49 protein-coding genes (2 of these 49 cut by a window edge) are annotated in these 56105 nt (G+C 73.2%); 28 read left to right on the top strand and 21 right to left on the bottom strand.

The window, feature by feature from the left end; translation table 11 throughout:
- From ACWGJ2_RS11545 to ACWGJ2_RS11525, 5 genes are all read left to right on the top strand, one after another.
- On the top strand, positions 1-140 hold the 3' end of the coding sequence (locus ACWGJ2_RS11545) for a hypothetical protein (protein ID WP_453345823.1). Its footprint begins 493 nt before the window's first position; the window shows 140 of its 633 coding nt (coding positions 494-633); its start codon lies beyond the left edge, outside the window; its stop codon occupies positions 138-140.
- A gap of 283 nt (positions 141-423) precedes the next feature.
- Entirely contained in the window at positions 424-2139 is a 1716-nt protein-coding gene (gene proP / locus ACWGJ2_RS11540) for a glycine betaine/L-proline transporter ProP (protein WP_453345856.1), read from the top strand.
- A 172-nt stretch (positions 2140-2311) separates the two neighbouring features.
- Positions 2312-2968, top strand: coding sequence for a GAF and ANTAR domain-containing protein (locus ACWGJ2_RS11535; protein ID WP_453345855.1), 657 nt, complete (start codon positions 2312-2314; stop codon positions 2966-2968).
- Positions 2969-3363: 395 nt separating this feature from the next.
- Positions 3364-3939 carry a GNAT family N-acetyltransferase gene (locus ACWGJ2_RS11530; protein WP_453345854.1) on the top strand — a complete coding sequence of 192 codons (576 nt, stop codon included), beginning with the start codon at positions 3364-3366 and terminating at the stop codon, positions 3937-3939.
- Between the two features lie 8 nt (positions 3940-3947).
- The gene (locus tag ACWGJ2_RS11525; protein ID WP_453345822.1) at positions 3948-5180 is read left to right on the top strand and encodes a GTP-binding protein; all 1233 of its coding nucleotides are present in this window, start codon (positions 3948-3950) and stop codon (positions 5178-5180) included.
- A 15-nt stretch (positions 5181-5195) separates the two neighbouring features.
- Here the strand turns inward: ACWGJ2_RS11525 and ACWGJ2_RS11520 are convergent, their stop codons facing one another.
- The gene (locus ACWGJ2_RS11520) at positions 5196-6602 is read right to left on the bottom strand and encodes an FAD-binding oxidoreductase (protein ID WP_453345821.1); all 1407 of its coding nucleotides are present in this window, start codon (positions 6600-6602) and stop codon (positions 5196-5198) included.
- A 532-nt stretch (positions 6603-7134) separates the two neighbouring features.
- Between ACWGJ2_RS11520 and ACWGJ2_RS11515 the strand changes: the two genes are divergently transcribed.
- The 4 genes from ACWGJ2_RS11515 (at position 7135) to ACWGJ2_RS11500 (ending at position 12011) form a co-directional block, all read left to right on the top strand.
- Entirely contained in the window at positions 7135-7725 is a 591-nt protein-coding gene (locus tag ACWGJ2_RS11515) for an EF-hand domain-containing protein (RefSeq protein WP_453345820.1), read from the top strand.
- A 2-nt stretch (positions 7726-7727) separates the two neighbouring features.
- Positions 7728-10367, top strand: coding sequence for a glutaminase A (glsA, locus tag ACWGJ2_RS11510; RefSeq protein ID WP_453345819.1), 2640 nt, complete (start codon positions 7728-7730; stop codon positions 10365-10367).
- A gap of 183 nt (positions 10368-10550) precedes the next feature.
- Positions 10551-11804 (top strand): GDSL-type esterase/lipase family protein, encoded by a 1254-nt coding sequence (locus tag ACWGJ2_RS11505; protein WP_453345818.1) that lies wholly within the window; start codon positions 10551-10553, stop codon positions 11802-11804.
- 3 nt (positions 11805-11807) lie between these two features.
- Positions 11808-12011 (top strand): hypothetical protein, encoded by a 204-nt coding sequence (locus ACWGJ2_RS11500; RefSeq protein ID WP_453345817.1) that lies wholly within the window; start codon positions 11808-11810, stop codon positions 12009-12011.
- A 122-nt stretch (positions 12012-12133) separates the two neighbouring features.
- Here ACWGJ2_RS11500 and ACWGJ2_RS11495 read toward each other — a convergent pair whose 3' ends face one another.
- Positions 12134-12889, bottom strand: coding sequence for an aspartate/glutamate racemase family protein (locus ACWGJ2_RS11495; protein ID WP_453345816.1), 756 nt, complete (start codon positions 12887-12889; stop codon positions 12134-12136).
- A gap of 170 nt (positions 12890-13059) precedes the next feature.
- On the bottom strand, positions 13060-15702 hold the full coding sequence (locus tag ACWGJ2_RS11490) for an ABC transporter permease (protein WP_453345815.1): 2643 nt from the start codon (positions 15700-15702) through the stop codon (positions 13060-13062).
- A 261-nt stretch (positions 15703-15963) separates the two neighbouring features.
- Here ACWGJ2_RS11490 and ACWGJ2_RS11485 point away from each other — a divergent pair, with 261 nt between their 5' ends.
- Positions 15964-17184 carry a sensor histidine kinase gene (locus ACWGJ2_RS11485; RefSeq protein WP_453345814.1) on the top strand — a complete coding sequence of 407 codons (1221 nt, stop codon included), beginning with the start codon at positions 15964-15966 and terminating at the stop codon, positions 17182-17184.
- Positions 17185-17203: 19 nt separating this feature from the next.
- On the opposite strand, the gene ACWGJ2_RS11480 is transcribed toward ACWGJ2_RS11485, so the two are convergent.
- Positions 17204-18013: a class I SAM-dependent methyltransferase gene (locus ACWGJ2_RS11480; RefSeq protein WP_453345813.1), complete on the bottom strand. Its 810-nt coding sequence runs from the start codon at positions 18011-18013 to the stop codon at positions 17204-17206.
- 743 nt (positions 18014-18756) lie between these two features.
- On the opposite strand from ACWGJ2_RS11480, the gene ACWGJ2_RS11475 reads away from it, so the two are divergent.
- From ACWGJ2_RS11475 to ACWGJ2_RS11460, 4 genes are all read left to right on the top strand, one after another.
- The gene (locus tag ACWGJ2_RS11475) at positions 18757-19710 is read left to right on the top strand and encodes a protein-glutamine glutaminase family protein (protein ID WP_453345812.1); all 954 of its coding nucleotides are present in this window, start codon (positions 18757-18759) and stop codon (positions 19708-19710) included.
- A 79-nt stretch (positions 19711-19789) separates the two neighbouring features.
- Entirely contained in the window at positions 19790-20539 is a 750-nt protein-coding gene (locus tag ACWGJ2_RS11470; RefSeq protein ID WP_453345811.1) for a response regulator, read from the top strand.
- 76 nt (positions 20540-20615) lie between these two features.
- Positions 20616-21140: a pyridoxamine 5'-phosphate oxidase family protein gene (locus ACWGJ2_RS11465; RefSeq protein WP_453345810.1), complete on the top strand. Its 525-nt coding sequence runs from the start codon at positions 20616-20618 to the stop codon at positions 21138-21140.
- Entirely contained in the window at positions 21137-24214 is a 3078-nt protein-coding gene (locus ACWGJ2_RS11460; protein WP_453345809.1) for an AAA family ATPase, read from the top strand. Before ACWGJ2_RS11465 ends, ACWGJ2_RS11460 begins: the two co-directional genes overlap by 4 nt.
- Positions 24215-24565: 351 nt before the next feature.
- Here ACWGJ2_RS11460 and ACWGJ2_RS11455 read toward each other — a convergent pair whose 3' ends face one another.
- Both ACWGJ2_RS11455 and ACWGJ2_RS11450 read right to left on the bottom strand, forming a co-directional pair.
- The gene (locus tag ACWGJ2_RS11455) at positions 24566-26104 is read right to left on the bottom strand and encodes a carboxylesterase/lipase family protein (protein ID WP_453345808.1); all 1539 of its coding nucleotides are present in this window, start codon (positions 26102-26104) and stop codon (positions 24566-24568) included.
- A 75-nt stretch (positions 26105-26179) separates the two neighbouring features.
- Positions 26180-27082, bottom strand: a complete 903-nt coding sequence (locus ACWGJ2_RS11450; protein WP_453345807.1) for an MBL fold metallo-hydrolase — start codon at positions 27080-27082, stop codon at positions 26180-26182.
- Between the two features lie 200 nt (positions 27083-27282).
- Here ACWGJ2_RS11450 and ACWGJ2_RS11445 point away from each other — a divergent pair, with 200 nt between their 5' ends.
- Together ACWGJ2_RS11445 and ACWGJ2_RS11440 are read left to right on the top strand one after the other, a co-directional pair.
- Positions 27283-27771, top strand: a complete 489-nt coding sequence (locus ACWGJ2_RS11445; RefSeq protein WP_453345806.1) for a glutathione peroxidase — start codon at positions 27283-27285, stop codon at positions 27769-27771.
- A gap of 211 nt (positions 27772-27982) precedes the next feature.
- On the top strand, positions 27983-28264 hold the full coding sequence (locus tag ACWGJ2_RS11440) for a GlsB/YeaQ/YmgE family stress response membrane protein (protein ID WP_453345805.1): 282 nt from the start codon (positions 27983-27985) through the stop codon (positions 28262-28264).
- Between the two features lie 152 nt (positions 28265-28416).
- On the opposite strand, the gene ACWGJ2_RS11435 is transcribed toward ACWGJ2_RS11440, so the two are convergent.
- Together ACWGJ2_RS11435 and ACWGJ2_RS11430 are read right to left on the bottom strand one after the other, a co-directional pair.
- Positions 28417-29130, bottom strand: a complete 714-nt coding sequence (locus ACWGJ2_RS11435) for a DUF305 domain-containing protein (protein WP_453345804.1) — start codon at positions 29128-29130, stop codon at positions 28417-28419.
- A gap of 81 nt (positions 29131-29211) precedes the next feature.
- Complete coding sequence (locus ACWGJ2_RS11430; protein WP_453345803.1) at positions 29212-29685, bottom strand: DUF6153 family protein; 474 nt, start codon at positions 29683-29685, stop codon at positions 29212-29214.
- Between the two features lie 237 nt (positions 29686-29922).
- Here ACWGJ2_RS11430 and ACWGJ2_RS11425 point away from each other — a divergent pair, with 237 nt between their 5' ends.
- Positions 29923-30705 (top strand): glucosamine-6-phosphate deaminase, encoded by a 783-nt coding sequence (locus ACWGJ2_RS11425; RefSeq protein WP_453345802.1) that lies wholly within the window; start codon positions 29923-29925, stop codon positions 30703-30705.
- A gap of 93 nt (positions 30706-30798) precedes the next feature.
- Here the strand turns inward: ACWGJ2_RS11425 and ACWGJ2_RS11420 are convergent, their stop codons facing one another.
- From ACWGJ2_RS11420 to ACWGJ2_RS11405, 4 genes are all read right to left on the bottom strand, one after another.
- On the bottom strand, positions 30799-31191 hold the full coding sequence (locus ACWGJ2_RS11420) for a RidA family protein (protein WP_453345801.1): 393 nt from the start codon (positions 31189-31191) through the stop codon (positions 30799-30801).
- A gap of 63 nt (positions 31192-31254) precedes the next feature.
- A complete protein-coding gene (locus tag ACWGJ2_RS11415; protein WP_453345853.1) occupies positions 31255-32679 on the bottom strand; it encodes an aldehyde dehydrogenase family protein in 1425 nt (474 codons plus the stop codon).
- An 11-nt stretch (positions 32680-32690) separates the two neighbouring features.
- The gene (locus ACWGJ2_RS11410) at positions 32691-33299 is read right to left on the bottom strand and encodes a TetR/AcrR family transcriptional regulator (RefSeq protein WP_453345800.1); all 609 of its coding nucleotides are present in this window, start codon (positions 33297-33299) and stop codon (positions 32691-32693) included.
- Between the two features lie 4 nt (positions 33300-33303).
- Complete coding sequence (locus ACWGJ2_RS11405; RefSeq protein WP_453345799.1) at positions 33304-33999, bottom strand: type 1 glutamine amidotransferase domain-containing protein; 696 nt, start codon at positions 33997-33999, stop codon at positions 33304-33306.
- Positions 34000-34553: 554 nt separating this feature from the next.
- Between ACWGJ2_RS11405 and ACWGJ2_RS11400 the strand changes: the two genes are divergently transcribed.
- The 5 genes from ACWGJ2_RS11400 to ACWGJ2_RS11380 are packed head-to-tail and all read left to right on the top strand — an operon-like array spanning position 34554 to position 40611.
- Positions 34554-35843: a cytochrome P450 gene (locus tag ACWGJ2_RS11400; RefSeq protein WP_453345798.1), complete on the top strand. Its 1290-nt coding sequence runs from the start codon at positions 34554-34556 to the stop codon at positions 35841-35843.
- 25 nt (positions 35844-35868) lie between these two features.
- The gene (locus ACWGJ2_RS11395; protein ID WP_453345797.1) at positions 35869-37185 is read left to right on the top strand and encodes an aminotransferase class I/II-fold pyridoxal phosphate-dependent enzyme; all 1317 of its coding nucleotides are present in this window, start codon (positions 35869-35871) and stop codon (positions 37183-37185) included.
- Positions 37182-38318: an N-acetyltransferase gene (locus ACWGJ2_RS11390; RefSeq protein ID WP_453345796.1), complete on the top strand. Its 1137-nt coding sequence runs from the start codon at positions 37182-37184 to the stop codon at positions 38316-38318. Before ACWGJ2_RS11395 ends, ACWGJ2_RS11390 begins: the two co-directional genes overlap by 4 nt.
- A complete protein-coding gene (locus ACWGJ2_RS11385; RefSeq protein WP_453345795.1) occupies positions 38315-39283 on the top strand; it encodes an NAD-dependent epimerase/dehydratase family protein in 969 nt (322 codons plus the stop codon). The genes ACWGJ2_RS11390 and ACWGJ2_RS11385 overlap by 4 nt, the downstream gene beginning before the upstream one ends.
- A gap of 8 nt (positions 39284-39291) precedes the next feature.
- On the top strand, positions 39292-40611 hold the full coding sequence (locus ACWGJ2_RS11380; protein WP_453345794.1) for a hypothetical protein: 1320 nt from the start codon (positions 39292-39294) through the stop codon (positions 40609-40611).
- Between the two features lie 49 nt (positions 40612-40660).
- Here ACWGJ2_RS11380 and ACWGJ2_RS11375 read toward each other — a convergent pair whose 3' ends face one another.
- Entirely contained in the window at positions 40661-41197 is a 537-nt protein-coding gene (locus ACWGJ2_RS11375) for an anthrone oxygenase family protein (protein ID WP_453345793.1), read from the bottom strand.
- Between the two features lie 202 nt (positions 41198-41399).
- Between ACWGJ2_RS11375 and ACWGJ2_RS11370 the strand changes: the two genes are divergently transcribed.
- Positions 41400-41987: a DsbA family protein gene (locus ACWGJ2_RS11370; protein ID WP_453345792.1), complete on the top strand. Its 588-nt coding sequence runs from the start codon at positions 41400-41402 to the stop codon at positions 41985-41987.
- A 96-nt stretch (positions 41988-42083) separates the two neighbouring features.
- On the opposite strand, the gene ACWGJ2_RS11365 is transcribed toward ACWGJ2_RS11370, so the two are convergent.
- On the bottom strand, positions 42084-43121 hold the full coding sequence (locus ACWGJ2_RS11365; protein WP_453345791.1) for a baeRF2 domain-containing protein: 1038 nt from the start codon (positions 43119-43121) through the stop codon (positions 42084-42086).
- 235 nt (positions 43122-43356) lie between these two features.
- Positions 43357-43740 carry a PPOX class F420-dependent oxidoreductase gene (locus ACWGJ2_RS11360; RefSeq protein WP_453345790.1) on the bottom strand — a complete coding sequence of 128 codons (384 nt, stop codon included), beginning with the start codon at positions 43738-43740 and terminating at the stop codon, positions 43357-43359.
- A 258-nt stretch (positions 43741-43998) separates the two neighbouring features.
- Here ACWGJ2_RS11360 and ACWGJ2_RS11355 point away from each other — a divergent pair, with 258 nt between their 5' ends.
- Together ACWGJ2_RS11355 and ACWGJ2_RS11350 are read left to right on the top strand one after the other, a co-directional pair.
- Positions 43999-45021: a rod shape-determining protein gene (locus ACWGJ2_RS11355; RefSeq protein WP_453345789.1), complete on the top strand. Its 1023-nt coding sequence runs from the start codon at positions 43999-44001 to the stop codon at positions 45019-45021.
- Positions 45022-45192: 171 nt separating this feature from the next.
- A complete protein-coding gene (locus ACWGJ2_RS11350; RefSeq protein ID WP_453345788.1) occupies positions 45193-46164 on the top strand; it encodes an acyl-ACP desaturase in 972 nt (323 codons plus the stop codon).
- A 15-nt stretch (positions 46165-46179) separates the two neighbouring features.
- Here ACWGJ2_RS11350 and ACWGJ2_RS11345 read toward each other — a convergent pair whose 3' ends face one another.
- The 5 genes from ACWGJ2_RS11345 to ACWGJ2_RS11325 all read right to left on the bottom strand — a co-directional run bounded on the left by ACWGJ2_RS11345 (position 46180) and on the right by ACWGJ2_RS11325 (position 53447).
- A complete protein-coding gene (locus ACWGJ2_RS11345; protein ID WP_453345787.1) occupies positions 46180-47382 on the bottom strand; it encodes an aromatic ring-hydroxylating oxygenase subunit alpha in 1203 nt (400 codons plus the stop codon).
- A 17-nt stretch (positions 47383-47399) separates the two neighbouring features.
- Positions 47400-48560 carry an N-methyl-L-tryptophan oxidase gene (gene solA / locus ACWGJ2_RS11340; protein WP_453345786.1) on the bottom strand — a complete coding sequence of 387 codons (1161 nt, stop codon included), beginning with the start codon at positions 48558-48560 and terminating at the stop codon, positions 47400-47402.
- A gap of 66 nt (positions 48561-48626) precedes the next feature.
- Positions 48627-51125 (bottom strand): GcvT family protein, encoded by a 2499-nt coding sequence (locus tag ACWGJ2_RS11335; RefSeq protein WP_453345785.1) that lies wholly within the window; start codon positions 51123-51125, stop codon positions 48627-48629.
- A 251-nt stretch (positions 51126-51376) separates the two neighbouring features.
- Positions 51377-52462, bottom strand: coding sequence for an S-(hydroxymethyl)mycothiol dehydrogenase (locus tag ACWGJ2_RS11330; protein WP_453345784.1), 1086 nt, complete (start codon positions 52460-52462; stop codon positions 51377-51379).
- A 181-nt stretch (positions 52463-52643) separates the two neighbouring features.
- Positions 52644-53447, bottom strand: coding sequence for an IclR family transcriptional regulator (locus tag ACWGJ2_RS11325; RefSeq protein ID WP_453345783.1), 804 nt, complete (start codon positions 53445-53447; stop codon positions 52644-52646).
- A gap of 152 nt (positions 53448-53599) precedes the next feature.
- Between ACWGJ2_RS11325 and ACWGJ2_RS11320 the strand changes: the two genes are divergently transcribed.
- The 3 genes from ACWGJ2_RS11320 to ACWGJ2_RS11310 all read left to right on the top strand — a co-directional run bounded on the left by ACWGJ2_RS11320 (position 53600) and on the right by ACWGJ2_RS11310 (position 55790).
- On the top strand, positions 53600-53935 hold the full coding sequence (locus ACWGJ2_RS11320) for a bifunctional 3-phenylpropionate/cinnamic acid dioxygenase ferredoxin subunit (protein ID WP_453345782.1): 336 nt from the start codon (positions 53600-53602) through the stop codon (positions 53933-53935).
- A complete protein-coding gene (locus ACWGJ2_RS11315; RefSeq protein ID WP_453345781.1) occupies positions 53932-55098 on the top strand; it encodes an NAD(P)/FAD-dependent oxidoreductase in 1167 nt (388 codons plus the stop codon). Before ACWGJ2_RS11320 ends, ACWGJ2_RS11315 begins: the two co-directional genes overlap by 4 nt.
- A gap of 257 nt (positions 55099-55355) precedes the next feature.
- Positions 55356-55790: an STAS domain-containing protein gene (locus tag ACWGJ2_RS11310; protein WP_453345780.1), complete on the top strand. Its 435-nt coding sequence runs from the start codon at positions 55356-55358 to the stop codon at positions 55788-55790.
- Positions 55791-55829: 39 nt separating this feature from the next.
- Here ACWGJ2_RS11310 and ACWGJ2_RS11305 read toward each other — a convergent pair whose 3' ends face one another.
- Positions 55830-56105 carry the end of a TetR/AcrR family transcriptional regulator gene (locus ACWGJ2_RS11305; protein WP_453345779.1) on the bottom strand. It continues 330 nt past the right edge of the window, so the window shows 276 of its 606 coding nt (coding positions 331-606); its start codon lies off the right edge, out of view; it ends in the stop codon at positions 55830-55832.

The raw sequence follows: 56105 nt of genomic DNA, 5'->3' as shown, positions 1-56105 counted from the left end.
CCACCCTCACAGCCGCACCCGGCGAGGAGACCGCACCCCCGCGCGGGGAACCCGCCCGGCGTACTGCGGTACAAAAACCAGCGCGGGACCCTACAGTGCCCACATCACGGGCCGGCCGTCCCGCGCAACACCCCCGGTGAAGGGGCACCCCCGTTTCCTTCCGCCCCCCGCGAAGGGGACCCGCGCCCCCTGCTGATCGGAGCAGCGGCCGGCACCCCCGGAGGGCGGCCCACCAGGGCGCTGACCTAATATCACCCTTGTGTCACTCTTTGCGGCGTCCGCCCTCCGGGCGGCATGCGCTCTCCACGCAGCCGACGACGAGCAGGGGCAGCCATGAACATCGGGGACAGGCGCGGCCCGCCCAAGAAGCGCGGCGACCGGCAGGCACAGGGGCTCGGCTCCGGCAGCGCGCAGACCGAGCGCATGCTGAGAATCCTGCTGCGCCGCCGCAAGGAGAGCCTGGAGCCCAAGGACGTCACCATCGTCGACAAGCCCCAGGTCAAGCGCGCCGTCTCGGCCGCGGCGCTGGGCAACACGATGGAGTGGTTCGACTTCGGCGTCTACGCCTATGTCGCGGCCACGCTCGGGAAGGTCTTCTTCCCCTCGGACTCGCCCGGCGTCCAGGTCATCTCCACCTTCGCCACCTTCGCCGCCGCGTTCCTGGTGCGTCCTCTCGGCGGCCTGGTCTTCGGGCCGCTGGGCGACCGCATCGGCCGCCAGAAGGTACTGGCCGCGACAATGATCATGATGGCGGCCAGTACCTTCGCCGTCGGCTTCCTGCCCGGCTACGGCACCATCGGCATCGCCGCACCGCTGCTGCTGCTCGTCTGCCGCCTGGTGCAGGGCTTCTCGACGGGCGGTGAGTACGCGGGCGCCACCACGTACATCGCCGAGTACTCGCCCGACCGCAAACGCGGCTTCCTCGGGAGCTGGCTCGACTTCGGCACGTTCGTCGGCTATTCGCTCGGCTCCAGCCTGGTCACCGTGCTCACCGCCGTACTGACCGACGAGCAGATGCTGAGCTGGGGCTGGCGCATCCCGTTCTACGTGGCGGGGCCGCTGGGCCTGATCGGGCTCTACATGCGGCTGCGGCTGGAGGAGACCCCGGCCTTCCAGGAGGTGGAGGCCAAGCACCAGAAGGCGGAGCAGGAGGAGACGGAGCACGAGGAGGCGGGCGGCGCCGAGTCCGAGCTGTCCGAGGAGGACCGCCTCGAACAGGCCCGCATGTCCGGCAAGGGGCGGCTCAAGGAGCTGTTCACGCACCACTGGGAGGCCATGCTCATCTGCGTGGGCCTGGTGCTGCTCTACAACGTGACCAACTACATGGTCACCTCCTACCTCCCCACCTTCATGACCACCACCCTCGGCGAGCCCAACCTCACCGCCCAGTTGCTGGTGCTGGGAACCATGGTGCTGGTGGTGCTCTCGATCACCGTCGTGGGCAGGTCCTCCGACCGCTACGGGCGCCGCCCCATGTTCCTCTGGGCCGCGGTCGCCATGATCATCCTCGCGATCCCGGCGTTCGAGCTGATCCGCGAGGGCGGCATCCTGCTGCCCGCCTTCGGCTGTGTGATCCTCGGCCTGCTGCTGGTGTGCTTCGCGGGGACGAGCGCCTCCACGCTTCCGGCGCTGTTCCCGACGCACCTGCGCTACGGCGGCCTCTCCGTCGCCTTCAATGTCTCGGTCTCCCTCTTCGGCGGCACGACACCGCTGATCAACTCGGCGCTGGTGGAGTCGACGGGCAACGAGCTGATCCCCGCGTACTACCTGATGGGCGCGGGCGCCGTCGGCGTCGTGGCCGCGCTCTTCCTGCACGAGACGGCGGGCAAGCCCCTGCGTGGCTCCTCGCCCATGGTCGAGGACGAGGCACAGGCGCGACGGCTGGTCGCGCGCAGCCGCAGCACGGCGAGCCGCGGGGCGCGCGACGTGTGGCTCACCCTGCGGCACGGCCACCTCCCGCGGCACGGCGGCAAGGCGGCGGAGGAGCACGACCGCGAGCGCGACCGCGCGTGGGAGGCGCGGGAGCGCGACCGCGAGCAGGAGCAGCTCCGGCAGGACCAGCAGGAACAGGAACACGAACAGCGGGAGAAGGGGGAGAAGGGGCCGGGTCAGTCGCGGGGGCGCGGGGAAGGGGAGTGAGGGCGCACCCCTCGGTCACGAGATTCCACCCTGGGGGCCACGAGCCCGTCGGGGCGATTATCGTGAGCGGCATCAAGGCAGGCCGAGTGGCCGAGCGAGCCGGGTGGCCGAGTGAGAGGTGGCGGACGTGGAGGACGGTTCCTGGGAGGAGCTGACCACGGCACTGGCCGACATGGCACGTGATCTCCTGGCCCAGGAGTCCGTCCAGAAGACCCTGGACAGGGTCGTGGCGCACGCCGTGGATCTGGTCGACGGCTGCGAGGCGGCCGGGGTGCTGACACTGAACGGCAAGCGCGTGGAGACGCTCGCCGCGACGAGTGACCTGGTGCGCACGTCGGACCGCATTCAGGGCGAGGTGTTCGAGGGGCCCTGCCTGGACGCCACACGTCGGCTCACGGAGGTCTACAAGGTCGAGGACATGACCACCTCGGTGGACCGGTGGCCGCGATACGCGCCACACGCCCGCGAGCTGGGCATCGGCAGCATGATGGGCTTCCTGCTCTTCACCGAGAACGACAACCTCGGCGCCCTGGACATGTACTCCACCCGCCCGCACGCCTTCACCGGCCGCTCCGAGCACGTCGGCTGGCTGCTGGCCTCCCACGCGGCCGTGGCCTTCTCCAGTGCCCGTACGCACACACAGCTCCACGCGGCCCTGGACACCCGGCACGACATCGGTGAGGCCGTCGGCATCCTGATGGAGCGCTACAAGCTCAGCGAGGACCAGGCGTTCGGGGTGCTGAAGAAGAGTTCGCAGGACCATAACCTGAAGCTGCGCGACGTCGCTCGCACCGTGACAGAGACGGGCGGGGTCCCCGGGGCACGCTGATAAGGCTCCAGGGCCATTCAGCAGACCCCGGGGGGCGGCTCCACGGGCTGCCGTTACCGAACCAGTGAAGCCTGAGCCGCTCCCATGCCCGGGCACAAGACCGGCCTCACCGACGAGTGACCAGCGGAGGGGACCTCACACTTCGCGGGCGGCACGAATACACACCGCGTCCCGCCGGAGACACCGGTGACGGTGCCGACGAGGTGTGACGGCGCCGGAGAGGTGACGGTGCCGGAGAGGCGCGCGTTTTCGACAACGATTTTCATGTAGCCTCGTACGCGGCCACTCCACCCCTGACCACGGAGAGCGAGACGAGCCGCGTGAACACTGCGCCGCGCCCCGCGCACACCCCTGACACCACCCGCCCTGCCCGCACCGCTCACCTCCCGGACCCGCTGGACCCCGTGCACACGGGCCCGTACACGGTGCGCGAGGCGACGCCCGACGACGCGGCGGGAGCGCGGAGCGTCATGCTCGACACCTTCTACCGCGAGTTCGACTACGGCTACGTCCCCGCATGGCACGAGGACGTCATCGACGTGCAGGGCACCTATCTCACCGACCCCCGGCACCTGCTCATCGTGGCCACGCGGGACGACGAGGTCGTGGGCACCACCGCGCTCCACTCGCGCGGCCCGGCCAGCCCGCCGCACCCGGCCTGGATCGCCGAGCGCTACCCGTCGGGACCCACCGCGCAGTTGGTGCGCGTCTACGTGCGCCCCGAGCACCGCCGCCACGGGCTGGCCCGCACGATGGTGGGCATGGCCTGCGACTTCGCGGCGAGGCGCGGCGACTACGACTGCGTGTACCTGCACACCAACGTCGACATCCCGGGTGCCGAACCCTTCTGGCACAGCGTCGCCAAGGAGATCTGCGACGCCCGTGCGACGGGGGAGCACGGGCCGGGCTTCGGCACCGTCCACTTCGAGATCCCCCTCCCCCACGTCCACGTCCCCTCCGCCCCCCGGTGAGCACCGCCATGCCGCACTCCCCCGCCCCTGCCCCTGTCTCCGCGCCCGCCGACGGGCGGCTGCCCGTCACCGTGCTGTCCGGCTTCCTCGGCGCGGGTAAGACGACCCTCCTCCACCACATCCTCACCAACCGCCACGGCCTGCGGGTGGCCGTCATCGTCAACGACATGAGCGAGATCAACATCGACGCCTCGCTCGTACGGGACGGAGCCGCGCTCTCCCGTACGGAGGAGCGGCTGGTGGAGATGACCAACGGCTGCATCTGCTGCACCCTGCGGGACGATCTGCTCGTGGAGGTCGAACGCCTCGCGCGCGCCGGGAGGTTCGACTACCTGCTCATCGAGTCGAGCGGCATCTCCGAGCCGATGCCCGTGGCCGCGACCTTCGCCTTCGCGCGGGACGACGGCGCCTGCCTCACCGACGTCGCGCGGCTGGACACCATGGTCACCGTCGTGGACGCCGTCGGCTTCCGCGCGGAGCTGGCACGCGGCGACGACCTCACCGAGCGCGGTCTCGCCCCGGTCGAGGACGACGAGCGTACGGTGAGTGATCTGCTCGTGGACCAGGTCGAGTTCGCCGACGTGATCCTGCTCAACAAGACGGACCTCGTCGACGAGGACACCGCCCGGCGCCTGGAAGCGGCCCTGCTGCGGCTCAACCCCTCCGCCCATGTCCACCGCACCGTACGCGGTGTGATCACGCCGGAGCCCGCGGGCGGCACCGTGGCGGCGCTGCTCGGGACCGGGCTGTTCGACCTGGCCAAGGCCGAGCAGGCGCCCGGCTGGGTGGCGGAGCTGAACGGCGACCACGTGCCGGAGACCGAGGAGTACGGCATCTCCTCACTGGTCTTCCGCGACGACCGCCCGTTCCACCCCGGCCGCCTCTGGGACCTGGTCACGGGCCCGCTGGACGACGGCACCTTCGGGACGGTGCTGCGCTCGAAGGGGTTCTTCACGCTCGCGAGCAGGCACGCCGTCGCCGGGCTGTGGTCCCAGGCGGGGCCCGTGGCACGCTTCGAGCCCTCGGGACTCCACGAGCGCGTCAGCAGCCAGGAACTGGTCTTCATCGGCACCGGGCTGCGCCGCGCGACGCTGCGTGCGGCGCTGGAGTCCTGCCTGCTGACGGACGCGGAGACGGCGGGCGGCCCGGACCTCTGGGAGTCCCTGGAGGACCCCTTCCCCGTCTGGGACACCCACCTTCACCACACGGTCCACCACGCGTCACCGGCCGGGCAGCGCTGAACCTATAGGTGCCCCCTAGCCGACGGGCACGTCCTCCGCGCCCTCCGGGTCGATGACCTTGCCCGGGTTGAGGATGCCGTGCGGGTCCAGCGCGTTCTTGACGGCGCGCTGCATGGCCAGCACGGCGGGGCCCAGCTCGCTGTTCATGCCGCGCTTCTTCAGCACCCCGACACCGTGCTCGCCGGTGACCGTGCCGCCGAGCGCGATGGCGTCGTCGAGGATGACCTCGAACGCGCGCTGCGCGCGGACGCGGGCCTCATCGTCCCCGTGCGGGGTGATGATGAGCGGGTGCAGGTTGCCGTCGGCCGCGTGGGCGATGTTGGCGATCCGCACATCGTGCGCGACGGCGGTCCGCTCGATGCGGGCCAGCATCTCCGGCACCAGGGCACGCGGCACGCACACGTCCTCCGTGAGCACGGGGCTGAGCCGCTCCAGCGCCGGGTAGGCCAGCCGCCTGGCCTGGAAGAGCGCGTCGGCCTCCTGCTGGTCGGAGGAGCGGGCCGCCCAGGTGGCCCCGGCCGCGGTGAAGCACTCCAGCATCCGCTCCGCCTCGGCCTCGCCCTCGGCCCCTGGTGTGTCGCAGCGGCCGAGGAGCACGACGTCCGCGTCGGCCGAGAGGCCCATGTTCTTCCAGGCGTCGACCGCCGCGAGGCAGTGCCTGTCGACGAGTTCGAGCGCGGAGGGGACGACACCGGCCGCGATGACGGCGCTGACGGCCTCGCCCGCCGCGACCACGGAGTCGAAGTAGCCCGCGACGGTGCGCTCGGGCGGGCGCTGGTTCCGCAGCCGTACAGTGATCTCGGTGATGATCCCGAGCGTGCCCTCGGACCCCGTCAGCAGGCCCCGAAGGTCGTACCCGGCCACGCCCTTGGCGGTGCGCCGCCCCAGCGAGACGATCTCGCCCTCACCGGTGACCACCTCCATGGCCAGCACGTAGTCGCTGGTGACGCCGTACTTGGCGCAGCACATCCCGCCCGCGTCCGTGGCCACGTTGCCGCCGATCGTCGACCAGGGCGAGCTGGCCGGGTCCGGCGGGTACCAGAGGCCGTGCTCGGCGCAGGCGGCGCGCAGGTCGTCGTTGACGACGCCGGGCTGGACGACGGCGAGCCGTTCGGCCGGGTCGATCTCCAGGACGGCGTTCATCGCCTCGAAGGAGACGACGACCGAGCCGTCCAGCGCGTTCGCCCCTCCCGACAGGCCCGTGCCCGCGCCGCGCGGTACCACCGGCACCCCGCGCTCCAGGCAGTACCGCACCAGCTTGCGCACCTCGTCGGCGGACCGTGGACGCACCACCGCCGCCGGTTCTCCGTACGGCGCCCACTCGGCCTCGTCGTGCCGGTACCCGGCCATGCTCTCCGGGTCCGTGACAACCCGTGACCCCGGCAGGATCCGCGTCAGCGCTTCCGCCACCGTCTCCGCCATGCCCTGGCCACCTCCTCGCTCGGCTTCCTCGCGCGGCGCGTGCTTCTCCCGCGCCGCGCGGACCCTCATCATCTGCCTTCGGCCGCGAAGGGCCGCCCTCGGGGTGCCGCTCCGCGTGCGGGGCGGAGACGGGGCGGAGACGGCGCGTTTCTCTCCCGGATTTCCCGAATTCCCCGGAAAGGCGGCTCCGGATCACAAGGGGCGCCAACCGGGACGGTATCCGATCGCCCACCCATTGTTGAACACGGGAAGACGCCGTGGGCTTTTTCAACACATCTCCGGGACCTCTCCGGGACTATTCCATAAGGTCATGAGGCACATTCACGATAAGGCCACGCCGCCGCGCGTGCCCGGGACGTCAATTCCATGACGCCGCCCCGTACGAGCCCGACACCGGCAGCTCGCGAGTGCGTCCCACGCGCCCCGCGCAGGTGGCCGGGCCGGATCGGACCGGGCTCCCCCACAGCGGGGACGGGCGTCCCGCCGCGGCGCGCCGAGACCCAAAAAGCACAGAGAACGGAAAGGTTCTCGTATGCCCCCCGCACCACAACCAGCCACCCGCGAAAGCCGCCATATGCGCCGCTTCGAGCTGATGGACACCGATGGCAACGGAACACTGGAGGAGTCCGACTACACGCGAATCGCCGACCGTCTCGTCGCGGCTTCCGGAGCGCCCGAGGACGCCCCGGAGGCGGAAGAGGTGCGGCGCCACTATCTGACGCTGTGGCGGACACTCCGCGCGAAAGGCGACGTCGATCTCGACGGAAAGGTCACCCCGGAGGAATACCGCGCCTCGGTGGTGCAGTCCTTCGTCGACGGCGACGGTTACGACCAGTTGATGACCCCCCTGGCCCAGGCGGTCGTCGCGCTCTTCGACGACGACGGGGACGACGCGCTCACCCACGACCAGTACCTCGCCATGACGGGAGCGCTCGGGCTGGAGCCGGACAGCGCGGCGGAGGCGCACGGGATCATGGCCGACGAGGACGGCAAGGTCCCGGCCCGTCATTTCCTGGAGGCGCTGCGGGAGTTCTACGTCGCACCGGCACCGGGGCCGGCCGGTTCCGTCCTCTTCGGCAGTCCCGGCAGTCCCGGCAGTCCCGGCAGTCCCGGCAGCCTGTGACCGTGGCCGCGGACCGCCACAGCGGGGAGGTGCCCGCCGTCGTGAGGACGGCGGCCGACACGGCCCGTGGGGTGGTGGGTTCGTGGGCGTTCGGCGCCGCCGTACTGGCCTCGATCACCGGGAACGCGATCGTGCTGGGCCTGGAGACCTACGATTCGGCGATGGCCCGCTGGGGCGAGTCGGCCGCGCTGCTCCAGCACCTCTTCCTGGGGCTGTTCGCGCTCGAACTCGCCGTCCGCGCCCTCTCCTACGCCGACCGGCCGCGCGACTTCTTCCGCGAGGCGTGGAACGTCTTCGACCTGTTCCTGCTCGTCGCCACGCTGATGCCCTTCGCCAGCGCCAACGCGAGCGTGCTGCGGCTGCTGCGCCTCGCACGGATCCTGCGCGCCGCGCGCATGCTGCCCCATGTGCGGCTGATCGCCTCGGCCGTGGGCCGCAGCCTGCCCGGCACCACCGGGTTCCTCGTGGTGGGCGCGCTGGTGCTCTACCTCTACTCGATGATCGGCTGGATGCTCTTCGCCGAGGCCGACCCCGAGCACTACGGCTCCGTCGGCCGGGCCGCGCTCACCCTCTTCCTGCTCATCACCCTCGACGGGCTGAGCGACATGGTCCGCACCGGGCTGAGCGTCTCCGAGTGGACGGTCCCCTACTACGTCTCCTTCGTGCTCTTCGCCTCGTTCGTCCTGGTCAACACGCTCATCGGCGTCGTCCTCACCTCCTTCGAAGAGGCGCGCGAGGCGACCCGCTCGGCGGACACGAAGCGCAGGCGGGAACGGGGCGGCGGGAAGCGGCGGCGCGCGCCCGTCTCCCTGCGCAAGCCAGAACCGGAAGCGGAACCGCGTACGGAACCGGAAGCGGTTCCCGTGCCCCCACCCTCGCACCCGACCACCCCGCCCAACCCCGTGCCCCGAAAGGAAGCTCCCGTGCCCACCCCCTCACGTCCTACTGCCCTCGCACGCCGCGCCGCGGCCAACGGCTCGGCCTCCACGCGGAGTACGGCCTCCCCCGACCCCGACCCCGACCCCGGCCCCGGTCCCGGCGCCCGCCCCGATTCCGGCCAGGACGCCCTCCGTACCCTCTTCGACGCCTTCGACGACGACGGGAACGGCACGCTCTCCCGGTCCGAGCTGGCCTCGCGCTTCACCGCGGCGGGCATCCTCGACGACGACCCCCGCATGGAGCGCACCCTCGCGGCCACCCGGGGTGGCGAACGGGAGCTGGACTTCGACGAGTTCGCCTCCCTCGTCCGTGAGCACAGCGGGCTGCTGCGCCGCGTGCTGCGGGACGATCTGGCCGTGCCCGACTTCCCGCTCCTCGCCCAGGAGATGGACGAGCTGCACGAGGAGCTGCTGGAGGTGCGCGACGGGGCCGTCGCCGACTACATCCCGGGGCTGGCCCGGGTGGACCCCGACTCGTTCGGCACAGCGCTGTGCACCGTGGACGGCCAGCGCCATCTGATCGGCGACACGCGCACCCCGTTCTGTGTGCAGTCGGTCTCCAAGACCGTCAGCTACTGCCTGGCCCTGGAGGAGCACGGCATCGAGCCGACGCACCGGCACGTGGGCCGCGAGCCGAGCGGCCGGGGCTTCAACGAGGTCACGTTCAACCAGCAGGGGCTGCCCCACAACCCCATGATCAACGCGGGCGCGATCATGACCTGCTCCCTCGTGCACACGGGCGCGGACACCTCGGATCGCTTTGAACACGTGGAGAAGACCTGGGAACGGCTCGCCGGAGGCCGCCGTCCCGGCTTCAACAACAGCGTCTACCTCTCCGAACGCGCCACGGCCGACCGCAACTTCGCGCTCGGCTATCTGATGCGCGAACAGGGCGCCTTCCCCGAGGACGTCGATCTGGCGGAGACCCTGGACTTCTACTTCCAGTGCTGCTCCATCGAGGCGGACGCGGACATGCTGTCCGTCGTGGCGGCCACCTTCGCCAACGGCGGCGTGTGCCCGCTCACCGGGGAGCGGATCTTCAAACCCGAGACGGTGCAGTACTGCCAGTCGCTGATGACCTCGTGCGGCATGTACGACTTCTCCGGCCAGTTCGCGTTCACCGTCGGACTGCCCGCCAAGAGCGGTGTCTCGGGGGCGCTGATGGTCGTGGTCCCACAGGTGATGGGCATCTGCGTGTGGTCGCCCCGGCTCGACGAGCAGGGCAACTCGGTGCGGGGCGTGGAGTTCTGCCGCCGCATGGTGGAGAACTATGTCGTCCACCCGCACGACGCGGCCGAGGGCCAGTCCGACCGCCGCGACATCCGGCGCCGCAAGGACCAGACCGCGCTGGAGTCCGTCACGGCGCTGTGCTGGGCCGCGGCGCAGGGCGACGTCGACGAGCTGCGCAGGCTGCTGGCCACGGGCGCCTCGCCCGACGCGGGTGACTACGACGGCCGTACACCGCTGCACCTCGCGGCGGCCGAGGGGCGCGACGAGGCGCTGCGCTTCCTCTTGGACCACGGCGCCGATCCCTCGCGCACCGACCGCTGGGACAACACACCGCAGGACGACGCGGAACGCGAGGGGCACACGGAGACGGCGCGGACGCTGTGCGAGGCGCGCCCCGAGCGGCGGTCCGGGGCGCGTCCGCCGCGTCGCTCCGGCGAGCGGGACACGCGGCGGCCGGGCGCCGGCCGCCGCTGACGGGCCGCTGACGGGCCGGGGCGCGGCGCCGCTCCGGGGTCGCTCGGGGTGGGTGCCGTACGCCACGGGGTACGCGGGTACGGGTAAGCGTGTGCGAGGGGCCGCCCGCCCCTCGCACCGCCGCCCCCCTCGCACCGTCGCCCCACCGCGTCTCCGCGTCCGTCGCGTCCCCTGGAGCCGGCCTTGCCCCGTCCGACCGCCCCCGCCCTCGCGCCCGTCCCCCTCGGCCCCGGAGGACCCGTCGTCCTGCGGGGTGCCCTCGACGTCGAGCGAACCGCGAACGGGCTGCTCCCGCACCGGCTCCCGGCCCGTGCCAGGGCCCAGTTCCCCGACGCGTTCGTGGCCCTCATGGACGAGCAGCCCAGCGGCGTACGGCTGGCCTTCCGTACCGAGGCCACCGCGGTCGAGCTGGACGTGCTGCCCACCAAGACGGTCTACAAGGGCGCGCCGCCGGGGCCCGACGGCGTGTACGAACTGCTCGTCGCGGGGCACCCGGCGTGGCGTACCCGCGTGCCCGGGGGCGATGTCCTCACCCTCGACATGGCCACGGGCGGCATCAGCACGGCCCGGGGCCGCCCGGGAACGGCCCGCTTCAGCGGGCTCCCGCGCGGCGACAAGGACGTCGAGATCTGGCTGCCGCAGGCGGAGCGGACCGAGCTGATCGCCCTGCGCGCCGACGCGCCCGCGCGCCCGCCGACGCCCACGGGGCTGCCGCTGTGGGTGCACCACGGCAGCTCCATCAGCCACGGGGCCGAGGCCGAGGGGCCCACCGGCACCTGGCCCGCCGTCGCCGCCGCCCGCGCGGGCGCCGAGCTGGTGAACCTCGGCCTGGGCGGCAACGCCCTGCTCGACCCCTTCACGGCGCGCGCCCTGCGCGACACGGAGGCCGACCTCATCAGCCTCAAGATCGGCATCAACCTCGTCAACACCGACGCGATGCGCCTGCGCGCCTTCGGCCCGGCCGTGCACGGCTTCCTCGACACCGTCCGCGAGGGGCACCCCGGCATCCCGCTGCTGGTCGTCTCCCCGATCCTCTCCCCCTTCGTGGAGGAGCGCCCCGGACCCACGGCACCCGACTTCGAGGCGCCCGAGCCGCGCTTCCGCGCGTTCGGTGACCCGGAGGACGTCGCGTCGGGCCGCCTGACCCTGCGGGTCATCCGCGCCGAGCTGGAGCGGATCACCGCGCTGCGCTCGGCCGAGGACCCGGACCTGCACTACCTCGACGGGCGCGCGCTCTACGGGGAGCGGGACTTCGCGCGGCTGCCGCTGCCCGACGGGCTCCACCCCGGCGCGGAGGGCCACCGGCTCATCGGGGGACGCTTCGCGCGGCTCGCCTTCGGCGACGGCGGCCCCTTCGGTCCGCTCGGTCCCTCCGGCCCCCTTGTGCCCGGCCGGGACGCCCCGGATGCGGAGCCCTCCGGAGAGGCGCAACCTTGAGGTATGACTCCGCCCGTCGTCGTGCACGAACCGTCCCCCGAGGGAGGGCGGGACGTCACGGCCGGAACTGAACTGCTCGGCCGGGCCTACGAGCCCGAGGACGTGGTCAGGTTCCTGCGGCGCGCCGGGCTGACCGACGAGCAGATCCAGCTCGACGACGCGAACCTCGTCGAGTGGCGCGGTGGCGGTGCCGAGGTGTGGCGCTGACGTGCTCCCCGGGCCGCCGGAGCCCTGGAGTCACGGGCCGGGCCGGGTCCGCCCGCGCCTGTGCCCGCGCCCGCTGACCGGCTCGCGCCGCGCGCTTCGCGCCGCCCGCTCCGGGGCACCCGTCAGAGCAGTCGCAGGACGCGTTCGTCCCCGGCGTGCGCTTCGGGGCCCTCAGCGAGGAACCCGGTGAGCGCGAACGAGGCGAACAGGCCCGCAGCCGCCACCGGGTCGACGCTGCGGATGTCCCACTCCCGCAGCAGGCGCGGGCCCAGTCCGATGGTCGCCATTCCGGTGCAGGCGAGGACGAGCACGTCGGCGCCCGCGTCCTCGACGAGCTGCCGGGCAGCGCGTACCGCCGCGCGCCCGCCCTCCTCCGTCAGCAGAGCCGTGGTGTCGTGGACGCCCTCGGGCCGGAGATGGCCCACGAAGCGGTCTCCGAGCACGTCCATGACCGCGGGCGGCACCGTGTCCGTGATGCCCAGTACCCCGATCCGGCCGCCCATGGCGAGCGCGACGGCCGCCGCGGACGAGCCCGCGCCGATCACGGGGACGCTGACGGCCGCCCTGGCGCGCTCCAGCGCCGGATCGGCGGCGCAGCTCACGATCAGGACCGCCGCTCCCCCGTCCGCCATCTCGCGGGCCAGCCGCTCGATCTTCGGCTCGGCGAGGTCCGCCGTACGGTCGCTGTGGATGCCGTGCGGCTGGTCGGGGATGCACCGGGAGACGGTCGCGAAGCCGTAGCGCTCCTCCAGTGCCCTGCCGTGTGCGTCGACGAACGCCGGATCGTCACTGGTGAGGACGCGGATGACGCCGACGTGCCGGCCGGGTGCCGGGGACGAGGGGAGCGGGCGTACGGACGGGGTGTGCGGGGCGGTCATGCTGGGCTCCCTGGGGGCGGCCGGACAGCGGGTCGGGGCGGATTCGGACGAGTTCGGGCCGGTTCGGGCGGGAGGTGCGGCTCGGGCCGGTCGGACGGCAGCACTGTGCTGACGGGGGCGCCGCGCGCACAAGGTTTTCTCTGAATGCGGGAAGCCCTGGGAGGGGGCGGCTACTCGGTGTCCGCCGACAGGGCCCGCAGCATCGGTGTGCGCGCCGCCTGGCGGCCCGGCCACAGGGAGGCGAGGACGCCGATGGCGACGGACGCGGCGAAGAACGCGCCCAGCCGCCCCCACGGCATGACGAGCACCGCGCCCTCCTCGCTCGCCACGGCGGCGGCGCCGAGGACGGCGCCCGCGAGGAGACCGAGCCCGGAGCCGAGGAGGGAGACGACGACGGACTCGATGCGCAGGACGGAGCCGACCTGCCGCCGGTCGAGGCCGAGGGCGCGCAGCACCCCGATCTCCCTCACCCGTTCGAAGACGGCCATGCTCATGGTGTTGACCACGCCCAGCGCTCCGATGAGGACGGCGACGCTGAGCATCGCGTACATGATGTCGAGCAGCGGCGCGAACGGGCGGGCCGCCTCCTCGCCCGCGTCGGCGCGGTCCTGGACGAGGAGCACCGGGTTGTCCAGCGCCTCGCGGATGTCCTCCTTGACCGTGCCCGCCTGCCCGGGTGCCGTCTTGACGAGGACGGACTCGATGAAGGCCCCGGGCGAGCCGTCGCCGGTCCCGGAAGCGGCACCGGAACCCGGACCGGAACCGGAGCCCTCCCCTGACCCCGCGGTCTCCCCGGACAGCTCGGCGGCCGGGACGAGGGCCGGGCCGAGGTCCTCGGGTCCTTCGTAGACGGCGACGACGGGCAGGCTCCCGCTACGGGCGCCCTCCCCCAGCGCCCCGGAGACCCGGGAGCCCGGCTTCCAGCCGTGGGCGCGCGCCGTCTCGCTGGTGACGGCGATGCCGTGGCCGAGGTCGTCGAGCGAGCCCCGTACGACCTTGAGCCCCGCGGCACGCTCCACGGTGTGCGGGTCCACTCCCACCACGGGCAGCAGTTCGTCGCCGCGCATCCGCAGGTCCCCCTGGACGAGCGGGGTGGCGGCCTCGGCGCCGGGGACGCGGGCGACGCGCCCGGGGACGTCCGCTCCGATGTCGGCGAAGTCCACGGCCTTGACGCGGATGTCCGCGACCATGGCGGCCTCGGCGTCCCGCGTGGCCATGTGGCTGAGCGAGGAGACGGCCACCGTGATCGCCGCGACCAGGGCGAGGCCGACCATGAGCGCTGTCGCGGTGGCCGCCGTACGCCGCGGGTTGCGCCGCGCGTTGGCCACGGCCAGCGTGCCCCGGACACCGGCGAGCCTGGTCAGGGGCGCGCGCAGCACCCGGGTCACGCCGAGCGCGGTCAGCGGGGTGAGGATGATCAGGCCGATGAGCAGCACGGGCACGGCCGCGGCGAAGAGGTTGTTGTCCTGTATCGCCGCGAGGACCAGCAGCGCGCCGAACCCGGTCACGCAGGCCCCGATGATGCCGCGCCGTCGCAGCGAGTCGGGCGTCGGTGGCCGCACCGTGCGCAGGGCCGCGACCGGGGGCACGGCGGAGGCGCGGCGCGCGGGCAGGTAGGCGGAGAGCGCGGTGACGCCGATGCCGACGGCGAACGCCGCGAGCAGGGGCATGGCGGCCAGCGGCCTGAGCGCGGCGCGCGGGGCCCCGGCGGTGTCGAAGAGCGTGCCCAGTGCCTCGGCCACGCCGATGCCCAGGAGGTGGCCCAGGGCGGAGGCGAGGGCGCCGATGAGCACCGCCTCGGTCAGCACCAGCCGTTCGATGTACCCACGGGTGGCGCCGATCGCGCGCAGCAGGGCGTGTTCGCGGGCGCGCGCCGCGCTGAGCATGGTGAACGTGTTCGCGACGAGGAACGTCGAGACGAGCAGCGCGATCCCCGCGAAGATCAGCAGGAGCGTGCTGAGCTTCTGGCTGTCGGGGCGCGCCGCGGTCTCCGCGTCCAGCTCGGCCCTGGTGACCGTCTGGAGCGAGGAGGGCAGCAGCTTCCCGGCCCGCTCGGCGAGCGCCGCGTCGGAGGTGCCGCGTGCGGCGGTGAGGGTGAGGGAGGCGTATGTGTCGGGGGCGGGCGCGAAGAGCCGGGCCGCGGTGTCCGCGTCGAAGGCGGTGAGGGTGCCGCCGGAGGCGAGCCGGGGGTCGTGCGCGGTGAAGACGCCGACGAGGCGGGCCGTGCGCACCTCGCCCTCCACGACGACGCGCACGCGCTGGCCCACGCGGGCTTTCGCGCGCTCGGCCGTGGCGCGGTCGAGGGCGATCTCGCCGGGGCCGCGCGGCCCGTGGCCCTCGGCGAGCGGATAGCGGGGGTCCTCGCCGCCCTTCCCCGCCGGACCGGGCTGCTGGGGTACGTAGTTGACGCCCGCGGCCGAGGCCATGTCGCCGACGGGGGTGCCCTCGGCGCCGACGACGAAGGTGCTGCCCTCCAGGGTGCCGCGCGCCGCCGCGGCGCCCGGCAGCGCCTCCAGTCGGTGGAGCAGGTTGTCGTCGAGCGCCTGCGCCCCGCCGTCCTCCGGGTCGGCTGAGGGGTCCGGCCGCACCTCGACGGAGACGTCGGGCCGCGCCTGCGTGAGCGCGCGGTCCATCACGTCGGAGACGGACTGACCGTAGAGCAGCGAACCGCTGACGCACGCGACGCTCAGCACCACGGCGAGCGCGGGCAGGGCGAAGCGGCGCCTGTGCGAGAGCACGCCGCGCACGGCGGCGCCGAGGGCGCGGAACAGGGCAGACATCAGGGGCGGTGACAGGGCTGACTTGGTCGGCATCGGCTGCTTCCAGGCACGGTGGAGGAACGGACAGGGGCAGGCGGAACAGGCCCGGGTGAGGGGCGGGAGAGGACAGGGAGGGGGTAAGGGGGGAAGGTGCCGGACCGGCGGACTCAGGACCGGTCCGGCCCTTCGATCATGGGCCGCCGGGGCCCGGCGGCGTATCCACCGGAATACCGAGACCGCGCGCACCCCGCCCTTCCCCGTGTCGGCCGAAAGTCCGAGGTGGTGAAGCGGGCCGCTGCCGTAGCGTCGGGTGCCATGATCAACGCATTCCGGGCCCGGCCACTCGCCCAGCAGATCCTGTTCGCGCTCACCGGTGCCGCGGTGGCCGCGCTACTGGTGGCGGAGGGGCTCGACACCGGGTTCGCGCCGACGGCCGTGGCGCAGGTCGTCAGCGGAGCGCTGTGCGTGGTGGCCCTGTGCGTGCCCCCGGCGCGCCTGCTGACGTACGGCGCGGTGGCCGTGGCCGCCTCGTGCGCGGTGTCCGTGGTGACCACACATCTGGCGCACCGGCCCGAGCACACGCCCGGGGCGACCGAACTGGCGGCGCTCCTGCTGCTGACGGCGCGCGGTTTCCGACTGCACTCGCTGCCGCGTGGCATCGTGCTGGCGGGGGGCGCGGCCGTGGCGGCGGGCCTGGTCCCGCTGCGGCTGCCGCACGCCGAGTACGAGAAACTGGCCATGTTCTGGCCCCCCGTCTTCCTGCTGGCCGTGGCCCTGACGGCGGTCCTGGGGCTCTATCTGCGGGTGACCGACATCGTGCGTGCCCGTGACCGCGAGGCCGTACGTCAGGCGCAGCGCCTCGAACACGCCCGTGAGCTGCACGACTTCGTCGCGCACCACGTCACGGCGATCGTCGCGCAGACCAAAGCGGTGCGGTTCACGACGGCGCACGGGCAGGGTCCTGCCCCCGAGGAGCTGGACCGGATGCTCGGGGGGATCGAGGAGGCGGGCGCGCAGGCGCTGGACTCGATGCGCGGGATGGTGACCGTGCTCCGTGGCTCCGGCGCCTCGGCGGGCGCCGACGGCGACGGCGATCCCACCGGCTTCGCGGCGCTGCGCGGCCTCACCGAGGACTTCGCCCGCAGCGGCCCGCCCGCCACCCTCGCGCTCGATCCGCGCCTCGCGGGCCGCGCGCTGCCGCCCGAACTCACGACGACGGTGCACCGGGTGGTGCGCGAGGCGCTGACGAACGTACGCAAGCACGCCACGGACGCGCGACGGGTCACCGTGGACGTGCGGGTACGGGCCGAGGCGCCCGACCGCCTCGCCGTGTCCGTGACCGACGACGGCGATGACAGCGGCGACGGCGGCGACGGCGGCAGCGGTGCCGGTGCCCGCTCAGGGGTCGGGTCAGGGTTCGGGCTGATCGGGCTGAGGGAGCGCGTCGAGGCGGTGGGCGGGCGACTCGACGCCGGGCCGCAGCCGGGAGGCGGCTGGGAGGTCGCCGCCGAACTGCCCCTGCCAGCCCGCGCGTAGACGGCCCGCGCAGTACGGCTCAGGCGACCCGAGCCCGAGCGGTGAGGACGGGCTGGAAGAAGCCGCTGCTCTCGGAGGTCCGCCACACCAGGTCGGTGAAACCCGCGTCGGCGGCGAAGCCGGTCAACTGGCGCTGGGTGAGGGCCCAGTACGTGGCCCGTCGCACGCGCACGCGCCACTCCCCGCCCTTGGGCCCGTCGGGTACGAGTTGGAAGTGCTCCAGGTCGTAGCGCTCGCCGTCCTCGTGCCAGTGCCACAACTGGAACGTGATGGTCCGCCCGGCCCGCCCGTCGGACTCCGTGCGCGGCGTGGACACCTGCGGCGGGGCCGAGGTGGGCCGGGTGCGCAGGATCTCGTCGTACGGGCGGGTGCTGAGCAGCAGCAGTCCCCCGTCGCGCAGAACCCGCCGCATCTCCGCCAGAGCGGCGCGCACGTCCGGCGCGCTGAGCAGGTGGGGCAGGGAGTTGTCGGCGCTCACCACGACGTCGAACCGCCCGTCGGAGAAGGGCAGCCGCCGCATGTCGGCCGCGGCGGCGCCGGTCAGGCCGACCCCCCGCAGTGCCGCCTCCCGCACCGCGCGGGTGACGGCGGCGACGCTGAGGTCGGTGCCCGTGACGCGGTGGCCGCGCAGGCCGAGCCCGATCGCCTGGGTGCCGATACCGCACGAGCAGTCCAGCACCGGGACACTGCCCCGGCCCAGCTCGGCGCGGATCATCGCGTCGAGGGCCACACCCTGCCGGGCCATGCCCGCGTCCCAGTCGGCGTAGACGAGGTGGTAGTCGTCCGCGAGCTGGTCGTAGAAGCGCGCGACCGGTGAGGTCTCGGGCATGCCGTCAGGCTAGGGGCTTCAAAGTAGCGTCGTCCGGCCGCCAGGCCGGGGGCCGCCGGGGGCACCTCCCAGCGGTAGCTGGGGGAGTCTGGTGCGTGCGGTCGCAAGGCGGAGGGAGGAAAGCGCAGGGGGCACCGCCCAGCCCGCAGGGCCTGGGGGAGGGCTGCGCTGACGACCGACAACGTCGCGAGCGTGCGTGCCAGGCGTCGCGGCCCAGACGGGACGTTGAAGACACCCCCTAGCGGCCCTGCGGGCGCGGGACACGGGAGCCGGAGGGGGCGACGGGCCGGGAGCGGGAGCGGGCCGGGGTTCCGGGCAGGCGGCGCGCCGGTGCCCCCCAGCTCCTCTCCCCCGTGCGCGGTGCCGCTCGGCCAGGGGTACCGCCGCCCGCTGCCGAGCCCGACCCAGCGCCTCCCCTCCCGCGTCCGCGCGGGCGTCCGCCACGGTGCCGGGGCACGCGGGGCGGGTGCCACCGGGCCATGGCGCTGCGGCCGACGCGCGGGGCGTCGGGCGAAGCGCCCGGTCACGGCCCGTACTCCGGCCGGCGCGCACCGGGTGCCCGCACCGCGCCCGCCACGCACGGCGGACCGCCCCGGCGCGGCCCCGAGCGCACTCGCGAGCACATCCGCCCCACCCGCCCCGGTCGTGGTCGACGCGTGTCGCCGACGGTCCTAGCCTGACGGGCCGGGCCCAGGGGACGGCCCGTCAGGGGACGGGAAACGGGCAGGGCAGGGGGACAGGCCATGAGCGGTGAGCGGAAGCGTTCCGCGTCCGAGAAGGACCGGGACCACGAGGGCTACGAGAGCGACGAGGTCGGCACCGACGCCAAGCGCCGGAAGGTCCGTTCCGGAAGCTCGGGCGAAGAGGAGCCCGAAGGATACGAGGACCCGGAGGGGTACGGAGACGGCGGCGGGGACGGGGACGGCGGCGGGGACGGGGACGGGGACGGGCCGCCCGTGCTGACGGAGGCGGAGATCGCCGCGCTCGATATCGACGAGGTCTTCGCCGCACTCGACGAACGCGACGACGGGGTGGGCGGCGAGACCGAGGACCAGAGCGGCCTGGAGTTCCGGCGCGACGCACTCGAACTCCTCACCCCCGTCACCTGGATCACCAGCGTCCTGGCGGCGGACAGCGTGCTCGGCTGGCTCGGCACGTTCCCCGGCGTGGTCACCGACCTCTCGGCCGCCGTCACGGCACGCAGAGCACAGCTCGCCGCCCCACCGGTCCCCCCGCTCACGCCGGAACAGCGGCATGCGGTGTGGACCCATGTGGCCGCCCACATCACGGTGCCCGCCAGGGCGCTGGGGGACGGCTGCGAGTATCTGGCGCACGCCGTGTGCGAAGCGGTCGACGGGCAGTTCCCCGACGTGTCACGGGCCCGGCTGGCCAAGCTGTGGGTGGTCGCGGACAGCGGCATCCTGCACCCGCCCGAGAAGTGGGGCCACCATGTGGCCCCCGTACTGGACTGCGCCGACGGCGAGTTCGTGCTCGATCCGCTGCTGAGCCCGCACACGCCGCTCGCCAGGGGCGCCTGGCTGGCCCAGGTGAGGGGCGCGGTGCAGGCCGCGCGGGCTCCGGAGCTGCGCAGGGCCTGGGAGCCGCTGGGCTGCCCCCGTCAGGCGGGATTCGAACCGGGTACCAAGATGGCCATCGGACGGACCGATCGGGAGCAGATCGACGCCTGCAAGCGTTAGCTGGCCCGGAGAGGCACCGTCCGACGGGCGACTCCACCGCCCTGTCCTGGGCCTCCGGGATCTCTGGGATCATGGCGGTATGACGATCCGGCTGCTCATCGCGGACGACCAGGAGATGGTCAGGTCCGCGTTCCGCATGATCCTCGGTTCGCAGCCCGACATGGAGGTCGTCGCGGAGGCCCCCGACGGAGCGGCGGCCGTCGAGCTGGCGCACCGGCTGCGGCCCGATGTCTGTCTGCTGGACATCCGGATGCCGGAGCTGGACGGCCTGGAGGCGACGCGGCTGCTGGCGGGGCCCGGTGTGGAGGACCCGCTGAACGTCCTCATCGCCACCACCTTCGACCTCGACGAGTACGTGTACCGCGCGCTGCGCAACGGAGCGTGCGGCTTCCTCCTCAAGGACGGCTCGCCCGCGCTGCTCGCCGAGGCGGTGCGTGCCGCGGCGGCGGGCAACTCGCTGATCTCGCCGTCCGTCACCGTGCGGCTCCTCGCCCACATGACCTCGGATCCCGGCGGCAGCGGTCCCCTCGCACCGCCCCGCTCCCCGGCGACGGACTCGTCCGCGCCGTCTCCGTCGTCCCCGTCGCCCGACTTCCCGGCCGAGCCGCTGACGGAGCGCGAGCTGGACGTGGTACGCCTCGTCGCCCGGGGCCGTACGAACGAGGAGCTGGCGGCCGAGCTGTACGTCACCCTCTCCACGGTGAAGACCCACATGGGCAATGTGCAGCGCAAGCTCGCCGCCCGTAACCGCGTCGAGGTCGCCGCCTGGGCCTGGGAGAACGGGCTCTGCTCGGGCCGCCAGGACACCGCGCCCCCGCACCCGGGGTGACCAGGCGACGGGCCGGGCGACCGGCCAGGCGCGGGGCACCGGAATAGGGGCACGTGACGACGCGGTTGGGGCTCGTATGACCACCGACACGCACGCCGAGGAGAGCAGCGGCCCCGCGCCGCGCCCCCTCACCGAGGACGCGCTCTCCGCGCTCCTCGGCGCCCACCGCTTCGGCACCCTCGCCACCGTCAGGCGCGACGGCTACCCGCACCTGACGACGATGCTCTACTCCTGGGACCCCGAGGCGCGGCTCGTGCGGTTCTCCACGACGGAGGACCGGCTCAAGGTACGGCAGTTGCGGAACAACCCCCGCGCCTCCCTGCACGTCGCCACCGAGGACCACTGGACCTTCGCCGTGGCCGAGGGCGACGCCGAGCTCTCGGAGCCCACGGCCGTACCGGGCGACGCGGTCGGCCGCGAGCTGCTCGCCATGCTGCCCGAACCGCTCGCGCCGCAGGACGAGGCCGCCTTCTTCGCCCAGCAGACCGCCGAGCGCCGGGTCGTCATCCGCCTCAAGGTGAGCCGCCTGTACGGGACGGCCCTGGACGTCGACGGCAGCGGTGGCAACGGCGGCCGGGGGGACGAGGAAGCGCGGGGATGACGTCGCACGCGCAGCGCACGCGCCGCCGTGTCCGGGCGGCGTCACCGGGGTGGGCGCGTACCGGAGAGCGGGAGTACGGCGGGACGGGCCCGACGGGCGCGGGTGCCGGGTCCGCGGAGCGGCCGTCTCCGGAGCCGGTCGTCGGCCGGGAAGCGGAGGCGGCGCTCCTGACGCGGCTCGTGGCCACGGGCCCGGGGACGGCTCCGGGGAGGGTGCCGATGCCCTCCGGAAACGGAACCGGATCGGCCCCCGGCCTCGGTGCCGGGCTCGGCGATCCGGGCGGTGGCCGCTCCCCCGGCCCCCTCAGCGAGGTGCTGCTCGTCAGCGGTGCGCCCGGCTCGGGCAAGAGCACGCTGCTCGGCCTCGCCGAGCGCGCGGCGCGGGAGGCCGGGCGGCGCGTGCTGCGCGCCGTGGGCAGCGCGTCGGAGCGCCACCTCGGTTTCGCCGGTCTCCACCAACTGCTGCGCCCGGTGGTGTCGGGACCCGCCGTCGAGTCGCTGCCGCCCCGGCAGCGCTCCGCGCTGCGCGCCGCCCTCGGCCTCGCCCCGCCCCACGCCACGACGCCGCCCGGTGACGGGCCCGGCGATGGGCCCGGCGCAGCGGCCGGAACCCCCGCCCCACAGGACGCACCGCCGCCTCCCACCGCGCTCGTCGCGCTCGCACTCCTCGACCTGTTCTCCGAACTCGCCGCCACCGCGCCCCTGCTGGTGGTCGTGGACGACGCGCACTGGCTGGACCACGGTTCGCTGGAGGTGCTCGCGTTCGTCGCGCGCCGCATGGCGGACGACCCGGTGACGCTGCTGGTCGGCGTGCGGGAGGGCGAGCCGCTGCCCGGGTTCGACAGGGAGCACGACCGGCACGAACTCGGCCCTCTCGGCGCCGAGTCGGCGCACCTGCTGCTCGACGCGCAGCCCACGCCGCCCGAGGGCCGCACCAGGATGCGGATACTGGAGGAGGCGGCGGGCAATCCGCTGGCCCTCGTCGAGCTGACGCGCGCCGCCACCACGTCGGCCACCGGCCGCGCGGCGACGGGCGACCACGCACCCCACGCGACCCACGCCCCGGCGGACGGACCGCTGCCCCTCACCGGGCGCCTGGAGCGTGCCTTCGCGGGGCAGGCCGCCACGCTGCCCGCACCCACCCGCGACGCGCTGCTGCTCCTCGCGACGGCCGATGTCTCCGACCCCGCCGCCACGGTCTCCGCCGGGCTGCCCGAGGCCGACGACCCGGCGTGGGTGCCCGCGCAGGAGGCCGGTCTCGTACGGCAGTCGGGACGTACGGTCGCCTTCCGCCACCCGCTCATGCGCTCCGCCGTCTACCACGCGGCGGCCTTCGCGGACCGCCGCGAGGCCCATCTGACGCTCGCCGGGCGACTGCGCGAGGAACCCGACCGGCGCGCCTGGCACCTCGCCGCCGCCACGCTCCACCCCGACCAGGAGGTGTCCGACGCGCTGCGGCGCACGGCCGACAGGGCCGCGCGGCGCGGCGGCCACGCGGCAGCCGCCGCCGCGCTGGAACGCGCGGCCGAGCTGAGCCCGGACCGCGAGACGCGGGCACGCCTCTTGGTGGACGCCGCAGCGGCGGCGGTCCTCACAGGGCAGCTCTCCTGGGTCGACGAGCTGGCTGCGAAGGCCCGCGCGGCAACGGAGGACTCCGCGCTGGCCACGGCGGCCGAGCTGGCGACGGGGCGGCTGATGGCGCTGACGAACCGTCACACACCTGCCTTCGCCTTCCTCGCACGTGTCGCGCGCGAGGCGGGCAAGGACGCCGCTCCCCTGGCGCTGGAGGCGCTCGCCACCGCGGCCGTCGTGGGCTACTACTCGGGCGAGGAGAGCCAGCGCACACACATCGCCGGCCTCCTCCCCGCCCCCGCCCTGCCTGACCACCCGTCAGAAGCGCTGCCGCGTACGTGGGTCAGGGCGCTGACCGATCCCGTGGGCAGCCGCGCCGAGCTGGTTCCCGCGCTGCCCGGGCTGATCGACGGTGCCGAGGGCGCCCCCGAGCGGCTGACCGTGCTCGCGATCGTCGCGTGGCTGCTCGACGAGACACCGCTCGCCGTCACGACGTTCGAGGGTGCCCTCGACCGCTGGCAGACCTTCGGCCCCGTGCCTCCCGGCCTCGGGGGCGCTGCGGGGTGGGCGTACTTCGAGCGGGGCCGGTGGGCCCAGGCCCTCACCGTCGCTGCGGACATGGCCCTGCTCGCGGGCGCCGCCGGGCTCGACCACGCGCTGGGGTGCGCCGCCGCCGTGGAGGCAACGGTGCTCGCGGTGCGCGGCGACACGGAGGAGGCACGGGCGCGGGCCGCGCGCGCCCTGGCCGCCGTCGATCCGCTGGAGAGCCGGTCCGTGGCCGTCACCGCGTGGCGCGCCCTCGGCCTGGCGGCCATGGCCGAGGGGGACCACGAGGCGGCGTACGGCTACTTCAGGTCGGCCTTCGACGGTGCGGGCGAGCCCGTCCACTACCACGCCTCCCCTCCCGTGCTGCCCGAGCTGGCGGCGACGGCAGCCCGCGCGGACCGACGCGAGGAAGCCCGCGCCGTCGTGGAGCGGATGGCACCGTGGCTGGGCGCGGCCCCTTCGCCCCGTGCCTCGGCGCTGCTGAGCAGGGCACGCGCGCTGCTGGCCGGCGCCGGGGAGGCGGAGCCGCACTTCCTGGCCGCGCTGGCCGACGACGCCGTCGAGCACTGGCCGTTCGAGCGGGCGCAGGCCCGGCTGGACTACGCGGAGTGGCTGCGCCGACAGCGTCGTATCGCCGAGGCGCGGCCTCTGCTGGCCTCGGCCCTCGAAACCTTCCAGCGGCTGGGCGCCGAGCCGTGGGCCGAGCGGGCCAGGGCCGAACTGCGCGCGGCCGGTGCGCCGGTGAGTGGTCCAGCGGCGGACGGTCTGGCCCGGCTCACCCCGCAGCAGCAGGAGATCGTACGGCTGGCGGCCCGCGGTCTGACGAACCGTGAGGTCGGCGAGAAGCTCTTCCTCTCGCCCCGCACGGTCGGCTCCCACCTCTACCGCGCCTTCCCGAAGCTCGGCGTCACCGCCCGCTCGCAGTTGCGGGACGCGGTGGGCGACGCGGTGCGTTAGGGGTGTCCGCGGCGTTCCGTCCGGGCCGCGTGCCCCGGCACGCGCGCGCGTGGCGTTGTCGGCCCCGGAGCCTCGCCCCTCGTCTCCGGGAGCGGAAGCCGTCGGCACGGCCCTCCCCCAAGCCCTGCGGCCGGGAGGCGCCCCCCGGCGCCCTCCGAATCCACCCCGCGACCGCGCGACACGGGCCGGACGACGCCGCGTTACCGGGCGGTGCCGTGTTGCGCGGGCGGTGCCGTGTTGCGCGGGCCTTGCCGCGTCGAAGCCACTCCCTGGAGTCCCACCGCTGCCGCCCGGTCTCCGGACACGGGCGGCGGGACGGTGGTACGGCGGGTGCGACGGGACGGCGGGTGCCTACCGCCACGCCTCCCGTTCCCCTGCGCGGGGATCGTCGACGGTCTCCCAACGCTCCGTGACACGCAGGGTGGTCCGCTCCCGCGTCCCGTACGGGGCCCAGCCGGGGTCGCCGGTGCGCGCGAAGGCGACCCAGGCGGCGTGGACGCGATCCGCGAGCCCGGCGGGCAGCGCGTCGGGGCCGAGGAGGCCCCTCGCGCCCCGCAGTTCCGGCAGGTCCGTGCGGTCGAGGACGAACGGCAGCTCCACGGCGTGCGCGGCGCCGAGTCCGCCGTCGAGCGCGGGCGAGCGCCACCCGAACTCGTAGAGGTGGGTACGGGCACCGTCCCGTCCCGCCGCGCGCTCCTCGCGCGCACGCGTCGCATGGGCATCCGCCATGCGCCAGGTGCCGGCGCCGAAGAGGGCATCGCCCAGCACGGCGGAGCGCAGCTCACCCGGGGTGGCGCGGGGGCGCGCCGCTCGGTAGGCGGCCAGCAGCGCGTCCGGTGCGCGGTGGAGGCGGGCCGCGCTCGCGCGCAGCTCGTCCTCCGTCGTGGCGGCGAGTTGGCCGCCGGGCACCAGATACAGGTTGCCCTCCTGCGAGTTGGTGCCGAGGAGCAGGTCGACGGCCGCGCCGCGCCCCGCCGCCACGGCCTCCGCCGGCTGCTCGTCGCGCACGACGCTGAACGGGGTCAGCCCGGCCAGCGGGTCGAGCGCGGTGTCCGTCGTGAGGTCGAGCCCCGAGAGCCGGGGCATGACCGCGACGAGACGTTCGTCGGAGACGTCCGCGAGGCCCTTCGCCGTCGGCGCCGCGTCCAGTGCGAGGGCCGGGCCCAGCGCGTGCGTGACGCGTTCGGCCTGCTCCGTGGTGAACGCGCCCAGTCCGCTGCCGCTCTGCATCGCGGCCCGCGCGAACAGCCCCTCGGCCTCCGGCTCGGCGAGGACCGCGCCCACGAGGGTGGCGCCCGCCGACTGGCCGGCGAGGGTGACGCGGCCCGGGTCGCCGCCGAAGCCCGCGATGTTGTCCCGTACCCAGCGCAGCGCGGCGACGATGTCGAGCACGCCGCGGTTGTCCGGAACGTCGGGGAGGTGGAGGAAACCGGGGGCGCCGAGCCGGTAGTTGAGGGTGACCAGCACGACGCCGTCGCGGGCGAACCCGGTGCCGTCGTAGAGCCCGGCCCGGGCCGAGCCCGCGACGAAGCCGCCGCCGTGTACGAAGACCAGCACGGGGAGCGCGGTTCGTGTGTCGGGGCCGGTGTCCGGGGTCCACACGTTGACGGTGAGGTAGTCCTCGCCCTGGACCCACCCCGGGCCGAAGTACGGCGACATGTCCAGCGCGCCGAACGCGTCGCGTCGCGGCTGTGGCGCCGTGGGTCCGGGTGCCGTGGCGTCACGGATGCCGGACCACGGCGCGTGCGGCCGGGGCGGGGCGAACCGGAGGGGGCCGGCCGGGGGTGCGGCGTAGGGGATGTCCAGGAAGACGGTGGCCTGTGGGCCGCGTCGTCCCCGTACGCGTCCCCCGGTGGTCGTGACGACGGGGTCGGTGTCGTCGTGCGTCATCGTGTCGTGCCTCTTCTCTTTCGTTCTCGCGCGTCTTCTCGCGTTGCCTTCTCGTCGCCGCTCGTTCGTCGCGGCTCAGAAACTGGTGAAGGGCGCCCAGCCGGTGAGGGAGAACCCGGCGCCGTCGCGCCGTACCTCGGTGGCGCCGTGGCCTCCCAGGTGCGCGGGGAAGACCAGCGCGTTCTCCTCGGCCGCCCTGCCCAGCACACGGTGGCGTGTGGCGCGCGCACCGTGCGGGTCCTCGCAGAAGCAACTGTTGTGGTCCGGTGCCACGATCTGGAGCGGGCTGTGCACCATGTCCCCGACGAACACCGCGCGGTCGCCGCCCGAGTCCAGCGTGAGGACGGACGACCCCGGTGTGTGCCCGGGCGCGGGCTCCAGGCGCAGATGCGCGTCGATGTCGTGGCCGCCCTCCCACAGCTCCGTCCGGCCCGCCGCGTGTACGGGTGCCACCGAGTCCTCGAACACGTTCTGGTTGCCGCGCCCGCGCCCCGCGACCGGGGCGTTGACGGGGTTCCAGAAGTCGAAGTCGGCCTTGGGGACGAGGTAGGTGGCGTTCGGGAAGGTGGGCACCCATTCGCCGTCCCGCAGCCGGGTGTTCCAGCCGACGTGGTCGGCGTGGAGGTGGGTGTTCACCACGAGGTCGACGTCCTCGGGGCGCACGCCCGCCTCGGCGAGGTTGTCGAGGAAGTCGGTGTCGAGGTAGCTCCACACCGGCGCGTAGGGCCGGAACTTGCCGTTGCCGACACCCGTGTCGACCAGGATGGTCCTGCCCTCGCTGCGCAGGACCCAGGTCTGTATCGCCGATCTGACCACGTCCGAGTCCGGGTACACGAACGCGGGCGAGAGCCATGAGTCGTGCTCCTTCCAGAGCTGTTCGTGGCTGCTCGGGAAGAAGTCCTGCGTCGTCAGCCCGACGGGGCCGACGTATTCCCTGACGCGGGTGACGGTGACGTCGCCCAGCACGATCTGGTCCACGGTGCTTCTCCTTCTCCGGTGCTGCTCTCCCTGTCCGCTGTGCGGACGCGAAGGGGTACACCGGAGAGTCTGGAAGCGCGCGGGCGGGGGCGGTATCCGACACCTGACTGCACCTTGACGGCACGGGGTGCGTCACCCCGTCCCCCGTCCCGTCCCCCGGTCCCCCGTCCCGCGCGGGCGCGCGGCTAGGCTGCGTGACCATGACTGTTCACGATGTACGGATCGGCGCACTGCAAGGAGGCCCCGCTGACCTGGCCCAGTACCGGGGCAAGGCCGTGCTGGTCGTCAACGTAGCCTCCAAGTGCGGCCTCACCCCGCAGTACGCGGGGCTGGAGCGGCTCCACGAGCGCTACGCAGACCAGGGCTTCACCGTCCTCGGCGTGCCCTGCAACCAGTTCATGGGCCAGGAGCCGGGCAGCTCCGAGGAGATCGCCGAGTTCTGCTCGGCGACATACGGGGTGACCTTCCCCATGACCGAGAAGGTCGACGTCAACGGCGACGACAGGCACCCGCTCTACGACGAGCTGACCGGCACGGCGGACGCGGAGGGCCACACCGGGGACATCCGCTGGAACTTCGAGAAGTTCCTGATCGCCCCGGACGGCACGGTGGCGGCGCGCTTCGCGCCGCAGACCGAGCCCGAGGCCGCCGAGGTCGTGGCCGCCGTGGAGCGGAACCTCCCGGCGTAGCACGGACACTCCGGCCCGACGCCGTACCCGCACCCCGGCGCGGCACGACCGCCGGACGCGACGCGGCGCGGACAACGCGCCCGTGGTGGGCCCCCGGACGCTCCGGGGGCCCACCGTCGTGTGCGCCGGACACCGGAACCCGCCAGAGTGCGTCGCGGCAGACCGGGCACAGGTATAGGGAGAGCCCAGAGTCCCGGCAGGGGGAGATCCCATGGAGATCTCAGGCATCATCAGCGCACTCGTCATCGGCATCGTCATCGGTGTCCTGGGACGCCTCGTCGTTCCGGGCCGACAGCGGGTGGGGATACTGCTGACCATCCTCGTCGGCATCGTGGCCGCCCTCATCGGCACCGGCATCGCCGCCGCCTTCGACGTGGCGGACACCAAGGGCGTCGACTGGATCGAATGGCTCATCCAGATCGCCCTGGCCGCCGTGGGTGTCGCGGCACTCGACCGCTCGCGGTCACGCCGCACACGGTCGCGCCGCCGCTGACCCGGTACGCGCAGGGGTACGGGACCGAGTACGGGTACGGCCCCGTCGCGGCCCGACGTCGCAACCACAGCACCGCGCGCCCCGGCGCCCCGTGCGGGGGTGTCAGGGCGCGCGGCGAACCGCGAGTGGGACCGCGAGGAGGGGAAGGGGGGTCAGCCCTTCTTCAGCAGTTCCCTCATCTGCCGGATCTCGCGGTTCTGCGCGGTGATGACGTCGTCGGCGAGTGACGTGGCGGGCCCGTACGCGCCCTTCTTCTTCTCCGTACGGGCCATCTCGACGGCGCCTTCGTGGTGCCCGATCATCATCGTCAGGAACTGGCGGTCGAAGTCCTCACCGGAGGACTTCTCCAGCGCGTCCATCTGCTTCTGATCCATCATCCCGGGCATCTCCGAGCCCTCGCCCTGGCCCATGTCGCCATGGTCCATGCCCTCGTGCTCCTCCTGCCCGGCGCCCGGCATGTCCTCGGGGACCTCCTCGCCCCACGCCTTGAGCCAGCCGGACATGGTCTCGATCTCGGGGCCCTGCGCCTTCTCGATCTTCGTGGCGAGGCGCTTCACCTCGCCGGAGGAGGCGCGGGAGTCGGCGAGCCGGGACATCTCCACCGCTTGGCGGTGGTGCGGGATCATCTCGGCCGCGAAGGCGACATCGGCCTTGTTGTGCGTGCCCGCCTCCGCCTTTCCGGAGGGGGAAGCGGAGGCCGAGGCGTGCCCGTCGTGGCGCGCACCGCTGTCGGCCCCGCCACCGGACCCGCCCCCGCACGCGGACAGGGTGAGCGCGGCGGCGACGGAGGCCGCGGCCAGCGCCGAGCGCCGGATCGTCGACCGGGAAATCGGGGCTCGGGAGATCGTGGATCGGGAAACGGTCATGGGGAACTCCTGGTACTGGTCTCTCGCATACGGATCACGACATGCCGGAGCACGGCACCGCGCGGTGCCGTGCGGGTCGCTCTAGATCCGCAGGAGTTGGAGTTCCGCGAGCGTGGGCGGCGCACGGCCGCCCATGGGTTCGTACGGCGCAGGCCGCAGCGCCTCGGACGCCGGGCTCTGCGAGGGGTGGGGCGAGGGCGTCAGCGCCGGAAGCGTCGGGGAGCCGGAGACACCGGCCGCCGCACACAGGTCGTCGGCGTGGGCCGCGCTGTGCTGCCCGCCGCCCTTGCCCTGCCCGTGGCACGCCCGCTCGCCCCGGTCGGCGGCGCCGCCCGTCATGGTGGCTGCCGGGGCCATGGCGTGGTGGCCCGGCTCCGGGGCCGCGCCCGGGTCCGCGTGATGTGCCCCCGTCGCGGAGGCGGACGCGGAAGCGGAGGCCGGGGGCGCGGACACCATGCCGTGCATTCCCACGAGGCCGACGAGCAGCGCGAGGACGAGCAGGGCTTCGGCCACCAACGGTCGTCGGTGGCCGAAGCCCTGCTCGTACTGGATCACGCCCTCATCGTAGAGGTGCCCTCACCCGCCCGGACGCGGGGGCGGCCCCTGGCCCCGGACCCGGTCCCGGCCCCGGACCCTCACGGTTCACGGTCCGCCCCTCGCGCTTCACCCACCGCACCGCCGCCCGACCCGCGCTGTTCGCCACAGGGGGCTGCCGGCCAGGAGGACACCTCTGCTAAATTGGTCTATACCACATTGCCCCTCAGTCCCCTCCTCCAGATCGGCAGGACCAGCGTGGAAGTTGTGATCGTTCCGGACGCCGTCGCGGGCGGCGAGCTGATCGCCGACGCGATCGCCGACCTCCTGCACCACAAGCCCGACGCGCTGCTCGGCGTGGCCACCGGTTCGACCCCCCTGCCGGTCTACAAGGCGCTGTCCGCCAAGGTCGGCGCCGCGACGGTGAACGCCTCGCGCGCCCGCGTCTGCCAGCTCGACGAGTACGTGGGCCTGCCCAAGGGGCACCCGGAGTCCTACCGCTCCGTCGTCCTCCGCGAGGTCGTGGCCCCCCTCGGTCTGACCGAGGCGTCCTTCATGGGACCCGACGGGACAGCGGAGGACGTGGCCTCGGCCTGCGCCGCGTACGACCGCGCACTGGCCGAGGCGGGCGGCGTCGATCTCCAGCTGCTCGGCATCGGCACCGACGGCCACATAGGCTTCAACGAGCCCTGCTCCTCGCTCGCGTCCCGTACCCGGATCAAGACGCTCACGCGGCAGACCCGCGAGGACAACGCGCGCTTCTTCGACAGTCTCGACGAGGTGCCCCACCACGTCATCACCCAGGGCATCGGCACGATCCTGGAGGCCCGTCACCTCGTGCTCCTGGCCACGGGCGAGGCCAAGGCGGAGGCGGTGGCGCTCGCCGTGGAGGGTCCGCTCTCCTCGCTGGTCCCCGCCTCGGCGATGCAGTTGCACCCGCACGCGACGGTCGTCGTCGACGAGGCCGCCGCCTCCCGGCTCAAGCTCGCCGACTACTTCCGCGACACCTACGCGGCCAAGCCCGCCTGGCAGGGCATCTAGGCAGCCCTCCGGGCCAGGGCACGGCACAGCGGTGAGGGCCGGGGCATGTGCCCCGGCCCTCACAGGTCCCGGCCCACGCAGGCCGTTACGCCCTTACGTGGTCGTGGGGCGCCGCGCGTACACCTCGATCTCGATCTTCATACGGGGGTCGGCGAGGCCGCACATCAGCATGGTGGCCGCAGGGCGCACCTCGCCGAAGGCGCGGCGCAGGACCGGCCAGCAGGGCTCGAAGTCCTCGCGGTCGGGCAGCAGATACCGCACGCGCACCACGTCAGCGAAGGTGCACTTCGCCTCGGCCAGCGCGGTACCGATGTTGCGCAGGCACTGCTCCGCCTGTTCCACGACGTCGTCGGAGATCGTCATGGTGTCGTAGTCAAAGCCGGTCGTCCCTGACACGTGCACCCAGTCGCCGTCGACCACGGCACGGGCGTACCCGATCTGTTCCTCGAACGTCGAACCGCTGAGGATCGCATGTCGCTCTGTCATGCGCCGAACACTAAACGCCCGGCACGGCACGGCTTCGGCAGGCTCCCCTCCCGCATGAGCCGGTCAGCTCAGCGGCACGTCCAGGACGGCCTTGCGGTGGCTGAACGTCGCGAGGGAGTAGGGGCCGTGGTACGCGCCCATGCCGCTCTCCCCCACGCCGCCGAACGGCAGCTCGGGCACCCGCAGATGGGCCATCGGCAGCCCGAACCCGAGCCCGCCGGAGGACGTCTCCTGCGCCAGCCTGCGCCGGGTCTCCCACGACCCGGTGAACGCGTAGAGCGCCAGCGGCTTGTCCCGGTCGTTGATGAAGGCGATCGCCTCGTCCAGGTCCGCGACCTCGACGAGGGGCAGCACGGGCCCGAAGATCTCCTCGCGCATGACGGGCGCGTCGGGCGCCACCTCCGCGAGGACGGTCGGCGCGATGTACTTCGTGGCGCGGTCGCGCTGGCCGCCGGTGACCGTGCGTCCGGAGTCGAGCAGCGCGGAGACCCGGTCGAAGTGCCGCTCGTTGACGAGGCGGCCGTAGCCGGGTGAGGCGGCCGGGTCGGACCCGTAGACCTCCTCGACGGCCTTGGCCAGCTCCCCTTCCAGCGCGCGGGCCGTGGCGGGGTCGGCGAGCACGTAGTCGGGCGCGACGCACGTCTGCCCGGCGTTCTGGAACTTGGCCTTCACCAGCCGCCGCGCCGTCTGTCCGAGGTCGGCGTCGCGGTCGACGAACGCGGGCGACTTGCCGCCCAGCTCCAGCGTGACCGGCGTCAGATGCTCGGCCGCCGCGCGCATGACGATGCGGCCGACCGTGCCGTTGCCCGTGTAGAAGATGTGGTCGAAGCGCTGTTCCAGCAGCGCGGTCGTCTCGGGGATGCCGCCCTCGACGACGGCGACGGCGTCGGTGTCGAGGTACTCGGGGAGCAGCCGCGCCAGCACGGACGAGGTGGCGGGTGCCAGTTCGCTGGGCTTGGCCACGACCGCGTTGCCCGCCGCGAGCGCCCCGAGGAGGGGTACGAGGAGGAGCTGCGCGGGGTAGTTCCAGGGCGCGATGACGAGGACGACGCCGAGCGGGTCGTAGCGGGTGCCCGCCGTGGAGCCCTCGGGGAAGCCGGTGAGGGCTTCCGGGGACAGGCTCTCGGGGTACAGCCAGTCCTCCAGGTTGTCCAGGGTGTGGTCGATCTCCCGCACGGGGAAGTCGATCTCCGCCGCGTGCGCCTCGGCCGCGCCCTTGTGCAGGTCCTGGTACAGGGCCTCGGCGAGGTCCTTGTCGTGCTCGGTGAGCAGGGCGCGCAGCTGCCGGAGCTGGCGGACGCGCCACTCCAGGGACTTGGTGCGGCCGGTGCGGAAGGTGCCGCGCAGCCGCGCGACGAGGTCCGCGGCCTGCTCGGGAGCGCTGACGCTCATGTGGTGCTCCTCGGTGTTCCTGTGTGGGGGTGAGGTGGGGGTGGGCGTGTGTGGGGGGGTACGAGGCTGCCGTACGGGCCCAGGCGGTCGGGACAGGTGAGGTCGGGTCAGGTCCGGGCGCCCTCCTCCGGGGCGTCCAGCAGGCCGGTGAGCAGCGCGTCGGCGGCGGGGCGCAGAAGGCGCGAGCCGTCGGGCGTCGCCTCCAGGCCGATGACGAGCGCGACACAGATGTCCGCGGCCTCGGCCGGATCGACCCGCATCCCCCTCGCCCCGCCCGTCGCACCCGTCTCGTCCGTATCGTCCCTGCGCGCGGCCTCCGCGAACAGCTCCGTCAGCAGCCGCCGCAGATCGGCGCCGAACCGGTGGCAGATGTCGCCGAACAGGCGGCCCTTGGCGTCCAGCAGCTCCACCGTGTGGGGCGAGTCCCCCGCGAGTTCCAGGACGAGGTCCAGCTTGGCGCGCAGGACCCCGTGGATCCGCTCGGCGAGCGGGTCCCCCGACGTCGCCGCCCGCCGTGCCCGTTCGAGCGCCCGCGCGTGCAGGCGCTCGGCGAGCCGGGTGACGGCGTCGTCCTTGGACCGCACGTACTGGTACAGCGCCGAGCGGGAGACCCCCATGGCCGTGGCGATGTCGTCCATCGTCGTCCGCCGCACCCCGTACCTGGCCAGGCAGTCGTACGTGGCGTCCAGCACCTCGGTCAGGCGGTCGCTGCCCATCGCGTCAGTCCAGCGCCTTGAGCATCTCGGCCGCGAGCGGCGCGGAGGAGGCGGGGTTCTGGCCCGTGTAGAGGTTGCGGTCGACGACCACCTTCGGCGCCCAGGGCTCGCCCTCCTGGAAGTCGGCGCCGAGCGCGACGAGCCGGTCCTGGAGCAGCCACTTCGCCTTGTCGGCGAAGCCCGCCTGGGCCTCCTCGGCGTTGGTGAAGCCGGTGAGGCGGTATCCGGTGAAGGGCGAGACGTCGTCGGTGCCCTCGGTCGCGAGGAGCGCGGCGGGCGCGTGGCAGACGATGCCCAGGGGCTTGCCCGCGTGCAGCGTGGCCGTCAGGAGCCGCCCGGAGTCTCCGTCGACGGCCAGGTCCTCCATGGGGCCGTGGCCGCCCGGGTAGAAGACGGCGTCGTAGTCGGCGGGGACGACCTCTTCGAGCTTGACGGGCGAGCGCAGCTCCGTGAACGCGGCCAGCCCCTCGGCGACCGCGTCCGCCGCCTCCTTGCCGCCGTTGGCCTCCGGGGCGAGGCTCCCCTGGTCGACGGTCGGGGTGACGCCGCCCGGGGTGGCCACCACGATCTCGTGCCCGGCCCCCCGGAACGCCTGGTAGGGCGCGACGGCCTCCTCCGCCCAGAAGCCGGTGGGGTGCCGTGTTCCGTCGGCGAGCGTCCAGTGCTCGGCGCCGGTGATCACGAACAGGATCTTCGCCATGGTGAGGGCTCCTCAGCTTGCGGTTCGGGGATGTGGAGGTGTGTGGGGTGTGAGGGTGCGGGGCGGCCTGACGCCCTGACGTTCTGCACGCAGAACGTCAGACCGCCACATGTTCGACCGTACGACTCCTCTCCCCCGGAGTCCAATGCCCCCACGCCCGGGACCACGGATCCCCCCGCACGGCGCACCCATCCATGGGCATGCGCGGCCGGAGGAGCAGAAAGGGGGGCACGCGGGGAAGGAAGCGACCTCCCTGCTCAGGCATGTGCCGCTGAGGTATCGGCGGAGAGGCAGGGCGGGGGCCGCGGGAGGGGGCGCGGAGGGGCTTGGCAGCACCCGAAAGAGGCGCTTTCGGGCGGCTCGGGCGCGACTCCGGCGGCGGACCGGCCGCTGACCGTACAGGCTCGGGCCGCAGAAGACGAATCGTCACCCCGTACAGGTGAAATGAGCGCATCCCGCTGGCCCCCGACGCGCTGGACGGAGCAAGCTTCGTGATCTCTGGCCGTCCGCCCCTGGCCGCACGTCCGCTCCGAACGACAGATGAGTTAAGAGTTTTGCTGAGCACCTCGCCACTGGAATCCCGCAGCGCGGCCGGTCTCGTACGACGGTGGCGCCAGGCGTCGGAGCCGCGGGAACTCGCCCGTGTCTACGACGAACTGCACTCCGCGGGGCCCCTGGTACCCACCCCGTGGGGAGCGCTCCTCGTGCCGGGGTACCAGGACTGCCGTCAGGTCCTCCTGGACCGCACCTGGGGCACCCTGACCGCCTCCTGGCGCGAGCGTTTCCGCCCCGGCTGGCGCGAGAGCGCGAGCACGGTCGGCCTCTGTCAGACCCCCCTCCAGCAGGATCCGCCCGAGCACACCGCGCGCCGCCGCCCCCTCGCGAAGGCCCTGAGTCCGCGCGCCCTGGGCGACATGGCCGACTCCTTCGCCGCGCCGCTGGCCCTCGAACACGTGCGGGCCTTCGCCGACGAGGTCCGGGCCGAGGGGGTCGCCGATGTCGTCGGCTCCGTCTGCCGACCGCTGCCGACCGCCGTGCTGGCGGGGTTCCTGGGGCTGCCCAAGGACGTCGATCTGGAGTGGCTGGCCACCGAGAGCCTGGCCATGGTGCGGATCGAGGAGCTGGCCAGCCCGCCGAGCGTCGTACGGCGGGCCGACGAGGCCGCCACCGCGCTCCTGGAGCGCTACGACCAGCTTCTGGCCGAGCGGCTGCGGCAGCCGGAGGGCGACGATCTGCTCTTCCACTGGGCGACGGCCGACCCCGAGGGCAGCCGCTATCTGCTGCTGACGCTGTTCTCCGCCGGGGTGCCCACGACGGCGGCGCTGCTGGCCAGCCTCGCGCACGCGCTGATCACCCGTCCCGCCCTTGCTGAAAGGATCCGGCAGGAACCGGACTTCTCGGACCGGGTCGTGGACGAGGTGCTGCGCTGGGACCCTCCGGGCCGGGTCGTGACCCGGGTCGCCGGGGCCGAGACCGAGCTGGGCGGACGGGTGCTGCCCGAGGGCCAGGTGGTCCACGCACTCATCGGCGCGGCGCACCGGGACCCGGCGGAGTTCCACGATCCGCACACCTTCCTCCCCCGGCAGGCGCCGCAGCCGCAGCGGCTCCTCGCCTTCGGCTCGGGGCTGCACTACTGCCCCGGCACCCATCTCGCCCGCGCCCAGGCCGTCGCGTTCGCGCGGGGTTTCGCCGCCGAACTGCCGGGCGCACGCGCTGCCGGAACCCCGGAGCGGCACGCCGGACCGAGCATGACCGACATCACCCGACTCCCCGTCACGCTGGCGCCGCCGACCACGTCGGACACGTCGAGCACGTCACGTACGTCAACCGCGTCGACCGCCTAGCGGACGGGACCACAGGAGATCACCTATGCCCGACATCTTCGACAAGCACCTGCCGTCCCTCGCCCGGGACATGACCGGCGAGGGCCCCCGGCCGTTCTACCGGGCCATGGCGTCCGGGGACGGCGAAGCCCTGGTCGAGGGCGTGCGCGTGGTCATGACGGCGTGCAACGACTACCTCGGGCTCTCCGGCGACCCGCGCGTGACGGCGGCGGCGGCCAAGGCCCTGGACCTGTACGGGACCTCGTGCTCGGGCAGCAGGCTGGTGTGCGGGACGCTGCCCGAGCACGAGGAACTGGAGTCGCGGCTGGCCGCGTTCCTGGGCTGCGACGAGGCGATCGTCACCACCACGGGATTCCAGGCGAACCTGGCGCTGACCCCGCTGTTCGGCGCGGGCGACCTCGTCTTCAGCGACATGGCCAACCACGCCTCCCTCGTGGACGCCATCCGCCTCGGTGCCGCCGGCAAGCGCCTCTACCGGCACTCGGACATGGAACATCTCGCCGCCGAGCTGTCGCAGGCCGACCCCGGCGCGGGCAAGGCGATCGTCACCGACGGGCTGTTCTCCATGGAGGGCGACCTGTGCCGCCTGCCCGAACTGCACGCGCTGGCCCGCCGCCACGGCGCCCGGCTGATCGTGGACGGCGCGCACGACATCGGGCTGCTGGGCGCGGGCGGCCGGGGCGTGGCCGAGCACTTCGGGCTGCCGGACGCGGTGGACCTGCGCACCGGCACCCTCTCCAAGTGCTTCGGCTCGATCGGCGGCGTGCTCGCGGGGCCCGCCGACGTCATCGGGTACCTGCGCTACACGGCGCGTCCGGTGATCTTCTCCGCCTCCATGCCGCCCGCCGCGCTGGCGGCGGCCCTCGCCTCGCTGGAGATCATCCAGGCGGAGCCCGAGCGGCGCACCCGCGCCTTCGAGCTGGCCGCGCGGCTCAACGAGGGGCTGCGCGAACTCGGCTTCGACACCGGCGAGTCGGCGACCCCGATCGTGCCCGTGCACATCGGTGACGCGGGGCTGTGCGGGCGCATGTGGCAGGAGGTGCTGGACGAGGGCGTGTTCACGCACGCGGTGGTGGCTCCGGCCGTGCCCCACGGGCAGGCCCTGATCCGGCTCTCCCTCCAGGCCACCCACACCGAGGAGCACCTGGACCGCATCCTCGACGCGTTCGCCGCCGCCGGCCGCCGCCTCGGCATGATCCCCGGCCCGGCCCACGCCCCCGGCGGCGCGGGAGCCTCGTCCGGGCGCACGCGGACCGTCGCACAGGCCGGGGCCACCGCGCCCCGGCCCTCGATCGGCGCACAGCGAGGCGCCCTTGGCAAACAGGAGGTGAGTGTCCGATGACCCTCACCATCACCCAGGCGGACGGCCGTCCCGACATCACCGCGTTCATCCGGTTCCCCTACGACCTCTACCACGAGGACCCGCTCTGGGTGGCGCCGCTGGAGCGTGAACGCCGGGCCTTCCTCGACCCGCGCCGCAACCCCTTCCACGACTTCGGCAGCGTCCGGCTCTTCCTGGCACGGCGCGGCAGAACCGTCGTCGGCCGGATCGCGGCCGTCGTGGACCCGCGCTACAACGAGCGGCACGACCCCAAGTGCGGCCACTTCGGGCTCTTCGAGTGCGTGGAGGACAGCACGGTGGCCGCAGCGCTCTTCGGTGCCGCGGCCGAGTGGCTGAGCGAGCGCGGGATGACCAGGATCCTGGGGCCGCTCAGCCTGACCACGAACGACGAGTGCGGGGTCCTGGTCGACGGCTTCGACTCGCCGCCCACGATGCTGATGCCGCACAACCCCCCGTACTACGCGCACCTGCTGACCGACTGCGGCTTCACCAAGGCCAAGGACCTGCTGTCGTGGCGTATCCCCATGCCGCCCGACGGGGAGCCGCCCGCCGCCATCCGCAGGGTGGCCGACCGTGCGCTGAGCGCGCCGGGCGTCCGGGTCAGACCGCTGGACCCCAAGCGGTTCGAGGCGGACATGGCGGCCGTCAAGGACATCTACAACGACGCCTGGGCCGAGAACTACGCCGCCGTCCCCATGACCGACAGGGAGTTCGCCCACACGGTGCGCAAGCTGAAGCCCGTACTCCGTCCCGAGCTGCTGCAACTGGTCGAGGTGCACGGCGAGCCCGCCGGGTTCACGCTCTGGCTGCCCGACGCCAACCAGGCGCTGCGCGCTGCGCGCGGGCGGCTGACGACCCTGGGCCTGCCCGTGGGGCTCCTCCGCATCAACCGGGCCTCCCGCCGCATCACCCGCACCCGCGGCGTCACCTCGGGCATCAAGAAGGAGCACCGCAACCGCAGCCTGGCGGCGGCCCTGTTCACACAGGCCCAGCGCGCGGCCTTCCGGCTCGGCTACACGGAGAGCGAGCTGTCCTGGATCCTGGAGGACAACCACCACGCGAACCGGTACGCCAAGGCCACCGGCGGCATCCACTTCCGCACCCACCGGCTCTACGAGCGCGTCGACGGATGAGGTACCTCGTCACCGGCGCGACCGGTTTCATCGGGCAGCGGCTCATCGGCCACCTCACCGGCGGCGGACACGAGGTCACGGCGCTGGTGCGCGACGCCGGGCGGCGCGTGCCCGCAGCCGCGCGACGTGTCCCCGGGGCGCGTACGGCCCAAGGCGACCTGGTCACGGGGGCCGGGCTCACGGCGGCCGTCGAGGAGGCGGAGTGCGTGATCCATCTGGCCGGGGCGACCGCGGCGGCCACCTCGCGCGGCTACGCGACGGTCAACGTGGAAGGGACCAGGCGGCTGTGCGCCGCGCTGGCCGTGCTGCCGCGCCCGCCCCGGCTGGTGCACTGCTCCTCACTGGCGGCGCTCGGCCCAGGGCGGCTGCTGCGGGAGAGCGCACGTCCCGCGCCTGTCTCCGCCTACGGGCGGAGCAAGCTGGGCGGCGAGCGGGCGGTGCGCGCGGTGGCCGACCGGGTGCCGGGGGTCATCGTGCGCCCGCCCATCGTCTACGGTCCCGGCGACCGCGAGTTCGTGCCCCGGCTGGTGAAGGCCGTGCGCGCGGGCCGGCTGCCCGCCGTCGGCGGCCCCGGGCCCCGGCACTACTCCCTGGTGCACGTGGACGACCTGTGCCGGGGGCTGCTCCGGGCCGCAGAGAGCGGCGTGCCGGGTACGACGTACCACGTCAGCGACGGCGTCGAGCACCGCTGGGAGGACATCGGCGCCGCCGTCGCGCGGACGCTGGGGCGGCAGCCGCCGCGGGTGCGGCACATTCCACGCCCGCTGGCCGTGTCCGTGGCCGGGCTCGCGCAGCTCACGGGCACGTCCGTGGTCAACCGGGACAAGGTCGCCGAGGCCGTGCACCCCGCGTGGACGTGCGCGACCGAACACTCCGGGCGGAGCTGGGGGTTCAGCCCGTCGGTGACGCTGGACGAGGGTCTGGCGTCCGTGCTCGCCCCGTACGCCGACGCGCGGAAGGGGTGAGCGCCGCCATGCGCCGACGGCTCTCGCCGACCGAGCGGTTCGTGTGGGCGGCGGGCGAGGCGCTTCCCGTCAACTTCGCGCTGGCCGCGCGGGTCCGGGGGCGCACGACGCCGAATCTGCTGCGCGCGGCCCTGTCCGCCGCCTGCCGGCGGCATCCGCTGCTGGGGGCCCGGATCGGGGATCCGGGCCGCTGGCAGGCGTGGCTGACCACGCGGGGCGTGCCGGAGCCCCAACTGCGCGTCGTGCGCGTGGCGGCCGGGCCGCTGGGTGCGAGCGCGGACGGCGACGAAGGGGCGGAGGGAGCGGGAGGTGCGGAGGGCTGGACGCGGGTGCTGGAGGAGGAGCTTCAGCGCCGCTTCGACACCGAGGCGGGCCCGCTGGCGCGGTTCGTGATGGTGGACCACGGCGACGCGTTCGACCTCGTCGCGATCTACCACCACCTCGTCGCCGACGGCCTGTCCGCCTGCTTCGTCCTGCGCGACATCCTGCGCTACCTCACGGCCCCCGAGCCCCTGCCCTGGGTGCGCCCCCTCGTCGCCCCGCCCGCCGACGACCTGCTTCCCGGGCCCCGCGCCCGCCTCTCCGACCTGCGTACGGTGGCGCGACAGATGCGTGAGGGCGGCAGGCCCTCGCGCGCGGGCGGACGGCTGGCCGCACGCACCTGGTCGCTGGCGGCCTGGGAGACATCCGCGCTCGTGACCCGCTGCCGCGCGGAGGGGACGACGCTCCAGGCGGCCTTGAACACGGCCTTCGCACGCGCCCTCGCCGACCTGGGCAGCGCCGCACCGGCCACCATCGCCGTACCCGCCGATCTGCGGCGCACCCTGACACCGTCGCCGGGCGAGGCCCTGGGCCTGTACGCGACGACCCTGCTGAACACCGTCGACGGTGCCACCCCGTCCACGTACTGGGAGACGGCACGCGACGCGTACGCGGACATCCGGCGACGGCTGCGCCCCGAGGAACTGCTCCCGTTCGTCCGGGTCTACCGCCTGCTGCCCTTCCTGCCCCGCGCGACCGTGAGCAGGGCGCTGTGGCGCAGCGAGTCCGAGCAGGCCCGCTTCGACCTCTCCCTGAGCACCATGCGCCCCGGCATCCCCTCCCGCTACGGGCCGCTGCGTCTGGAAGCCGTGCACTGCCTCGCCCACACCAGCCTCTCGGGGGCCCCGCTGATCACCGCGATCCGCAAGGACGGCCGCCTCTTCTTCGGCGCCGTCTCGACGGACGGCCAGCGCACGGCCGAGCTGTGCGCCCACGCCATGTCCCACCTGCGCCAGGCGGTCACGGCCACGACGGAGCTGCGGCCCTCGCCGAGCGGCGGGCGCTGAGCGGGGCGGGGGCGGGGCGGGGGCGGGGGCGGGGGCGTCCCGCCCGAGGTCAGGCGGCGTGGCCGTAGCGCACCAGTGCCCAGGTGAGGCAGGCGAACGCGGCGGTGTTCAGCACGGTACGCACGATGTTCCAGCGGACCCAGGAGGTCTCGAACTCCGCGCGCAGCCCGGCCGGCGCGTCGGGCGTCCCGGGCGCGTCGGACATCTCGGCCGCCTCACGCGCGTCGGGCAGCCCGCCCGCGTCGAGCGCGTTGTTGAGCGGGACGTTGAAACCCATCGTGACCCCGAGCACCGCCACGTAGAGCACGAGGGCGGCCACGATCCAGGGCAGCACCCCCGGAGTGCTCCCGTCGATGTGGAGCGCCCCGGCCGCGAGGATCAGCAGCAGGGAGCCGAGGAAGAGCAGCAGGAACCAGCCGTTGAGGATGGCCGTGTTGACGCGCCGCATGGCCTGGACGAAGGTCCGGTCGTCGGCGCGGGCGAGCCCTGGCATGACCGCGCAGGCGAACCCGTAGTACAGGCCCGCGCTGAGCCCGGTCGTGAGCGTGGCGGCGATCAGCGCCGCCGCCTGGAGCATCCCCAGCATGTCGTCTCCCCCTGATGCCGCGCCCCGCGTATGCGAGGACGCCCCGTGCGTACGCTGCCGCGCGTCGCGCGCCGTCATTCAACAGGAGGCGGGAACGGATCTCCATGCCCGGGGGACGGAAGGACTGGCCGGAGGAGGCCGGCGGCGCTCCGATGGGTCCGGCGATGTTGCCGGGCCGGGTGGGGGTGCCGAGGGTGGGATCATGATGCGTCCCGCGAACACCCTCGGCGAGGGCGGTACGACCGTCGTCTACGGCTCCCCCTCGGCACAGCGCGTCCTGCACGTCTACGCCGACCCGCGCTGCCCCTACTGCAAGCGGATGGACGTCGCCCTCGGCGACACCATGCGGCGGCTGGCCGACGACGGGCACCTCACGCTCTACCACCACTTCGCGGCCTTCCTCGACGACGCGCTCGGCGGCAGCGGCTCGCACCGCGCGCTCAACGCGCTCGGAGCCGCGGCCGACGTGGGCCAGGTTCCCTTTCTGGCGTATCTGCGGACACTGTTCGCCCACCAGCCGCCCGAGGACTTCGACGGCTTCGCCTCCCCGGAGACGCTGCTCATGCTGGCCGGGGAGGTGGAGGGGCTGCGCTCGGCCGAGTTCGACGAGGCGGTGCTCCAGTTGCGCTACCGGGAGTGGGCGGACCGGGTCGCCGCCGCCTTCGAGGCCAGCGGGGTGACGGCCACGCCCACGGTGCTGCTGGACGGCGCGCCGGTGACGGTGCTGGGGAGCACGGGGCACGCGGTGGCGCAGGAGGAGTTCCTGTGGCAGCTCGGGCTCGGGCGCTGAGGGTCCCGGCACGCCGCAGGGCGCCCGCCTGGGGGTGATTTCCGGCGGGCGCCCTGCGGTGGCCTGTACCGGGCCGCACTGGCCTGTGCTGCCGGCTCAGCCCTCCGGCGGGAAGCGGAGCAGGCCGCCGACGCCGTCGGTGAGCCCCGTGCCTTCGGGGACCAGTGCGAAGGAGGCGCTGGTCTCGGCCGCGACCTTGAGCAGGAGCGCCTCCCGCTTGGCCTTGGCCCCGTCCTCGAACAGGAGCGTGTCCAGCGCGCCCATCTCGGCGGCCTTGACCACGTCGGGGTCGCCCTTGGCGGCCCGGCCGTGCGCCAGGCCCTCCTCCAGCTGGGAGACCCAGTGGCGGGCCGACTCCTCGCTCTTCTCGCCGACGATCCGCAGCACCTCGTCGGCGAGCGCCTCCTCGGCGCCCCGGTCGCCGCTGCCGCCGCGGTCGGTCTCGGCCAGGATGTCCGTCAGCTCGCCCGGCAGTTCCTCGCGCACGGCCGTGCGGCCCTGCACCTCACCGGCGAGGATCAGCACCCGGGGATGGAAGGCCGAGGACGCGCGCTCCACCTTGGCCGCGATGTCCTTCGCGTTCTGGCTGACGGCCTCGTCGGCGCGGCGCTGGATGCGGCGGTGCGAGAGCGCGCCCTCGCGGGTGTGGTGCGGCTCCTCGACGGCGCTGCCGCGCGCCTCTTCGCGGGACAGCTCCTCGGGGACGTGCTGCTCGGCGACCACCAGACGGCGCAGCTCGGCGTGCTCCTGCCCGGCGATGACGAGCAGCGCCCTGACCGCGTTGGCGCCCTCCCTGATGTACGGGCCCAGCTCGGGCAGGACGCCGGAGTGGGCCGCGTCGCCCCGGCCGAGTGCCGCGTCCCAGGGCTCGTCGAGGACGACGCCGTCAGCGGCCGAGGTGACGATGACACGGCCGTTGGCCTGCTCCTCACCGGCTTCGCTCGCGGCGAGCGCTGTCTCCACCGCGTCGAGCGCCTTCGGGTCCGCGTCCTCGTTCTCCAGCCGTGAGCGCAGGGCCTGCCAGCGGAGCCGTACCTGCTTCGCGGCGTCCTCCCCCGGGGAGCGACCCTCCAGGTAGACCGTCACGAAAGGCCCTTCGTGGGCGTACACGGACTTCAGTCGGTTCAGCTCCATGACCTACCTCAATTGACGCGGAACATTGCGCAATGACCGTTATTACCGCTTTCTTGGTCGATGGTACGTATCACCCGGGAACTCCACAGTTCCGGCACGGCGTCCACCGTCCCGTCCGGCGGCTGCACCGGTCACGGCGCACGGGTACCTCACGAGCGCGCCGCGTAACACCCACGGGCCCTGTGGACGGCGACCGGGCCGCGCGCCGGAACGCGCCGGAACACGTCGGCACGCGTCAGAAGCTGACCGCCACACCGATGTGCGGGCGCTTCCCGAGGCGCAGCAGCGCGCCGCCCGAGTCGACGAGGCGGAACTGCCACCCGTACTTGCGGGCCATCGCCTTCCGCACCCGCTTCAGCTCCCCTTCCCCGTCCATGAGCCGGGCCGTGCCCTCCTCGGTCCTCGCGCCCTCGGCCGTCCCGCCGCGCGCGTCGCACGGGGTCACGGTGACGTGGCCGTCCCTGCGCAGACGCTTGACCTTGCCGCTGTCGGCACGCGTCCAGACGAGGAGTTCGGCGCCGTCCTCCACCGCCCACACGGGGGTGACCACCGGAGTGCCGTCACGGCGGTGGGTCACGAGGCTGACGTAGCGGCTGTCGGCGATGTCACGGGGAGTCATGCTCCGACCCTACGGTCCCCGGCCGGGCGCGCGGCGGTGCCCCGTACCGCCCTCCGTGCGGTTGCGGGCCCGTCGCGGCGCCCGCATGGTCGGCTTACGGGCGCCGTGCGGAACCGGTCCGGGTTCCGGTGGCGCCCGCCCACTCCCGCCCATACGAGGAGGCGCCGTGAGGACCGAGGTGTCGTGGTGTGCCGCGACCGCCGGGAGCACCCGCTCCGGGCGGCCCGCCGTGCCGTGGACGACGGGGAGGAGTGCGGCGTGAGCACGCGCGTGAACGTGAAGTCGCTGGGCCAGGGCTACGCACTGGACCTGGGCACGGCCACCACCCGTATCGACTCCGGCGAGCAGCGGTTCACCCAGTCGACGGCCCTCGCGGTGGACACGAAGGACGACAGGGTCCTGGCGGTCGGCGACAAGGCCCGCTGGATGGAGGGCCGTACGCCCGAACGGCTCAAGGTGCTGTACCCGGTGCAGGCCGGGCTCGTGGCCGACGACCAGAACGCGACGCGCCTGCTGCGCATGCTGCTGCGCGAGAGCGGGTTCGGCCCGTCGCGGAACCGCAAGTGGGCGGTGGTCTGCGCCCCCGCGCAGACGTCCGAGATCGCGGTGCGCTCGCTGTCCAAGGTCTGCCACGCGGTCGGCATGGGCAAGGTCAGGCTGCTGCCGCGCCCACTGGCGGCGGCGATCGGCCTGGGCATCGACGTGTACCAGCCGCGCGGGGCGCTCATCGTCGACATCGGCGCGGGCGGTACGGACATCACGATCGTCTCCATGGGCGGCGTCGTGCTCACGGGCCGCTCCACCGTGTGCGGGCAGAGCCTGGACGGGGTGATCGCCCGGCATCTGCGCGAGCAGTACAACCTCGCGCTGGCCACCCGCGGGGCCGAGAAGATCAAGACCGCGCTCGCGGAGGCCGGTGCGCCAGGCTGCCGGCTGGAGATCCGGGGGCTCGATGTCGCGACGGGCGTGCCGCGCAGCCTCGTCGTCCCCCCTGCGGAACTCCAGGAGATCGTGGAACACCATCTGGGGACCCTCGCCAAGACGGTCTCGGCGACCCTGGAGCGGGCGCCGATCGAGATCATCGACGACATCTGCGACTCCGGACTCGTCATGACGGGGCACGCGGCGCTGCTGCACGGCCTCGAAGAGGCGTTCCGCAAGGCGGTCGGCCTCCCCGTGCACATCGCCGAGAACCCGGACGTCGCCGCGATCAACGGCGCAGCGCATCTGCTGCGGAATCCCTGGCTCCTGGAGGAGCTGGACGACGTGACGATCCGCTGATTCCGGCCACCGGTACCCGGCGCCCGGCAGCCGGAATCGAGCGCTCCCGACAAGGTCGGCCTTGCCATTTCCCTCGCGGATAACTTACGGTCTCGTAACCTACGGACCCGTAGGATTGGCATCCCGGAAAGCACCGGGAAAACCCGCCGTCCCCCATCGTCAGGAGCCGCCGTGACCCTTTCCAGCACCCAGCACGCAGGTACGCACGAGTGGACGGACACCCGCCTGCTGTACGCCCTGGAAGAGGTGGTGGAGAAGGAGCTGAACCGGCACCTTTCGGTCGCCAAGGACTGGATGCCGCACACCTACGTCCCCTGGAGCGACGGCCGCAACTTCGACGGCCCGCTCGACGGCGAGCCGTGGGCGCCGGACCAGTCCAAGGTCACCGATGTCGGGCGCATCGCGCTGGTCGTCAACCTGCTCACCGAGGACAACCTCCCCTCCTACCACCACGAGATCGCCACCCTCTTCGGCCGCGACGGCGCCTGGGGCACATGGGTGCACCGCTGGACGGCCGAGGAGGGGCGGCACGGCATCGTGATGCGCGACTATCTGCTGGCCTCGCGCGCCGTGGACCCGGTCGAGCTGGAGAACTTCCGCATGGCGCACATGTCGGAGGGCTTCGAGTCCGACAACCGGCACAGCATGCTGCACTCGGTCGCCTACGTCGCCTTCCAGGAACTGGCCACCCGCATCTCGCACCGCAACACGGGCCACCAGTCGGGGGATCCGGTCTGCGACCGCATGCTCGCCCGCATCGCCACGGACGAGAACCTCCACATGATCTTCTACCGCAACCTGCTGGGCGCGGCCTTCGAGATCGCGCCCGATCTGACGATGCAGGCGGTGCGCGATGTGGTCGTCAACTTCCGGATGCCGGGACACGGCATGCCCGGCTTCGAGCGCGCGGCGGCCCGCATGGCCATAGGCGGCATCTACAACCTGCGCATCCACCATGACGACGTCATCCAGCCCGTCCTCCGCTTCCTCAAGGTCCTCCAGATCGACGGGCTGGGTCCCGAGGGCCTGAAGGCCCAGGAGGAGCTGGGGCTGTACATGTCCGGCCTGGACGGCGAGGCCCGCAAGTTCGACGAGCGGCTCGCCGCCCGCAACGCCAGGAAGGCGGCACGCGCGGAGGCGTGAGCCGGCCGGGGGCGTTCAGGGGGTCGCCGGGGGCGGGTCAGGAGGTGTCTCCAGCCTGCCGGTGACCCACGCGTGGAACTCGCCGATGTGGTGCTCGCTGGGGACGAGCACCCCGCCGTCGCCGTAGACACGCGAGTCCATGGCGGGCTGGGTGCGCTCGCACGCCTCGAAGTCCTGCGTGTTGACGCGGTGGAAGAGTTCGACGGAGCGGGAGAGGTCGGCGCCGGAGGCGACGACCTCGGGCGCGTAGAGCCAGTCGCACTCCACCACCGTCCGCTCGTGCGAGAGCGGGAACATCCGGTGCAGGATCACATGGTCGGGGACGAGGTTGACGAAGACCTGGGGCCGCACGGTGATCGCGTAGTAGCGGCGGTCGTGCGCTTCGGGCACCTCGGGGAGCCGCCCGAAGCCCGCGCCGCCGTCCACCGTGAAGCCCTCGGCGCTCTCGGCGAACTCAGGCCCGTGGCCCACGTAGAACTGCGCCGCGAACCCGTCGGCGAACTCCGGCAGCACCTCGGTGAGTTCGGGGTGGATGGTGGCGCAGTGGTAGCACTCCATGAAGTTCTCGATGATGAGCTTCCAGTTGGCCCGCACGTCGTAGGTGACGCGCCTGCCCAGGGCCAGTTGCTCCGGCCGGTAGTGGCCGATCACCCCGGCGTCGCCGAGCCGTTCGGCGACGTCGCGCAGCACCGTCTCCTCGAAGGAGGGCGGCTCCTCGGCCACGCACACCCACACGTAGCCGAGCCATTCGCGCACGTGGAGGCCGCGCAGCCCGTACGCGCCGCGGTCGACGTCGGGCATGCTGGTGAGGTTGGGCGCGGCGATGAGTTTGCCGTCCAGGTCGTAGGTCCAGGCGTGGTACGGGCACTGGAGGTTGCGCCGCACCTCCCCCGACTCCTGGGTGCACAGACGGGCGCCGCGGTGCCTGCACACGTTGAGGAAGGCCCGGATCTCACCGCGCCTGTTGCGGGTCACCAGGACGTTCTCGCGGCCGATCTGGACGGTGCGGAAGGCGCCGGGGCGGTCGAGGTCACCGGCGCGTACGGCGCAGAACCACAGGGCCTCGAAGATCCGCTCCTGTTCGGCGCGGAAGATCCCGGGGTCGGTGTAGGCGCGGCCGGGGAGGGTGGGGAGCAGGCTCGGCGCGGCGTCCTCGTCCTGCTCCGGGCTGCCGGTGCCGGTACCGGCGTCGGTGCCGGTCAGCGGAACGGTGGTCATGGGGGGCCTCGGTCTCCTCAGACGGCCGCCGCGCTCAGGCGGCGGGGGTCGAACAGGTCGATGGGGTGCGCGGTCTCACCGTCGAGCGCCAGATCGGCCACGATCTCGCCGACGACGGGCACGAACTTGAAGCCGTGCCCGGAGAAGCCGCAGGCGACGGTGACGGTGCCGGGGTGCGCGGGGTGGCGTGCCATGACGAAGTGCTCGTCGGCCGTGGTCGTATACATGCAGGTCACGGCCTTCAGACAGGTGCCGGGGAGGTCGGGGATGCGGTCGGCGAGGTGCCGTCGCATGGCCTCGGTCTCGTGGTCGTGGACCGTGCGGTCGATGGTTTCGGGGGTGCAGACGGTGCCCCTGCGGAAGAAGGCGACCTTCGCGCCCCCGTCGGGCCCGTCGATGGCGGGGAAGCCGTAGATCTGGGTGCCCTCGGCGTCCTCCCAGATGTAGACGGGGTGCCGCGCGCTCTCGAAGGGGCGGGTCTCTCCACGGGGCCGGAACCAGTACATGATCTGCCGCTCGACGGTGAACGGCACGCCCATGTCCGTGAGCAGCCGGGGCGCCCACGCGCCGGGGCACACCACGAGGTGGCCCGCGGTGTAGGTGTCCTCGGCCGTGTGGACGCGCACACCCCGGCCGCCCGGCAGTTCCTCCCAGCGCACGACGGGTTCCTCGAAGCGCAGCTCAGCCCCCGCCTGCTGGGCCAACTGGATGTGGGCCGCGACGGTGAACTCGGGGCGTACGAAGCCCGCGCGCTCCTCGTACAGCGCCACCTCGTCGTCCTCGGGTGTCAGGGTGGGGAAGCGGCGGCGGATCTCACGTGCGTCGAGCATCTCGTGGGGCAGGTCCCACTGCCGCGCGGAGCGCAGGGATCCTGAGACGGTGCGGGATTCCGGGCGGCCGATCATGACGCCGCCGCACAGCTCGGTGATGCGGCGGCCCGAGTCGTGCGCGAGCTTGTCGTACAGCTCGTAGGAGCGCAGCAGCAGCGGTACGTAGGCGGGGTCCTCGAAGTAGGACTGGCGGGTGATGCGCGAACCGCCGTGGCTGGAGCCGCGGTTGTGCGCGGGGCCGAACTTCTCCAGGCCCAGGACGCGGGAGCCGCGGAGGGAGAGGTGGTAGGCGGCGGCCGAACCCATGCCGCCGAGGCCGAGGACGATCACGTCGTAGGTGGGAGCCATCGGGTGCCTCCAGAGGGGGTGTCCACGCGCGAGGGGTGTGTGGGGGCGCGGGAGGGGCGGGGTGTCTCAGCGGCGGATCCGGGCCATCTCCGGGTCGAAGAGGGGCTCTTGGGCGACGGTGGCGGGCACCTTCTCGCCGAAGTAGTCGATGTGCACGGGGGTGCCGGGCACGGAGGCGGCGGCGGGCAGCCACGCGTAGGCGACGCAGCGGCCGACGGTGTAGCCGTACGCCGCGCTGGTGACGTAGCCCGCCGCCACGCCGTCGGCGTAGACCGGTTCCTTGCCCATGACCACCGCCGCCGGGTCGTCGAGCGTGAGGCAGGTCAGCCTGCGCGTGCAGGTCTCCTCGCTCAGCCCCTCCAGCGCGGCGCGCCCGGTGAACTCGCCCTTCGCCGGGCGCACGGCGAAGCCGACGCCCGCCTCGTACGGGTGGTGTTCGGCGGTCATGTCGTGGCCCCAGGAGCGGTAGCCCTTCTCCAGGCGGAGGCTGTTGAAGGCGCTGCGCCCGGCGGCGACGACGCCGTGCTCCTGCCCCGCCTCCCACAGCGTGTCCCACAGCCGCAGCCCGAGGTCGGCGGTGGTGTACAGCTCCCAGCCCAGTTCGCCGACGTAGGACAGCCGCATGGCGGTGACCGGAACGTGGCCGATGTAGGCGTGCTTGGCCCTGAAGAAGCCGAAGCCCTGGTGGGAGAAGTCGGTCCCGGTCAGCGGCTGCACCAGGTCCCGCGCCAGCGGCCCCCAGACGCCGACGCAGCAGGTGCCCGGGGTGATGTCGCGCACCTGTACGTCAGGCGGCGCGTGCCGCAGCAGCCAGTCCGTGTCGGCGGGGGTGTTGGCGCCGATCTGGAAGCGGTCGGGGGCGAGCCTGGCGACGGTGAGGTCGCTGCGGATGCCGCCGTCCTCGTCCAGCAGCAGCGTGTAGGTGACGGCTCCCGGTTTCTTGGCGAGCTGGTTGGTGGTCATCCGCTGGAGGAAAGCGAGCGCGCCAGGCCCCGTGACCTCCAGGCGGCGCAGCGCGGTCATGTCGTAGAGCGCGACCCGCTCGCGGGTGGCCAGTGCCTCGGCCGCCGCGATCGGCGACCAGTGGCGCGCCGACCACGCGTCGCGCGGCGGCAGCGTGATCCCTTCGGCGAGGGGTGCGTTGGCCTCGTACCAGTGCGGGCGCTCCCAGCCCGAAGCCTCCAGGAAGTAGGCGCCCAGCTCCTGTTGCCGCTGGTAGAAGGGGCTGGTGCGCAGGGGGCGCGGCTGCGCGGGGGGCTGGAGCGGGTGGATGACGTCGTAGACCTCGACGAAGCTGCGCGCGCCGCGCTCGGCGACGTACGCGGGTGAGCGCTGCGCGTCCTCGAAGCGGTGCATGTCGCACTCGTGGACGTCGACCGAGGGGCGCCCGTCGGTCATCCACTCGGCCATGGCCCTGGCCACTCCGGCGGAGTGGGTGACCCAGACCGCCTCGGCGAGCCAGAAGCCGCGCACGGTGCGGGACTCGCCGAGCACGGGCATGCCGTCGGGCGTGAAGGAGAAGACGCCGTTGAAGCCGTCCTCCACGGTGCTCTCGGCCAGCGCGGGCAGCAGGCCGACGGCGTCACGCCAACTGGGCGCGAAGTCCTCCTCGGTGAAGGGCAGCGAGGAGGGCATGACGGGTGCCTCGTCGTAGGCGGGCACCTCGTACGGGTCCACGGGGAGCGGCCGGTGCGCGTACGAGCCGATGCCGATGCGGCCGACCCCGTCCGCCAGGTGCTCGCGGAAGTACAGGTCGCGGTCCTGGAAGCGCAGGATGGGGCGTACGGCCTCGGCGCGCGCCTGCCCGCCCCCGGGGGTGTGGGAGTCGCCGAGTCCGTCGCCCGCGAGCTGGGGCATGGGCGCGGTGGTCGCGTACTGGTGGGCGAGGGGCAGCAGGGGGACGTCCACCCCGGCCATGGCCCCGATGACGGGGCCCCAGAAACCGGCCGCCGAGACGACGTGGTCAGCGGGGAAGACACCGCGGTCGGTGACGACTCCGGTGACCCGGCCGCCCTCGCGCTCGACGCCGGTCACGGTGTGCCGCTCCAGGAAGCGGGCGCCGCGCCGCTCGGCGCGCGCGATCTGGGCACGGCAGGCGAGCACGGCGCGGGCCTGCCCGTCCCCGGGGGTGTGGAAGCCGCCGAGCACCTGGTCCACGTCGAGCATCGGCCACAGCTTGGCGCACTCCTGAGGGGTGATCAGCTCACCCTGTACGCCCCAGGACGCGGCGAGCCCGGCCTTGCGGTGCAGATCCGCCCAGCGTTCCTCCGTGGTGGCCAGTTCGAGGCCGCCGACGGGGTTGAAGCAGGGTGTGCCGTCGACGGTGAGGGAGCCGAACTTGCGCACGGTGTAGGAGGCGAACTCGGTCATGGTCTTGGATGGGCCCGTCCGGTAGACGAGGCCGGGTGCGTGCGAGGTGGATCCGCCTGGTGCGGGCAGCGGGCCCTGTTCGAGGACCGTGACGTCGCTCCAGCCGCGTGCCGTGAGTTCGTCGGCCAGCGAACAGCCGACGATTCCGGCGCCGATGATGACCACCCGTGCGTTGTGCTCGGACATGCGGGACATGTCCCTCCTCCTGCGAGCTGGGGGCTGGACGGTGTGGGGTGCGATGTGAGGGTGCGCGGTGCGCGAGGTGCGATACGCAGTGCGCGGGGTGCGGGCCGGGCGCGCCGGGGGCCGGGGCAGCCGGGCAGGGGGCAGCGGAGGCCGGGGACGGCGGAGGCGGGGGCCCGTGACCGGGAGGCGCCGGTGCGCGGGCCCGTTGACGTGCGGGGTGGTGCCGGTGGGGGGTTGCGGGGGCCTTCGGGCCCGGGGTGTCAGATGACGACCACGGAGCGGAGCACCTCGCCACGGCGCATCCGGTCGAACGCCTCCTCCACCTCGTCCAGGCCGATCTTCTCGGTGACGAAGCCCTTGAGGTCGAGCTTTCCGCTCAGATGCAGGTCGATGAGGATGGGGAAGTCACGGCTGGGGAGGCAGTCGCCGTACCAGGACGACTTGAGCGCGCCGCCGCGCGAGAACACGTCGATCAGCGGCAGGTCGATGGTCATCTCGGGGTCTGGCACGCCGACGAGGACGAGTGTTCCGGCCAGGTCGCGCATGGCGAAAGCCTGCTGGTAGGTCTCGGGGCGTCCGACGGCGTCGATGACGACGTCGGCGCCGTGTCCCCCGGTGAGCTGCCGCACGGTCTCTACGGGGTCGGCCCAGCGGGAGTTGACGACGTGGGTGGCGCCGAACCGGGTGGCGCCGTCGAGCTTGGCCGAGTCGATGTCCACGGCGATCACCCGGCGCGCCCCGGCCAGCGAGGCTCCGGCGACGGCGGCGTTGCCGACCCCGCCGCAGCCGATGACGGCGACGGTGTCGCCGCTGGTGACCCCGCCCGTGTTGACGGCGGCGCCGTATCCGGCCATCACCCCGCAGCCGACCAGTCCGGCCACCTCCGGGCGCGCGGCGGGATCGACCTTGACGGCCTGCGCCGCCGCCACGAGCGTCTTCTCGGCGAAGGCGCCGATGCCCAGGGCCGGGCTCAACGGGGTGCCGTCCAGCAGCGTCATGGGCTGGGCGGCGTTACGGGATGCGAAGCAGTACCACGGGCGTCCGCGGCGGCAGGAACGGCAGGATCCGCATGGCGCGCGCCAGGCGATCACCACATAGTCGCCCGGCAGCAGGTCGGTGACTCCGTCGCCGACCTCCTCGACGACGCCCGCCGCCTCGTGTCCGAGCAGGAAGGGAAACTCGTCGTTGATCGCTCCTTCGCGATAGTGCAGGTCAGTATGGCAAACACCGCATGCCTGGACGGAAATCAGCGCCTCTCCCCGGCCGGGGTCGGGCACGTTGATGGGCTGCACCTCAACCGGCGCGCCCCGCTTCCTCGCGACGACAGCACGTACCTCGTGCGGCATGACCGCTCCCTCAAGCTGTTGCGTACTGCACGACCAGTTGCGCTATGAGCGACATCTTGGGAACGGCGGGAGGGCAGCGTCAACCCCCCGGTGTTAAGCGTCAGTAAATGGCCTGCACACAGCGGAACGGGGCCGGTGACCCGGCCCCGTTCATCCGTTGGTGACGCTTCGTCAGCGCTTGTCAGTACCGGTAACCCATGCGGCGCGAGAGCTCCTGGGCGGCAGCCATGGTGCACTTGACCACCTCCTGGAGATTCTCGTCGGCCAGTCTGTACGAGGGCCCTGAGACGCTGATCGCGCCGATCACGTCCCCGTCGTGCGCGCGCACCGGCGCCGCGACAGCGTGCAGCCCGATCTCCAGCTCGTCGATGGCGACGGCGAACCCGTTCTCCTTCACCGCTTCGAGCTGCGACCGCAGTTCGCCCGCGACGGTCACCGTGCGCTCGGTGATGCGGGGCAGCTTCCGCGACAGCACGCTCTCCCGCACCGACTTGGGCTGGTGCGCCAGCAGGGTCTTGCCGCTGGAGGTGGCGTGCAGCGGGGTGCGCCGCCCGAGCCAGTTCTGCGCGGTGACCGACGAGGAGCCGCGCGCCTGCATGATGTTGACCGCGGCGTCGTCGTCGAGCACCGCGATGTTCGCCGTCTCGCCCACCTCGCCCGCGAGATCCCGGCAGACCGGGGCGCCCTCCTGGGAGATGTCGAGACGTGCGGCGGCGGCGCCCGCCAGGCGCAGCACCCCCGCACCGAGGTAGTACTTTCCGCGCTCCTGCTCCTGGGCGACCAGCCCCCGGTTCTCCAGCACTCCGAGAAGCCGGAAGGCGGTCGACTTGTGGACGTTCAGCTCTTCGGCAATCTCCGTGACCCCGGCCTCGCCGTGCTGCGCGAGGATCTCCAGCACGCTCACCGCCCGGTCAACGGACTGCACTCCTCCGGTGGATCCCTTCGTCGACTTCTCCTCGTTCCGGTCCTCCGACTTGTCCGTCATCTGCTCAACTCCACCGCCTGTCGCGCCGGTTGGCACGCACTTTGCCAGGAATCCCTTGACGTGTGCGCCCACGGCTTGGATTCTGTTGCGCATCGCGCTTCGCAGTGCACGATACGAAACGCGATGATACCGAAGAGTACGAGGGGGACCCAGTGATTCCCGTCTGTCGCCTCGAAGACCTGCCCGAGGGCGAGTCCATCCGTGTCGCCACCCAGCCGCCGATAGCCGTCTTCCATTCCGAGGGGCGGCTGTACGCCATCGATGACACCTGCACCCACCAGGACGCCTCCCTCTCCGAGGGCTGGCTGGAGGGCTGTCTGATCGAATGCCCGCTCCATGAGGCTTCATTCGACCTCCGTACGGGCACCCCGACCTGTCTCCCGGCCCGCAAGGCCGTCCGCACGCACCCCGTGACCGTCGAGAACGGCACGGTCTACGTCCACGAAGCGGCTGAGGAGATCAGCCCTCAGGAAGGAAGCGCAGCTTGAAGACCATCACGATTGTCGGAGCGTCGCTCGCCGGCCTCTACGCCGCGCGGGAGCTGCGCGCCCAGGGCTTCGACGGAAGGCTGGTGATCGTCGGCGAGGAACGCCACAGGCCCTACGACCGACCACCCCTCTCCAAGCAGTTCCTCACCGGGGCCGTCACCCGGGAGCAGTTGACGCTGACCGATGACGACGACGAGACGGATCTGGCGGCCGAGTGGATGCTCGGGGCGCGCGCCTCGGGGCTCGATCCGTGGGAGCGGGCCGTCCGCCTCGAGGACGGCCGCAGCCTGTCGACGGAGGGCCTGGTGATCGCGACGGGCGCCGCGGCGCGCCGGATGCCGGGCGGCGACATGCCGGGCGTGCACACCCTGCGCACCGTCGACGACGCGCAGGCGCTGCGCGCGGACCTTCGCCGGGGCCGGGCCCGTGTGGTGGTGATCGGCGGCGGCTTCATCGGCGCCGAAGTCGCCTCGTCCTGCGCCACGATGGGCCACGAGGTCACCGTCATCGAGGCGGCCCCGCTCCCCCTCGTGCCGCAGCTCGGCGAGGAGATGGCCCGTGCCTGCGCGACGCTGCACAAGGACCACGGCGTCACCCTGCTGTGCGGCACGGGCGTCGCCGCGCTGCGCGGGGGCGCCGACGGGCGCGTGGGCGGCGTGGAACTCCAGGACGGCCGCGTGCGCCCCGCCGATGTGGTCGTCGCGGGCATCGGCGCCAGGCCGAACACCGGCTGGCTGGAGGGATCGGGGCTCGCACTGCGGGACGGTGTGGTGTGCGACGCGGGCGGTGCCACCGGGATGCCGGGGGTCGTGGCCGTCGGGGACGTGGCCCGCTGCGGCGACCACCGCTCCGAGCACTGGACGAGCGCCACCCAGCAGCCCGCGACCGCCGTCCGCAACCTCCTCGCCGGGGCAACCGTGGAGGAGCACCGCGCGCTGCCGTACTTCTGGTCCGACCAGTACGGCGTGCGCGTCCAGTTCGCGGGGCGCCGGGGGGAGGGGGACACGGTCAGGGTCGCGGAGGGCTCGTCCGACGACCGCAGCTTCCTCGCCGTCTACGAGAACGAGGGCCGTACCACCGCCGTCCTCGCCTTCAACCGCCCACGCCCCTTCGCCCGTATGCGCCGCGAAATGTCCCGCGCGTCGCAGCCGGTGGCACTCTGAACCCGCACCGGCGTCCCGTGAGGTGCGCCCATGGACCCCCGTAAGCAGCGCTGAACACCCTTGAGCACCCGCAAGGTACGGACCTCGGACATCCTCCGTCCCGGCTCATCACACACTTCCGTATCCGCACGTCCCTCCTTGTCGCACGGTGGATTCACCCGCGCAGGAAAGGGGAACGCGGTTATCTGTTCCCGCCTGCGACATGTGCCGTCGCCGGGGACAGGACGGAATCCACGTTCGGGCCGGACGGAGATGTCATGCCCCCGGGCACGGGCCACTTGGTCATCACCACCCTCGCGCACAGTGACAGTTGTGCTGTCCTGCGGGTCAGCGGGGATCTCGACTACGCCTCGGAGCTGTCGTTCATGGCCGCTCTCGGTGATGCCGTGGACGCGGGCTACCGCTATCTCGTCCTGGATGTGACGGCACTGGTCTTCTGCGACTCGCGCGGGCTCAACTGCCTGCTCGCGCTGCGGTGGTTGCTGCACCGCCGGCCCGGTGCGCTGCTCCTCGTCCACGTGGGGAGGCGGCTGACCGCGCTGCTGGCGCAGACCGGCAGCACCGATCTCTTCCCCTCCTTCTTGACGGTGCGTCACGCACTGGAGACCGTCCCCGAGTCCTCGCGCCCCGTCTGGCCGCCGACGGCGGACGCCACCGCCGCGCCGTCCGGCGAGCAGGACAGCGGTAGTTGACGTCAGGTCAGGCGCCCGCGCCGGGCGCCTGGCGACCCGTCAGCAGGAAGAGCGCTTCGCGTCGTCCCCGTCGTCCAACGGGGCGCCGTACCCCAGCAGCGCGAGGAAGGCGCGGAAGACGGCGGGCATGTCCACGGCCTCCGGGTCCAGCAGCCACTGGTACTGCAACCCGTCCATGACGGCCACGAGCAGGGGTGCGGCCTGGGCCGGGGTGAGTCCGCCGGGCAGCGTCCCGCCGAGTTCGGCGCGCAGCAGCGCCGCCATGTCGCCGCGCACCTGGGTGTAGCGGCGGGTGAAGAAGTCGCGCGCGGGGTG

This window comes from Streptomyces sp. NPDC054796 (assembly GCF_053611545.1).
This window is presented reverse-complemented; position numbering and strand designations above follow the sequence as displayed.

Excerpts from the sequence above, each read along its gene's own strand:
- proP (WP_453345856.1), top strand. The coding sequence starts at position 424 with ATGCTGAGAATCCTGCTGCGCCGCCGCAAGGAGAGCCTGGAGCCCAAG.
- ACWGJ2_RS11535 (WP_453345855.1), top strand. The coding sequence starts at position 2,312 with ATGGCACGTGATCTCCTGGCCCAGGAGTCCGTCCAGAAGACCCTGGAC.
- ACWGJ2_RS11525 (WP_453345822.1), top strand. The coding sequence starts at position 3,948 with ATGCCGCACTCCCCCGCCCCTGCCCCTGTCTCCGCGCCCGCCGACGGG.
- ACWGJ2_RS11520 (WP_453345821.1), bottom strand. The coding sequence starts at position 6,602 with ATGGCGGAGACGGTGGCGGAAGCGCTGACGCGGATCCTGCCGGGGTCA.
- ACWGJ2_RS11515 (WP_453345820.1), top strand. The coding sequence starts at position 7,135 with ATGCCCCCCGCACCACAACCAGCCACCCGCGAAAGCCGCCATATGCGC.
- ACWGJ2_RS11500 (WP_453345817.1), top strand. The coding sequence starts at position 11,808 with ATGACTCCGCCCGTCGTCGTGCACGAACCGTCCCCCGAGGGAGGGCGG.
- ACWGJ2_RS11495 (WP_453345816.1), bottom strand. The coding sequence starts at position 12,889 with ATGACCGCCCCGCACACCCCGTCCGTACGCCCGCTCCCCTCGTCCCCG.
- ACWGJ2_RS11490 (WP_453345815.1), bottom strand. The coding sequence starts at position 15,702 with ATGCCGACCAAGTCAGCCCTGTCACCGCCCCTGATGTCTGCCCTGTTC.
- ACWGJ2_RS11485 (WP_453345814.1), top strand. The coding sequence starts at position 15,964 with ATGATCAACGCATTCCGGGCCCGGCCACTCGCCCAGCAGATCCTGTTC.
- ACWGJ2_RS11480 (WP_453345813.1), bottom strand. The coding sequence starts at position 18,013 with ATGCCCGAGACCTCACCGGTCGCGCGCTTCTACGACCAGCTCGCGGAC.
- ACWGJ2_RS11475 (WP_453345812.1), top strand. The coding sequence starts at position 18,757 with ATGAGCGGTGAGCGGAAGCGTTCCGCGTCCGAGAAGGACCGGGACCAC.
- ACWGJ2_RS11470 (WP_453345811.1), top strand. The coding sequence starts at position 19,790 with ATGACGATCCGGCTGCTCATCGCGGACGACCAGGAGATGGTCAGGTCC.
- ACWGJ2_RS11465 (WP_453345810.1), top strand. The coding sequence starts at position 20,616 with ATGACCACCGACACGCACGCCGAGGAGAGCAGCGGCCCCGCGCCGCGC.
- ACWGJ2_RS11460 (WP_453345809.1), top strand. The coding sequence starts at position 21,137 with ATGACGTCGCACGCGCAGCGCACGCGCCGCCGTGTCCGGGCGGCGTCA.
- ACWGJ2_RS11455 (WP_453345808.1), bottom strand. The coding sequence starts at position 26,104 with ATGACGCACGACGACACCGACCCCGTCGTCACGACCACCGGGGGACGC.
- ACWGJ2_RS11445 (WP_453345806.1), top strand. The coding sequence starts at position 27,283 with ATGACTGTTCACGATGTACGGATCGGCGCACTGCAAGGAGGCCCCGCT.
- ACWGJ2_RS11440 (WP_453345805.1), top strand. The coding sequence starts at position 27,983 with ATGGAGATCTCAGGCATCATCAGCGCACTCGTCATCGGCATCGTCATC.
- ACWGJ2_RS11435 (WP_453345804.1), bottom strand. The coding sequence starts at position 29,130 with ATGACCGTTTCCCGATCCACGATCTCCCGAGCCCCGATTTCCCGGTCG.
- ACWGJ2_RS11420 (WP_453345801.1), bottom strand. The coding sequence starts at position 31,191 with ATGACAGAGCGACATGCGATCCTCAGCGGTTCGACGTTCGAGGAACAG.
- ACWGJ2_RS11410 (WP_453345800.1), bottom strand. The coding sequence starts at position 33,299 with ATGGGCAGCGACCGCCTGACCGAGGTGCTGGACGCCACGTACGACTGC.
- ACWGJ2_RS11405 (WP_453345799.1), bottom strand. The coding sequence starts at position 33,999 with ATGGCGAAGATCCTGTTCGTGATCACCGGCGCCGAGCACTGGACGCTC.
- ACWGJ2_RS11395 (WP_453345797.1), top strand. The coding sequence starts at position 35,869 with ATGCCCGACATCTTCGACAAGCACCTGCCGTCCCTCGCCCGGGACATG.
- ACWGJ2_RS11390 (WP_453345796.1), top strand. The coding sequence starts at position 37,182 with ATGACCCTCACCATCACCCAGGCGGACGGCCGTCCCGACATCACCGCG.
- ACWGJ2_RS11385 (WP_453345795.1), top strand. The coding sequence starts at position 38,315 with ATGAGGTACCTCGTCACCGGCGCGACCGGTTTCATCGGGCAGCGGCTC.
- ACWGJ2_RS11380 (WP_453345794.1), top strand. The coding sequence starts at position 39,292 with ATGCGCCGACGGCTCTCGCCGACCGAGCGGTTCGTGTGGGCGGCGGGC.
- ACWGJ2_RS11375 (WP_453345793.1), bottom strand. The coding sequence starts at position 41,197 with ATGCTGGGGATGCTCCAGGCGGCGGCGCTGATCGCCGCCACGCTCACG.
- ACWGJ2_RS11370 (WP_453345792.1), top strand. The coding sequence starts at position 41,400 with ATGATGCGTCCCGCGAACACCCTCGGCGAGGGCGGTACGACCGTCGTC.
- ACWGJ2_RS11365 (WP_453345791.1), bottom strand. The coding sequence starts at position 43,121 with ATGGAGCTGAACCGACTGAAGTCCGTGTACGCCCACGAAGGGCCTTTC.
- ACWGJ2_RS11360 (WP_453345790.1), bottom strand. The coding sequence starts at position 43,740 with ATGACTCCCCGTGACATCGCCGACAGCCGCTACGTCAGCCTCGTGACC.
- ACWGJ2_RS11345 (WP_453345787.1), bottom strand. The coding sequence starts at position 47,382 with ATGACCACCGTTCCGCTGACCGGCACCGACGCCGGTACCGGCACCGGC.
- solA (WP_453345786.1), bottom strand. The coding sequence starts at position 48,560 with ATGGCTCCCACCTACGACGTGATCGTCCTCGGCCTCGGCGGCATGGGT.
- ACWGJ2_RS11335 (WP_453345785.1), bottom strand. The coding sequence starts at position 51,125 with ATGTCCCGCATGTCCGAGCACAACGCACGGGTGGTCATCATCGGCGCC.
- ACWGJ2_RS11330 (WP_453345784.1), bottom strand. The coding sequence starts at position 52,462 with ATGCCGCACGAGGTACGTGCTGTCGTCGCGAGGAAGCGGGGCGCGCCG.
- ACWGJ2_RS11325 (WP_453345783.1), bottom strand. The coding sequence starts at position 53,447 with ATGACGGACAAGTCGGAGGACCGGAACGAGGAGAAGTCGACGAAGGGA.
- ACWGJ2_RS11310 (WP_453345780.1), top strand. The coding sequence starts at position 55,356 with ATGCCCCCGGGCACGGGCCACTTGGTCATCACCACCCTCGCGCACAGT.